General features: G+C 66.8%; 51 protein-coding genes and 7 pseudogenes. 37 read left to right on the forward strand and 21 right to left on the reverse strand.

The annotated features are described in order from the left end of the window. Positions 1–331 precede the first annotated feature (331 nt). The 3 genes and pseudogenes from IE172_RS34905 to IE172_RS30410 all read left to right on the forward strand — a co-directional run. Positions 332–622: pseudogene (locus IE172_RS34905) on the forward strand (ATP-binding protein); the annotation flags it as partial. A 466-nt stretch (positions 623–1,088) separates the two neighbouring features. Further along, the gene (locus IE172_RS30405; RefSeq protein WP_190100557.1) at positions 1,089–1,709 is read left to right on the forward strand and encodes a LysE family translocator; all 621 of its coding nucleotides are present in this window, start codon (positions 1,089–1,091) and stop codon (positions 1,707–1,709) included. A gap of 1,490 nt (positions 1,710–3,199) precedes the next feature. Continuing rightward, entirely contained in the window at positions 3,200–4,279 is a 1,080-nt protein-coding gene (locus IE172_RS30410; protein ID WP_190100558.1) for a MerR family transcriptional regulator, read from the forward strand. Positions 4,280–4,511: 232 nt separating this feature from the next. On the opposite strand, the gene IE172_RS34910 is transcribed toward IE172_RS30410, so the two are convergent. Together IE172_RS34910 and IE172_RS35300 are read right to left on the reverse strand one after the other, a co-directional pair. Then, positions 4,512–4,799: an ATP-dependent DNA ligase gene (locus IE172_RS34910; protein ID WP_229886583.1), complete on the reverse strand. Its 288-nt coding sequence runs from the start codon at positions 4,797–4,799 to the stop codon at positions 4,512–4,514. Positions 4,800–4,887: 88 nt separating this feature from the next. After that, positions 4,888–5,040 carry a DUF6233 domain-containing protein gene (locus IE172_RS35300; RefSeq protein ID WP_306432827.1) on the reverse strand — a complete coding sequence of 51 codons (153 nt, stop codon included), beginning with the start codon at positions 5,038–5,040 and terminating at the stop codon, positions 4,888–4,890. 279 nt (positions 5,041–5,319) lie between these two features. Here IE172_RS35300 and IE172_RS30420 point away from each other — a divergent pair, with 279 nt between their 5' ends. The 7 genes from IE172_RS30420 (at position 5,320) to IE172_RS30450 (ending at position 9,245) form a co-directional block, all read left to right on the forward strand. Beyond that, a complete protein-coding gene (locus tag IE172_RS30420; protein WP_229886585.1) occupies positions 5,320–5,550 on the forward strand; it encodes a hypothetical protein in 231 nt (76 codons plus the stop codon). Between the two features lie 134 nt (positions 5,551–5,684). Continuing rightward, complete coding sequence (locus IE172_RS30425) at positions 5,685–5,993, forward strand: hypothetical protein (protein ID WP_190100559.1); 309 nt, start codon at positions 5,685–5,687, stop codon at positions 5,991–5,993. 216 nt (positions 5,994–6,209) lie between these two features. Next, the gene (locus tag IE172_RS30430) at positions 6,210–6,407 is read left to right on the forward strand and encodes a toxin-antitoxin system HicB family antitoxin (RefSeq protein WP_225610487.1); all 198 of its coding nucleotides are present in this window, start codon (positions 6,210–6,212) and stop codon (positions 6,405–6,407) included. Then, positions 6,404–6,700 carry a hypothetical protein gene (locus IE172_RS30435; protein WP_190100560.1) on the forward strand — a complete coding sequence of 99 codons (297 nt, stop codon included), beginning with the start codon at positions 6,404–6,406 and terminating at the stop codon, positions 6,698–6,700. Before IE172_RS30430 ends, IE172_RS30435 begins: the two co-directional genes overlap by 4 nt. Before the next feature lie 124 nt (positions 6,701–6,824). Beyond that, positions 6,825–7,322, forward strand: a complete 498-nt coding sequence (locus IE172_RS30440) for a hypothetical protein (protein ID WP_190100561.1) — start codon at positions 6,825–6,827, stop codon at positions 7,320–7,322. Between the two features lie 388 nt (positions 7,323–7,710). Continuing rightward, positions 7,711–8,370, forward strand: coding sequence for an HNH endonuclease family protein (locus IE172_RS30445; protein ID WP_190100562.1), 660 nt, complete (start codon positions 7,711–7,713; stop codon positions 8,368–8,370). Between the two features lie 377 nt (positions 8,371–8,747). Continuing rightward, the gene (locus IE172_RS30450; RefSeq protein WP_190100563.1) at positions 8,748–9,245 is read left to right on the forward strand and encodes a lamin tail domain-containing protein; all 498 of its coding nucleotides are present in this window, start codon (positions 8,748–8,750) and stop codon (positions 9,243–9,245) included. Between the two features lie 94 nt (positions 9,246–9,339). Here the strand turns inward: IE172_RS30450 and IE172_RS30455 are convergent. Together IE172_RS30455 and IE172_RS35530 are read right to left on the reverse strand one after the other, a co-directional pair. Continuing rightward, a pseudogene (locus tag IE172_RS30455) lies at positions 9,340–9,998 on the reverse strand (HNH endonuclease family protein). A 161-nt stretch (positions 9,999–10,159) separates the two neighbouring features. Further along, positions 10,160–10,369: a DUF6207 family protein gene (locus tag IE172_RS35530; RefSeq protein ID WP_190100625.1), complete on the reverse strand. Its 210-nt coding sequence runs from the start codon at positions 10,367–10,369 to the stop codon at positions 10,160–10,162. 256 nt (positions 10,370–10,625) lie between these two features. Between IE172_RS35530 and IE172_RS30465 the strand changes: the two are divergent. Then, positions 10,626–11,271 (forward strand): annotated as a pseudogene (locus IE172_RS30465) (DUF4291 domain-containing protein). 58 nt (positions 11,272–11,329) lie between these two features. Here IE172_RS30465 and IE172_RS30470 read toward each other — a convergent pair. Continuing rightward, positions 11,330–11,728, reverse strand: coding sequence for a peptidase inhibitor family I36 protein (locus IE172_RS30470; protein WP_229886589.1), 399 nt, complete (start codon positions 11,726–11,728; stop codon positions 11,330–11,332). Between the two features lie 556 nt (positions 11,729–12,284). Here IE172_RS30470 and IE172_RS35380 point away from each other — a divergent pair. The 5 genes and pseudogenes from IE172_RS35380 to IE172_RS30490 form a co-directional block, all read left to right on the forward strand. Continuing rightward, positions 12,285–12,413, forward strand: a pseudogene (locus tag IE172_RS35380) (GNAT family N-acetyltransferase); the annotation flags it as partial. Between the two features lie 696 nt (positions 12,414–13,109). Continuing rightward, a complete protein-coding gene (locus IE172_RS30475) occupies positions 13,110–13,586 on the forward strand; it encodes a lamin tail domain-containing protein (protein ID WP_229886591.1) in 477 nt (158 codons plus the stop codon). A 303-nt stretch (positions 13,587–13,889) separates the two neighbouring features. Continuing rightward, positions 13,890–14,087, forward strand: coding sequence for a hypothetical protein (locus tag IE172_RS30480; protein WP_190100564.1), 198 nt, complete (start codon positions 13,890–13,892; stop codon positions 14,085–14,087). Positions 14,088–14,255: 168 nt separating this feature from the next. Continuing rightward, a complete protein-coding gene (locus IE172_RS30485) occupies positions 14,256–14,762 on the forward strand; it encodes a hypothetical protein (protein WP_190100643.1) in 507 nt (168 codons plus the stop codon). Between the two features lie 138 nt (positions 14,763–14,900). After that, positions 14,901–15,446, forward strand: coding sequence for a hypothetical protein (locus IE172_RS30490; protein ID WP_229886593.1), 546 nt, complete (start codon positions 14,901–14,903; stop codon positions 15,444–15,446). A 1,135-nt stretch (positions 15,447–16,581) separates the two neighbouring features. On the opposite strand, the gene IE172_RS30495 is transcribed toward IE172_RS30490, so the two are convergent. Continuing rightward, entirely contained in the window at positions 16,582–20,688 is a 4,107-nt protein-coding gene (locus IE172_RS30495; RefSeq protein WP_229886595.1) for a DddA-like double-stranded DNA deaminase toxin, read from the reverse strand. Between the two features lie 575 nt (positions 20,689–21,263). On the opposite strand from IE172_RS30495, the gene IE172_RS30500 reads away from it, so the two are divergent. Both IE172_RS30500 and IE172_RS30505 read left to right on the forward strand, forming a co-directional pair. Then, positions 21,264–21,764, forward strand: coding sequence for a hypothetical protein (locus tag IE172_RS30500; protein WP_190100565.1), 501 nt, complete (start codon positions 21,264–21,266; stop codon positions 21,762–21,764). Between the two features lie 224 nt (positions 21,765–21,988). After that, positions 21,989–23,488, forward strand: a complete 1,500-nt coding sequence (locus IE172_RS30505; RefSeq protein WP_190100566.1) for an FG-GAP-like repeat-containing protein — start codon at positions 21,989–21,991, stop codon at positions 23,486–23,488. 190 nt (positions 23,489–23,678) lie between these two features. Here the strand turns inward: IE172_RS30505 and IE172_RS30510 are convergent. Next, positions 23,679–23,783 (reverse strand): annotated as a pseudogene (locus IE172_RS30510) (IS5/IS1182 family transposase); the annotation flags it as partial. 791 nt (positions 23,784–24,574) lie between these two features. Next, the gene (locus IE172_RS30515; RefSeq protein ID WP_190100567.1) at positions 24,575–25,468 is read right to left on the reverse strand and encodes a PIN domain-containing protein; all 894 of its coding nucleotides are present in this window, start codon (positions 25,466–25,468) and stop codon (positions 24,575–24,577) included. A gap of 103 nt (positions 25,469–25,571) precedes the next feature. Between IE172_RS30515 and IE172_RS30520 the strand changes: the two genes are divergently transcribed. Genes IE172_RS30520 through IE172_RS30530 form a run of 3 tightly spaced genes read left to right on the forward strand, consistent with a single transcriptional unit; the run spans position 25,572 to position 26,558 of the window. Beyond that, positions 25,572–25,913, forward strand: coding sequence for a PIN domain-containing protein (locus IE172_RS30520; protein ID WP_190100568.1), 342 nt, complete (start codon positions 25,572–25,574; stop codon positions 25,911–25,913). Continuing rightward, positions 25,823–26,245, forward strand: a complete 423-nt coding sequence (locus IE172_RS30525; RefSeq protein WP_190100569.1) for a PIN domain-containing protein — start codon at positions 25,823–25,825, stop codon at positions 26,243–26,245. Before IE172_RS30520 ends, IE172_RS30525 begins: the two co-directional genes overlap by 91 nt. Positions 26,246–26,249: 4 nt before the next feature. Further along, positions 26,250–26,558, forward strand: coding sequence for a hypothetical protein (locus IE172_RS30530; RefSeq protein ID WP_190100570.1), 309 nt, complete (start codon positions 26,250–26,252; stop codon positions 26,556–26,558). Between the two features lie 107 nt (positions 26,559–26,665). Here IE172_RS30530 and IE172_RS30535 read toward each other — a convergent pair whose 3' ends face one another. The 4 genes from IE172_RS30535 to IE172_RS30550 all read right to left on the reverse strand — a co-directional run bounded on the left by IE172_RS30535 (position 26,666) and on the right by IE172_RS30550 (position 28,286). Then, positions 26,666–26,926, reverse strand: coding sequence for a hypothetical protein (locus IE172_RS30535; RefSeq protein ID WP_190100571.1), 261 nt, complete (start codon positions 26,924–26,926; stop codon positions 26,666–26,668). Then, positions 26,923–27,228, reverse strand: coding sequence for a DUF6247 family protein (locus IE172_RS30540; RefSeq protein ID WP_190100630.1), 306 nt, complete (start codon positions 27,226–27,228; stop codon positions 26,923–26,925). The genes IE172_RS30535 and IE172_RS30540 overlap by 4 nt, the downstream gene beginning before the upstream one ends. Positions 27,229–27,382: 154 nt before the next feature. Continuing rightward, complete coding sequence (locus tag IE172_RS30545) at positions 27,383–27,769, reverse strand: hypothetical protein (RefSeq protein WP_190100572.1); 387 nt, start codon at positions 27,767–27,769, stop codon at positions 27,383–27,385. A 196-nt stretch (positions 27,770–27,965) separates the two neighbouring features. Continuing rightward, entirely contained in the window at positions 27,966–28,286 is a 321-nt protein-coding gene (locus tag IE172_RS30550) for a hypothetical protein (protein ID WP_190100573.1), read from the reverse strand. A gap of 649 nt (positions 28,287–28,935) precedes the next feature. Between IE172_RS30550 and IE172_RS30555 the strand changes: the two genes are divergently transcribed. Then, complete coding sequence (locus IE172_RS30555) at positions 28,936–30,207, forward strand: hypothetical protein (protein ID WP_190100574.1); 1,272 nt, start codon at positions 28,936–28,938, stop codon at positions 30,205–30,207. Then, positions 30,204–31,361 (forward strand): hypothetical protein, encoded by a 1,158-nt coding sequence (locus tag IE172_RS30560; RefSeq protein WP_190100575.1) that lies wholly within the window; start codon positions 30,204–30,206, stop codon positions 31,359–31,361. Before IE172_RS30555 ends, IE172_RS30560 begins: the two co-directional genes overlap by 4 nt. A gap of 159 nt (positions 31,362–31,520) precedes the next feature. Here the strand turns inward: IE172_RS30560 and IE172_RS30565 are convergent, their stop codons facing one another. The 4 genes from IE172_RS30565 to IE172_RS30580 all read right to left on the reverse strand — a co-directional run bounded on the left by IE172_RS30565 (position 31,521) and on the right by IE172_RS30580 (position 37,274). After that, positions 31,521–32,054: a DUF6262 family protein gene (locus IE172_RS30565; protein WP_229886597.1), complete on the reverse strand. Its 534-nt coding sequence runs from the start codon at positions 32,052–32,054 to the stop codon at positions 31,521–31,523. Beyond that, entirely contained in the window at positions 32,051–32,614 is a 564-nt protein-coding gene (locus IE172_RS34935; protein ID WP_229886599.1) for a hypothetical protein, read from the reverse strand. The genes IE172_RS30565 and IE172_RS34935 overlap by 4 nt, the downstream gene beginning before the upstream one ends. 122 nt (positions 32,615–32,736) lie before the next feature. Continuing rightward, on the reverse strand, positions 32,737–33,915 hold the full coding sequence (locus IE172_RS30575; protein WP_190100576.1) for a hypothetical protein: 1,179 nt from the start codon (positions 33,913–33,915) through the stop codon (positions 32,737–32,739). Next, positions 33,912–37,274, reverse strand: coding sequence for a hypothetical protein (locus IE172_RS30580; RefSeq protein WP_190100577.1), 3,363 nt, complete (start codon positions 37,272–37,274; stop codon positions 33,912–33,914). Before IE172_RS30580 ends, IE172_RS30575 begins: the two co-directional genes overlap by 4 nt. A 33-nt stretch (positions 37,275–37,307) precedes the next feature. Here IE172_RS30580 and IE172_RS30585 point away from each other — a divergent pair. After that, positions 37,308–40,145: pseudogene (locus IE172_RS30585) on the forward strand (polymorphic toxin-type HINT domain-containing protein); the annotation flags it as partial. Between the two features lie 1,017 nt (positions 40,146–41,162). Beyond that, entirely contained in the window at positions 41,163–41,642 is a 480-nt protein-coding gene (locus IE172_RS30590) for an HIT family protein (protein ID WP_190100578.1), read from the forward strand. 550 nt (positions 41,643–42,192) lie between these two features. On the opposite strand, the gene istB (IE172_RS30595) is transcribed toward IE172_RS30590, so the two are convergent. The 4 genes and pseudogenes from istB (IE172_RS30595) to IE172_RS30605 all read right to left on the reverse strand — a co-directional run bounded on the left by istB (IE172_RS30595) (position 42,193) and on the right by IE172_RS30605 (position 46,298). Further along, positions 42,193–43,002, reverse strand: a complete 810-nt coding sequence (istB, locus tag IE172_RS30595; RefSeq protein ID WP_229886601.1) for an IS21-like element helper ATPase IstB — start codon at positions 43,000–43,002, stop codon at positions 42,193–42,195. After that, positions 42,999–44,339 carry a Mu transposase domain-containing protein gene (locus IE172_RS30600; protein WP_229886603.1) on the reverse strand — a complete coding sequence of 447 codons (1,341 nt, stop codon included), beginning with the start codon at positions 44,337–44,339 and terminating at the stop codon, positions 42,999–43,001. Before IE172_RS30600 ends, istB (IE172_RS30595) begins: the two co-directional genes overlap by 4 nt. A gap of 233 nt (positions 44,340–44,572) precedes the next feature. Further along, positions 44,573–44,782, reverse strand: a pseudogene (locus tag IE172_RS35590) (hypothetical protein); the annotation flags it as partial. A gap of 175 nt (positions 44,783–44,957) precedes the next feature. Continuing rightward, the gene (locus IE172_RS30605; RefSeq protein WP_229886605.1) at positions 44,958–46,298 is read right to left on the reverse strand and encodes a tetratricopeptide repeat protein; all 1,341 of its coding nucleotides are present in this window, start codon (positions 46,296–46,298) and stop codon (positions 44,958–44,960) included. Positions 46,299–46,447: 149 nt separating this feature from the next. On the opposite strand from IE172_RS30605, the gene IE172_RS30610 reads away from it, so the two are divergent. From IE172_RS30610 to IE172_RS30640, 7 genes are all read left to right on the forward strand, one after another. Next, positions 46,448–46,675 (forward strand): hypothetical protein, encoded by a 228-nt coding sequence (locus IE172_RS30610; protein ID WP_229886607.1) that lies wholly within the window; start codon positions 46,448–46,450, stop codon positions 46,673–46,675. Between the two features lie 473 nt (positions 46,676–47,148). Continuing rightward, the gene (locus tag IE172_RS30615; RefSeq protein ID WP_190100580.1) at positions 47,149–48,621 is read left to right on the forward strand and encodes an asparagine synthetase B family protein; all 1,473 of its coding nucleotides are present in this window, start codon (positions 47,149–47,151) and stop codon (positions 48,619–48,621) included. Next, complete coding sequence (locus tag IE172_RS30620) at positions 48,618–49,364, forward strand: class I SAM-dependent methyltransferase (protein ID WP_190100581.1); 747 nt, start codon at positions 48,618–48,620, stop codon at positions 49,362–49,364. Before IE172_RS30615 ends, IE172_RS30620 begins: the two co-directional genes overlap by 4 nt. Before the next feature lie 168 nt (positions 49,365–49,532). Beyond that, positions 49,533–49,865: a hypothetical protein gene (locus IE172_RS30625; protein ID WP_190100582.1), complete on the forward strand. Its 333-nt coding sequence runs from the start codon at positions 49,533–49,535 to the stop codon at positions 49,863–49,865. Positions 49,866–49,884: 19 nt separating this feature from the next. Next, on the forward strand, positions 49,885–50,460 hold the full coding sequence (locus tag IE172_RS30630; RefSeq protein ID WP_190100583.1) for a hypothetical protein: 576 nt from the start codon (positions 49,885–49,887) through the stop codon (positions 50,458–50,460). Between the two features lie 167 nt (positions 50,461–50,627). Next, positions 50,628–51,197: a winged helix-turn-helix domain-containing protein gene (locus IE172_RS30635; RefSeq protein WP_229886609.1), complete on the forward strand. Its 570-nt coding sequence runs from the start codon at positions 50,628–50,630 to the stop codon at positions 51,195–51,197. Between the two features lie 153 nt (positions 51,198–51,350). Continuing rightward, positions 51,351–51,572 carry a transposase gene (locus tag IE172_RS30640; RefSeq protein ID WP_190100584.1) on the forward strand — a complete coding sequence of 74 codons (222 nt, stop codon included), beginning with the start codon at positions 51,351–51,353 and terminating at the stop codon, positions 51,570–51,572. 220 nt (positions 51,573–51,792) lie between these two features. On the opposite strand, the gene IE172_RS34940 is transcribed toward IE172_RS30640, so the two are convergent. After that, positions 51,793–52,917, reverse strand: a complete 1,125-nt coding sequence (locus IE172_RS34940) for an endonuclease domain-containing protein (protein WP_229886611.1) — start codon at positions 52,915–52,917, stop codon at positions 51,793–51,795. Positions 52,918–53,775: 858 nt separating this feature from the next. Here IE172_RS34940 and IE172_RS35535 point away from each other — a divergent pair. The 5 genes from IE172_RS35535 (at position 53,776) to IE172_RS30675 (ending at position 56,872) form a co-directional block, all read left to right on the forward strand. After that, positions 53,776–54,273 (forward strand): RHS repeat-associated core domain-containing protein, encoded by a 498-nt coding sequence (locus tag IE172_RS35535; protein WP_498067194.1) that lies wholly within the window; start codon positions 53,776–53,778, stop codon positions 54,271–54,273. Between the two features lie 2 nt (positions 54,274–54,275). Beyond that, positions 54,276–54,449: a hypothetical protein gene (locus tag IE172_RS30660; RefSeq protein WP_229886613.1), complete on the forward strand. Its 174-nt coding sequence runs from the start codon at positions 54,276–54,278 to the stop codon at positions 54,447–54,449. A 60-nt stretch (positions 54,450–54,509) separates the two neighbouring features. Further along, positions 54,510–55,634: a Mu transposase domain-containing protein gene (locus IE172_RS30665; RefSeq protein WP_190100586.1), complete on the forward strand. Its 1,125-nt coding sequence runs from the start codon at positions 54,510–54,512 to the stop codon at positions 55,632–55,634. Beyond that, a complete protein-coding gene (istB, locus tag IE172_RS30670; RefSeq protein ID WP_190100587.1) occupies positions 55,631–56,413 on the forward strand; it encodes an IS21-like element helper ATPase IstB in 783 nt (260 codons plus the stop codon). Before IE172_RS30665 ends, istB (IE172_RS30670) begins: the two co-directional genes overlap by 4 nt. Positions 56,414–56,539: 126 nt before the next feature. Next, positions 56,540–56,872 (forward strand): hypothetical protein, encoded by a 333-nt coding sequence (locus tag IE172_RS30675; protein WP_190100588.1) that lies wholly within the window; start codon positions 56,540–56,542, stop codon positions 56,870–56,872. Positions 56,873–57,671 lie beyond the last annotated feature (799 nt).

Here is a 57,671-nt window from a genome sequence, read left to right on the forward strand (position 1 = left end):
TCGTCGGCGGAAGGCGAAGTGTCCGATTCGGTACAGCAGGGTAGCCATCGGTTTTCCTTGATGAGTGCACGGTGGCGATGCCGTGTGGCGACATCGCCGCTTCTTGATGCGATCGGGTACTCGGGTGGGCCGGCAGCGTTGAGCCGCGCTGGCCGAGGGCGGCATCGGATGTCCTCGGCCGCCTGCACCGCGTCGGGTCAACCGCCCTGTGGTGCTGGCAGCGAGCCTTGGAGAACCAAGCCGGGTGCGAGGTGGCCGAGGTCAGCGGTCCTGGACCTCAGCGGATTGCCTCAGCTCAGAAGGCTGCGAAGACCTTCCGGCAGGTACCAGCACAACGGCCCAACGCACCCTGTACCGCACCGTTCAGGAGGCGCTCACAAATGTCCGTAAGCACGCACCCGGTGCCAAGGCGATTGTGAGGCTGTGGGCCGACGGCACTGCCTTCGGCGTGACTGTGACGAACACACCTGCCACCCGTACGTCGCTGCCTCTGCCTGGCGCTCACCAGGGTCTGATCGGCTTGCGAGAACGCGCTGAACTCCTCCGTGGCGAGTTGGAAGCGGGCAGTGCACCGGAGGGCGGCTACCGACTCACCTTGCGAATCCCTCAGCTCCCGCACTGAGTACCCGGACAAGGCCGCCCCGGCCTTGAAAGCCTCGGCGCGGTGGTGTAGCCGTCGTGGTCGGCGTCGACACAGTACTTGAACGCTGTGCGCCGGTATCCGGTGCGGTCCTCGTCGGCCACCGCAAGGCGGGCCAGGGCCTCGCGTACGGGCGTGGTTATGGTCTGTCCAGATGGCAGGGCGGGGTGCCGGCCGGGGTGGCGTGGGCGGGGATGGACAGCAGCACAGCCCTGGCGGCAGCGGCGACAATACGCACCAAGAGCACGACGGGCGAGACGGCGAGTCATCGAACCCATACCAGAGAGCCACGATGCGCGCTCAGGCGTGTCCCATATCCCGCGTCGTCACCGAACTTCGCTCTTTACCATCGAAAATTGATCATCAGCAAGTCTGTGCCTCCGAAGTTCGGCCGGCGTAAGGGCTGGCCCCTCGGAGGCAGGGGAAACCCAAATGCGAGACTGAAGACATGCTTTTTCAGCTCCTCACTGCCGTCGGCGTTCTCGCAGTCCTGACCATGGTGCCCGGCCCGGACATGGCGGTGGTGACGAGACGGGCCATCGCCTCTGGGTGGCGGGACGGCCTGCGCACGATCGGAGGCATCACGGCAGGACTGCTCATATGGGGCGCGCTCACCGTGGTGGGTTTGGCCGCCGTCCTGGCGGCGTCCACCACGGCCTACACGGTCGTCAAGCTCGCCGGTGCCCTCTACCTCGGCTTCCTGGGCATCCAGACGCTGCTGCAAAGCAGGCGCAGCCATACGGCGTCCCCGACACCGGGTGCCCCGGCCCTAGTCGGAAACCCGTGGCGCACAGGACTGATCAGCAACGTCTTCAATCCCAAAATCGCCGTCTTCTACACGGGCCTGCTGCCCACGCTCGCGCCGTCCGGCATCTCCCCGCATGTCGGGATGGCCCTGCTGGTTCTCATCCACGCGGTACTGACGCTCATGTGGCTCGGCAGCTACGTGCTCGTGCTCGCCAAAGCCCGTGCCTTCTTCGAGAAGCCGACCGTACGACGCACCATGGACCGCATCACGGGTGTCGTCCTGATCGGATTCGGGATCAAGGTCGCTTCCTCTCAGTCCTGAACCCGAGCACGTTCCCTCGAAACGGGCACTCGCTCTGATGGCCTCGCCAAGAAAATACGACAACACACAAATACTGTCTGCAGAAGCTGTGCGGACCGTCGTGGTGTTCGGCAAGGGGGACGAGCATGTCCTCATGGACGGCGACCTTGCGATAGAAGTCGAGATACCTCTCCTCGTCGGCTTCGACGATAGACCGTCGATGGCTACGCAACGCGGCTCTCCGTCTCTCTCAGAGTCTGACCCCTGACAGCATGGCACCGTCGGAGTTCGCCGCGGCCGTCCGAGCCCGCGTGAACAGCCTGGATTGGCCGGCATAGCTCACCGTCAACGTCTCCATCTTCCGAGCCCCCACGGCTACTGCGTGGGCAAACCTGACCAAGGCAGATGTCCGCCCCGCGCTGCCGTTCTCCACGATCCACGGCGTGAAAGGGCGGCAATTCCCAGCGATCGCTTTGGCCTTGCCAAGCCGGAACAACCGGCGCAGCAGCTCTGGACCCACCGCACTCGACCATTGGGAGGACAACACCAAAGGTGAGCCCCGTCGCGTACTGTACGTGGGCACCTCACGCGCACAAGGGCTCCTGCTGCTCCTCATCCCGAAAGCGCAAACGCAGCGGGTCCTGCGCCTGCTGACACGCGATGCCGTGCCCTTCCACGCCGTCCGACCGTCAAGTCGAGGTCCGCCTATACGGACCGCAACCCAGGCATGGTCGATCATCGTCAGCGATACACCGGCATCTGTCAGCAGAGATGCAGGACTACCGCAGGACGCTGCGCTCACTCAAGCTCAGCCAGGCGGGAAGACCCAGCCGTTCTTACCCGCCCTCTATGGCATGACCCCCCTGGGCGCCGTTCTAATTTTCAGGACCATGGGCCGCTACCGTGTGGCCGATCCGGCTGACGAGATTGGCGATAAACCCCAAGCTAAGGGCACAACGGCGAACTGACCGACAGCGGTCCCCTGCTGACAATCCTGCGAGCCCTCCGCCCACGGGTGGGCACCAACAAGGCGCCCGCCCGTCCGCATTCCTGTCAGGGGAAGCAGCCGGGCGGGCTCCGTGGGCCACACGCTACCGGCCGCCACGGAACCACGGCCCGCACCTGCTTTACTCCGCTCCAGGACATCGTCGAAACGTCACCCGATCGAGGGTGGGGCCAGAACAATCCGTTCTTCCCGCGCCCCTCCCGCACCGCTCCCCCACGCGGCTCAAAAGTGGGGCCAAAACAACTCGGCGGAGTGGGGCCAAATTTGCCCGGTGAAACCACAGGCGCCTCCGTGGTCCCCCCTGCCCGGGCCAGAGGCTTCCCCATAGGCGCTCGGCAGAGCAGACCGGACCTCCCGATCGGGCCAGTTCGTGGCCGATCGCGTTGTACACGTCTATGGGAGACGATCGGGCGGGCCCAGCACGACCTGTGGTTGACCTTCACCTTGGGGGAGGCCACAGCATCAGTGGGGCCGGGTGATGCGCTCGGCATGAGGAGGAGCGAGCATGGGGTTGCTGACCATCGGGGCGTTCGCGAAGGCGTCCCGCCTGTCGCCGAAGGCGCTGCGTCTTTACGACGAGCTCGGCCTGCTGACCCCTGCACGCGTCGACCCGGTGACCGGCTACCGCCTTTACGCACCTGACCAGTTGGACCAAGCCCGCCTGGTCGCCTGGCTCCGGCGCTTGGGCATGCCACTGGCCCGCATTCAGCATGTCTGCGCGCTGGATGCGGGCCCGGCGGGACAAGAGGTCCGCGCGTTCTGGGCCCAGGTCGAGGCCGACACTGCCGCACGGCGGGACCTGGCCACCTTCCTCATCGACCACCTGTCACGGAAGGACCCCGCCATGTCCCCGACCGCCAAGTCCCTCGGAATCCGTTACGCCGCTCTTTCCGACAAGGGTCTCGTCCGCGAGAGCAACCAGGACACCGCGTACGCGGGATCCCGGCTCCTCGCTGTCGCCGACGGCTGCGGAAGCCAAGGAGCCCCTGCCAGCGCAGCCGCCATCGACGCGTTCAAGCACCTCGAAACCGACAGCATCCCAGCCGGCAACCTCCTCAACGTCCTCGAAGACGTCATCGAACAGGCCAAGCAGGCCGTGTACGACGTCGCCGGGACCGGCTCTGCATCCGAAGGCACCGGCACGACACTCACCGCGATGCTCTGGACCGGATCACAGCTGGCCCTCGTCCACATCGGCGACTCCCGCGTCTACCTACTGCGCGGCGGAGAGCTGTTCCAGATCACCCACGACCACACCATGGTCCAGTCGATGGTCGACGAAGGACGCCTCAGCCCGGAAGAAGCCGCCTCCCACCCCCAACGGTCGCTCTTGGTGCGGGCCCTGGGCCCAGGAGCCGACACCAACCCCGACATGCGCCTCCACGACGCCCAAGGGGAAGACCGATATCTGCTGTGCTCCGACGGCCTGTCGACTGTCGTGCCGACCCAAGAGATTCGCCGAGTACTCTCCGAGATCAATGAGCCCGAGCAGGCCGTCCGCGAACTCATCGCCCTCGCCAACGCCTCCCGCGGCCCCGACAACGTCAGCTGCGTAGTCGCCGACGTCATGGAGCTCCAGCAGTAGGAGCGAGCGGCATGCACTTCGACTTGCACCAGATCCGCTCTCAGGAACTCATCCGCGAAGCTGACGAGTACCGACTCGTCCGACAAGCCAGGAGGGTCAAGCTGGCTCCCCCGACCAGGGCAACCAGAACATTGCAACCTGCCTCCTGGCGCCTGCTGTCTTGGCTCCGCGGCTGAACATCACGCTGTCTGTGGTTGAGCGGGACGCCGCCCCCCACCTGTCCCACTCAATCTCAGCAGCGCAGGCCACCTCTCTGGCCTGTTGCCAGCTCTACCACTTCCACCTCCCTGCTGACCTGCTCTTCTTCACAGCTGGTGACAGATGCAGCAACAGAACAAAGTTCAGAAAGAAAGCCCGTCATGTCGGTGCCCTGCCGTGAGCGCAGCAGCACCCGCCCACCGCTGTGCACGGCGAGCTGCACGCGGAAGCCGTCCCACTTCGGCTCTGCCACGTACCCGGCGGGCAGAGCAGGGCTGTCGACGGGCACGGTGAGCATCGGCTGAGGCAGTGACCAGGTCATACCCGCATGCCTTCCACGCCGCGCACCGCCGGGCCGGTCCGGAAGAGGGCCGTCACCCGGCAGGCAACCTGCAAGGCCGGGGCTGTGGTCAGTCGAGGATGCCCAGGGCCGTGTCTGGGCGGCAGTGCATGCAGGGCGGCACCTGCTGGCGCAGAGCATTGAGGACCTGCTCGCGGGACGCTGGACGGCACCGGCCGCTCTCGGCAGCCGCCCAGCAGTCTCCGAAGTGCACGGCGTCCACGTTCGTCCAATTCAGCCCGTACTGGATCAGCCAGTCCGGAGGCGCCGGCCGTGCCTGCTCGCCCCGGCGCCGTTCGATCTCCCGCCGTTCCTCGTCGGCGATCCACTGATCGATCTGAGTGAGAGCCGCCTCGCCTGCTGAACCACCACCCGGCGCGCGAAGTGCAGCATCTGGAGCCGCGAGGGTTTATCAGTCGTGTGTTCGATTGCAGATCGAGGGCAGGCCGGTGGTCGGACCGTCCACTTCCGCGCGGATCGGGCACGGCGTACGGTCCAAGCCATGACCAGTGGAAACCGGCAGCGGCGTGACGGCTCGGCCAAGCGGGTTCAACTGACCAGCGGTGACCACGGCGGCCCGAAGGGCAAGAAGAAGGCGAAGAAGCCGCGTGTCAGCCGGCCGGACCGGGCCCAGCGGAAGGCAGCCGCCGGCCGGGCCTGGACGGAGCTGTTCGACCGCCTCCGCGAGGTGAAGAAGCGGGAGCAGGCCAGGTCTGATCCCTCCCAGGAGTGATCAAGGGGCTGGGTCCGTGCCCACCTGATCAGTCTGCGGATTAGCCGTTCATGCGGCTCTCTGTGATCAAGTCGGCTGTCTCTGCGGCGGCTGCCCTGGTGGTCCTGGCCCCTTCTACGTCGGCGTCGGTCCCGATGAGCGCGGACCGCACCAAGGGGGAGGTGACGATCTCCGTCAGGGGCCGTGGACTGCACGTCGAGACGATCCACGTCACGAGCAGCAGGCAACGCACCTTGGAGGCGTTCCGCGTCTACCCGCACATCGGCTCGGCGGCCACCCAGTCGAACGTCACCCGCTGGAAGAAAGAGCGCTTCCACAAGGCCGGGATGACGCGCTCCGCCATGGCCTCATGGAAGATCAACCGGAAGTTCCCGCACGGGACGTGGCTGTGCGCCACGGCGAAGAAGTCGTCCGGTAACCCCTGCATCCAAGTCCGCCGCTGACCGCGCCGACACCACAGTGCCCGCACTGAACCCGGGCACTGTCTCGCGCTCCCTCGAACTGCGCTCATCGAGCGGCCGGTGCCCAATCCGCAATGCGGGTGGCAAGGGCGCCGGCCAACCAAAGACCCTCACGAAGAGGACTCACCGCCAGCATATCCGGCCACCGCTCTCCGCTGGCACTATGCGCCACCACATTCCGGTTGCTACGCTGCCACCATGTCTGTCACCACGATGACCCTCCGCGTCCCTGACGATCTCGCCCCCGCGATCCGGGCCGCCGCCGGTGAGGCCGGACTGAGCGTGAACGCCTACGTCGTCCGCGCCGCCCGCCGTGCCGCGACCCTCGACGCCGCCAAGCAGCTCGCCGCCCTCGGCCTCGCCGACACCCTCGCGGGTGAGGGCGACACCCTGTGAACCGCGGAGACATCTGGACACTCCCCGACGGCCGCAACGTCCTGATCATCAGCCTGACCGGACTCGAAGAGGCATACGGCGCCGTCCTGGCCATCGTCCTCCACGACAGCGGCCGCTACCCCGACACCGCCATGTCCGTCGTCATCGGCGACCCGCTCCCCTGCACAGCCGTCGCCGTCAACATCGTCCAGCTGCGCACCGAACGCTTCGACGGCGCCAAACTCCTCGGCCCCGTCGACTCCGCAGCCATGGCCCGCGTCGACGCCGCCCTGCGCGCCGTCCAAGACCTCTGACCCGGCTCGCTGTGCCCGTACTGCGTGCCCCGCTGACCCGGGACAGTGCAGGAGCGGTGGGCCATTCCCGGTCGAGCGGCGGCATTTTCGGCCGAAGTCTGCGCAGCGCGCATATCGGCCCCTGGTGCAGCTCATGGATGTCGGGGTGAAACTGCCACTGACTTCTCCTGTACAGCGCCTGGCCGGGGCCGGGGCGATGGTTGCCGTCCTGATGCTGACCGGCTGCACCCAGTCCCCTGCCGGGCATGACGAGCGGCTGAGCAAGGCCGCGGGCCTGGCGCGGGTGACCCTCGTGTGCCCGAAAGGTTTGTGGGAGGAGACCAAGCCGCCGAAGGGCGCCAACGAAATCAAGGCCAAGGTGTCAGAGATCGCTTCCGGCCCTCGCTCGGGCCGCGGGCTGGTGCAGGTGACCATGACCGGCACCGACCTCGTCTCCTACCTCAAGGAGCTGGACTTCAACGCCCACCCCTCGAAGTGGAACGGCGAGAAGGACAACACCGCCGCCTCCCGCCGTGTCTACGATGCCGTCGCCCCGGCCATCGACAAGATCGAAGCAGCCACCAGCCCGGACGACCCGGAACCGCAGATCGTCATCTATGACACCATCAAGGACAAGGAGTAGCCGCAGCCGCGACGTTCACGGGCCGGTCCGGCGCGGCGCCCGCGGACCGCGCGCCCGCCGGAAATCGTCAGACCTTGGCCGACTCGGCCCCGGCCGGCCACGTGGCACCCCGATGCGTCGCGGCCCGACTCCTCACCCGCGCGGCATGGACGCCCGGCCGTAGGTTGCCCGACGTGTCGGCGCCGGGCCCGTTCGTTGCGGTTGCCGGGTACCGGCTGGCCGACCGCGACGACCAGCCGAGTGACTGCGTCGGGAGTTGAGCGTGTTCCAGGTGAAGCCTGCGAGAAGGTCGTACCGTCCGGTTGCCGGTACGACCATTGCGCCCATATGGGCGGCGCACTCGGAGAACGTCTGATAGCGCCCCCTGGAGGGCCGCTATCAACGGCCCATGCTCACTGCTGTGCTGCGCGGCCTGGCCGCCGCTTCCCTTGCCCTCGTGCCCCTCACCGTCCCTGCGCCTGCTCATGCGGTGGAGACGCTGCCGCTGGCCGAGGCCGTCGATCGTCTGCCGGTGAAGGCCGAGTCCCGTGACGGCTACGACCGGGACGCATTCCGCCACTGGAACAGCGGAGACAACCTCGACGACGGGTGCAACACCCGCGGAGAGGTTCTGCTCGCCGAGGCTGTGGAACTTCCTGAGGTCGGGCCCCGGTGCCGGCTGTCGGGCGGGCGTTGGTGGTCGTACTACGACCAGATGTGGGTGACATCCGCCTCCGGCCTGGACATCGACCACATGGTGCCCCTCGCTGAGAGTTGGGACAGCGGGGCGTCGGCGTGGACGGCGCAGCGGCGTGAGGCGTACGCCAACGACCAGGGCGCCGCCGTCAGCCTGGTCGCGGTCACCGCCCGCTCGAACCGCTCCAAGTCGGACCAGGACCCCGCCGAGTGGCTGCCCCCGGCTGCCGAGGTGCACTGCCGGTACGTCGCGGAGTGGGTGGCAACGAAACTCCGCTGGATCCTTACGGCCGACGAAACCGAAGTATCCGCCCTGAATGAGGCGGCGGCCGGCTGCCCCGAACAGACCGTGACCTACGAGCCGGCCCCATAGCCCGTCGGCCACCCTGGACAGTTGGACAGGTCCTGCTGTCTACCGTCAGACCAGTGCATACAGGGCGGTCGCCTCTGCGACGGCATGGCTGCCAGCGGCCCGCTTCAACTGGGCTGAGGGAACGGTTGAGTGTCCGGCGGACCGCGACAAGCTCCATCGGGGAGCCCAGCACATACCCGGTGCTCCCGCGAAGGGAAGTCTGTCCACTGGACGGACCCTCAGCTCAGCCGCACCTGGTTCTGCCCCAGGCCCCGTTCCCCTCAACGACCAGCCCGCACTGTCCCGTCTTCACAAATACTTCATCATTTGACCATGCCGTGGTCACGGGTTCGGTATGCTCCCCGATGCTTCATAGGCACCATCTGGGGGGAACCCGCATGCGTATCAGCCGTACCCTGCCCGCCGCGGCCGTGGCCGCCGCCGGCGTGCTCAGCCTCGCCGCCGTTCCGGCGCAGGCCGCCGAATACTCCTCGGCACTGAAGATCAAGGGTGTCCAGTACGACGCCCCGGGCCGGGACTCCAACAAGTGCTCCGGCGGGAACACCGCGGCCGAGTACCTGACGATCAAGAACTACTCGAAGACCGCCAAGGTCAACCTCAAGGGCTACGTCGTCAAGGACGCCGCCGGCAACAAGTTCACTTTCACCAAGAGCCACACCCTGGAGCCCGGCGACTACGTCAAGCTGCGCGGCGGCCGCGGCACCGACTCCGACACCAAGAACGTCGTCTACCGGCAGAACTGCAACTTCCTGTGGAACAACGACAAGGACACCATCTACTTCCACAAGCCGGGCGGCGCCCGGGCCGACGTCCACTCCTACACCAAGAGGGCCAACGACCGCGACGGCAACGGCTACATCTCCTACCACGGCTGACCTGCACGACTAACGGAGAAGGGCCGGCCGCCGGGCAGATTCCCGGCGGCCAACCCCGCCCTGAACCAGCACCCGCTCGCCGCGGGAGAGCGTGTTACACAGCGGGCTCGTAGGCCACCTGCTGGTCCGGGCAGCCCCTCGCCGTATCCTCCAGCGCCGCCACCTCCGCCTCATCCGCTGTCAGACCCCAGCGCAGCTTCGTGCCCACCCACTCGGCGATGTACCGGCAATGCACCTCAGCAGCCGGCGGCATCCACTGCGCCGGGTCCTGATCGGCCTTGGACCGGTTCGACCGTGCCGTCACAGCCACCAAAGACGTCGCCGCACCCTGGTCGTTGGCATACGCTTCACGCCGCTGCGCCGTCCACGCCGAGGCTCCGCTGTCCCAGCTCTCGGCCAGGGGCACCATGTGGTCGATATCCAGGTCGGAGGCGGACGTCACCCACATCTGGTCGTAGTAGGACCACCAGCGCCCGGCCGACAGCCGGCATTGGGACCCGACGGTTGGGGGCTCGACGGCTTCGGCGATCAGGACTTCATTGCGGGTGGAGCAGCTGTCGGCCGGGTTGTCGCCGGCGTTCCAGTGGGGAAGGCATCGCGGTCATAGCCATCACGGGACTCGGTGCCGAGCGGCAGGCGGGCGACGGCTTCGGCGACAGGAAACGTTTCGGCCGCGTGGGCAGACGTGGAGACAGCGGCAGAGGCGACGGCGAGGGACGCCGCGGCCAGAGCACACAGCACGGCGGTCCGCATGCACCGTTGATAGCGGCCGGCGGAACTTGATCAGCGGCTCGTCGAACACGCACCCATACGAGTGTTGTAGTCATACGGGCGTGTGGCGTCTCCTGACTGTGATTGCTCCACCGAACAGGTCGAGCTGGAGTTGTCCCTGATGGCAATACCTTGCACTACGTCTACGAGTCGGGCCGTTGCAGCAGGTCCAGGAAGCAGCGCAGCTGTACACCTGGCTCGCCGGGCTCGTGGGTTGCGCGGTCCGCCGGCGCGATCGCCCACCGCGTGGCGAGCAGTTCCTGGACCGCGAACGCGGTCTCGTCATCGGCGGCCGCGATCTCCACCACCGCAAGTCCCGGCTCCGCCACATGCCCGTCGTTGATCGGCCTCATGACCAGTTTTACGCCCCGACGCCCGCTGGAGTTCTCCCCTGCGGCCAGCGTCACCCGGACCGGGTACAGCGAGGCGTGCGTGCTGACCTGCCGCAGCCTGTCGTCCTGGCACCGTCTGGTCCTCGAGGAACTCGGCTGCCGCAGCGCTTCGGACTGGTCGAGGTGGGCGATCGACTCGGTTTCCTTGCCTTCATGAGCATCGCCTGCACCCTCGTACGCCACTGCGGACTCGGTGGCCTCGCGCCGGGGTAATTCGATGGCGCGCGTAACGACGTGTGATCACCCTGATCCAGTGACAGAACCCAAGTACCAGATCCGAGCCCTGTACACGATCACCATCTACCAGGCGTACTCGCCGGCGATCGGTCTGGTGGCGGCCCGGGACGGCCGTTTCCCGGCGGAGTGGAAGCGGGACCGGATGACGTGGATCAAGCCGTCGTTCCTGTGGCCGCTGCGGATGGGGCAGCAAGGAAGGCCAGGAGAGCGTCCTCGCCATCGAGATCACCCGGGAGGGTTTCGAGTGGGCACTGCGGCACGCCTGCCTGTCCCACTACGAGTACGGACTCCACACCGATCGTGCCACGTGGAAGCGCCAGTTGAGGCAAGCTCCCACCCGGGTGCAGTGGGACCCCGAACGTCACCTCCGCCTCCAACCGCTTCGCCACCGATCGCTGCAGCTCGGCCTCTCCGGCGAAGCCGCACATCTCTACGCTGACGAGTGGATCGTCTCCATCACCGATGTCACGCCGCTGGCCCGCACGGTCCACGCCCACGTGCGAGAGGGAGAACTGGACGTCGCCCGGCAACTCCTGCCGCGCGTACGCCCTTACCCCGTGGACGATGAGGCTCTGGCCCACCTGTACCGGCAGGCCGGCACCACCGTTGAGCTGGCTTCTCAGTAGGGCTGGGAACCTTCTCGTGTCCTGTCGGCGGCGCCGGGACGGGATCGTGCCGGGGCAGCTATCCGCAGTCGTTGCGGTTGATCTTCAGCGAGCGGGTCTGGTCGTTGAGGTTGTAGCCACGCAGGTCGTGGATAGAGCCACCGCTGCGAGTCACACACACCCACCGGCCGGCTTGGTTGCGCTTCTCGTAGACGCGGGCGGTGCGGTCGGAGTTGTTGCGGACCGAGCTGCCGCGGTCACGGATCGCGGAGGGCAGATCCTTCACGCTGCCGCCCGAGGCCCGTCGCACCCAGGGCTGCCCACCGAAGTTGATCTCGGGGTAGATGCACACGTAGCCGGACGGGCAGTCGATGGCAGCGCGTGCCGCGCCGGGCTTGCCGGCGGCCGAGGCAGCAGTGGTCAGGGGGAGCAGGGCCAGGGCGGAGACCGCCAGGGAGCGCATCAGAGTTTTGATCACGTTCAAGAGATAGCGGCCCCGGGCGGCCGACCGGCCGGATGCCGCCCGGGTTCACCCGAGTAGAGGAGGCAGTACAGGCCACCGTCTCAAGCCGCGCTACGGAGGTGCCACGCCCGCCGGTGAACCGGGGGCAGCCGTGGCATCACTCTCGCTGTCCGGGCAAGAATCCGCCTCGGGCTGAAGCCGGGGGGAGGGGGGAGCCTGGTGCGGGAGCAGCATCGACGACTTTCTGCAGGGATGCCTGTGCTACGAGAAGTTGGCCGGGCGCAAGGTCCTGGGCTGCCGAGGGCGTTTGGGCACAGGTCTTTTCACACGGCGTCCTGCCCGGCGCCGCAACAAGCCGCCGCACGCGCGGAGGGATCCGAGGTGCCCGGCGACCTGGGGCCGAGGTGCGGGCAGGTCCGACCGAAACCCGTCCTGCCGTGGTCAGAGTGGTCGTAGCGCCGTGTCATGACCACTGTGGGCGACACGGCTCACCCATATCGCATCGCCACCGAGGCACCCACGCCCCAGGACGGTGCCGCAGGAGATTCCGGTGGAACCGCCCTTGACCCAGGTGCTCCCTGAGGACACCCCGGACGGCGATGACGAGGACGACGCGGATTCCCGCGTCTTCGTCGCCCACGGTGCCGCCGATGACCCGGCCGGGTACGTCGCCGTCTCACACTCCGGCCGGAACCGCCGACTGACCATCGAGAACATCGCAGTCGTCCCACCGCACCGGGGACGAAGAGTGGGCCGCGCTGATGGGACTGCCGGGGAAGTTCGTCCGCAAGCGGAGTGCCAGTCACCTCTGGCTGGAACTCACCAACATCAACACGCCCGCGATCCACACATCCCGGCGCATCGGCTTCGCCTTCTGAGGACTCGACACCAGCCTCTACGGAGGCACCCCTTCTCAGGGTGTTGAGCCGCTCCCAGGCAAGGAGCGGGACCCGTCGCCCGGTGCGAGGGCGACGGTCGGTAACCAGGCCGAAGGCTCAGATGAAGGCCGTAGGCCGCTCGTACCGCTGCGCTTACACGTCCGGCAGACGGTGATGGTGCCGGGGGCCTGTTACCCACTTTCGGGTGACGGCCCCGTGTGACCTGGGGTGGCGCGCCGGGGCGTTCGCGGGCCCACAGCCAAGCGCCGGAGGGGTGTCCGGTCTAGACGGGACGTCAACCTGGCGCATTGGGTGTGTAAATGGACATTGCAGATGACAGTCACCGTGATGTGGGCGATTCGTAACAGGCTTCACGTCTCGTCCACATACCGGATGCGGGGTGGGCAGGGTGTGCGTGGGCGGCCGGCCGGCCGCCATTCGCACCAGGCACACCCCGGACCTGCGGTCTTGACGCCGCACGTGTCCCAGGGAGTGCCCGCACCTTGCAGGGGGAACCTGTGTCGAAGCCCATCACCGCCCGCCGCCTGACCGCCGCCGTTCTCAGCGCCGGCGCTCTAGCCGCGATCCTGACCGTGCCCGCGTCGGCGGCCGAGCACCGCCCGCACCGGCCCGACGTGCAGATCTCTGACGTGCAGTACGACTCCCCGGGCCGCGACGACCGCTCCAACCGCTCCCTGAACCGCGAGTGGGTGGAGATCACCAACAACACCCGCCGCGCGGTGAACCTGGACGGCTGGACCCTGCGCGACGAGGACGGCCGCACCTACACCTTCGACGACTACCGCCTGCGTGGCCGGGCCACCGTCCGCATCCACACCGGCCAGGGACGCGACACCCGCACCGACCTCTACCAGGACCGCCGCCACTACGTGTGGGACAACCACTCCGACACCGCCACCCTGCGCAACGACCGCGGCCGTTTCATCGACCGCGAGTCCTGGGGTCACGACCGCAACCGCGGCAACCGCCGTTAACCACCTCGACCCGAGCTGCAGCCACAGCCCGGCCCACACCGCCACGGCGCGCCGCCCCTCCGACAGGGCGGCGCGCCGCCGGTATGGGCAAGTGCCTCGCCGCGCGGTTGGCATGGAGATGGGTGGTGATGTGGCGAGGAAGCCCGGGTCCTTGTGGGAAAGCCTGGGAAGGGGCGGGTGGTGGCCCGCAGGTGGCTCATCCGTCACCGGCACGTAACTGTAGAGGCGCTCGTACGAAGTCAGCTTGGCGGCGAGGCGTTCGGGGCCCACGGTGGCCCGGTCGACTTCCACGAACGAACGACGTTGGCGAATGGGGCGTGGCGCTTACCGGAGAACCTGGAACGGCTCGCCGCCTTCACCCGCAGAGCCAGTGACCGCCGCCGCGCTTTCGAGGCCCGGCCGAAGACCGAGCAGCCGGCCGATGTGGCCAAGCCCGCCGACCAGCAGCAGCACTACACGAACCGGCCCGACCACAGCAGGGGAGCGGGCCGTGACGGGTGAGGGATGGCAACCGGCCAGGGGTTGGCCGATCTGTGACTTCACCCGCGAGCCTCGGGGAATCGGGGCGTTGGCACCCGGCACGGGAGGAACCTTGACCGACCTGCACGAACCGCTGGAACCGCTGGACAGCTACCCGACGAACTGCCCCCGCCCCGCCAGCGCGGCGGCGTGAACCTGGTGGGCCTGCTCAGCATCGCCGACGATCCGGCCCGCAGCCTGGCCGCGCTGAAGGTCCGGATGCAGCCCCACGACTCGAAGACCTCGCTCGTCAGCCCCGAGAACGCCCGCGAGAACACGGCGAAGGAGGTCGACCGGCTCCTGGGCACCGCCATCCACTTCCAGCGTCACGCCCACGCCGCACTGCTAGGGCGGTGCGTCCTCGGTGCGGACTTCAAGGAGGGCTGCTCCACCGAGGGCGCCAGCCTCCAGCTGAATGTTTGGGACGACACCACGCGCCGGGACGTCGTCGAAGACGGCACCACCGGCTGCGTCACCCACACCGTCGAAGCCGCCCGCCGGGCTATGGCCGACCCCGCCAGCCGCAAGATCCTGCTCGCCTTTGTCCGCGACGACGAAGGCACCGCCGTTGCCCGCACTCTCGGGCTCGGGCCGGACGACACCGCGCAGTTCCTGAACCGTGGCCTCACCCTGCGCCCGGAACACCGGGTCGGCTAACCCTCACCGTTCCCGCGGCCGCGCCCTGGCCGCCCGGCATCCGCGTTGGAGCGCCACGTTGCCCTGCGATGCCCGCTCCTGCCCTACCGCAGTGCCCCTGCGGTAGGGCAGGTGGGCCCGATGGGTGATCATTGTGTGATGGACGCAAACTTTTGGACGGTACTTTCGGATGCGGAGCGAGACCAGTGGGACTACGTCCCGGGACAGACCCTTGGACCGCTTCGCTTTGAGATGGATTGCAATGATGTCGTCGCCGCCATGACCGAACACGGCTTCGCCAATGTGTCAGAAGCGACTGACGCCGGCTGGCACGTTGTCGAATTCAGGAAGCCGGACGGGCTCTGGGCGCAGGCGGCTGTAAAGTGTTACTTCGACAGGAACCGCGTCCTGGCGTACGTACTCATCGACGGGCGGAGAGGCCCTCAAGTCACCTGTGAGGGGATTCGCCTGATCGGCCGCGTGCCGTCAGAACTTGCCCGGGAAATGGAAACGCATGCGGATAAGCACGATAGGGGCGTCAGGTTCAGCTACGGTGGAGACGTCTTTTGTGAAGGTTTCGAGATCGAGTTGGGCACACAGCGTGCCGGTGACACCGTCGTGACTTGGGCCCTGTTCTTCAGCGCGGGAGATGACCACAGCACCGCCAGGGACAGCGCTCCCCCACAAATTTGGCACCACTGGTAAGCCAACTGCCGACCTTAATACGTACGCTACTCGGGCAAGTTTTTGAGCTGGAAGGTCATCTTGGTGCGGCGATCAGCCGTCCCTCCACCGACAGTAGAGGCCGCACCAAGCCCGCTCGTCATTGTTCATGTCCGATTAATCTTCGAGCTGTGCACGATCGGCTTCACGGAGCCCTATGGGGACAGGTACCTAAAACGCTGAGGGTCTGACCTTTTAACGTTCGGACAAACGGGCCATTGAGTCGGTCCGTCGGCAGCACCTGGAGCGTCACGGGGCGGGACTCCGGTTGTCCGCCGCATGGAGAACCGGCTTCTCGTGAGCGCGATGTCCGCGATCAGCTCCAAAGGAGGATGCACTTCAGAGTCGTTTGACGCCAAGGTTATGTACCGCTTTCTTGCCCGGCTCGTCGGGCACTTTGACCGCAAGATCCACCTGCTCGTGGATCGGCCCTAGGCCCATCGCTCGAAGACCGCCCGGGACTGGCTCGCCGGCCACGAGAACGCGATCGAGTTGCACTTGCCGTCGTACCTACCCGAGCTCAACCACGATAGGCTGGTCGATTTTGACCTCACGCGCAGCCCGCCCCACAACCACCGGGCCAGGAATGAGGCCAGACTCGCCGCCGAGACGCGCCGGTTCGCCTACTGCCGACGAGGCCAACCATGCATCGCGCGGATACTTTGGTGGCCGGCACGTCCGCTACCTCCTTAACGAGGGAGCGCCATCAGCTTCTGATCAATAGAACCACCGACCCCGACCTCTAAATATCAGACGGATGCACTGACGACGCCGTCCGTTCTGATCTGCTCGATCAGGCGGCCGGTTTCATCGACCGCAAGAGACCTCGTGTTGACATTACAGCTGGGCCCACCGCTAATGCGATGGGCCCAGACAGTGGCGACCCGCAGTCGCCTAATTAGTACCCGTTTGCAGTTTTAAACTTCCCGCTGAAGGAGTCCCGGCGAAATGACGCTAGCTTTGAGGAGCTCGAGAGTCTACCTCTCTGTAGAAGCCCGTTGCTGCCCACCTTTATGGGTGTCTTAAATAAAACCTAACTCGAACAATCAGTTCAAAATGCTGCCGTACTCTACGAGTCGCCCCCGGGCGCAGGGTTCAACCCCGGACACCTTTAAAGTCACGGTTCCCCTACCCTTCCGCCCACCAGGACCTTTTTGCCACCAGGGTAGTACACGGTAAGCGTCGAACCGGCGGGGAGAATATGCCAGACCGCCATCTCACAGTTCTGCAGCTTTCTGCAGACGCCTTCATTGTTGTTGATTACGACGGTGGCATGCTTCTTACCTGTTTCGGCCATCCATACCGCATACTTGGTCTCCACATGTGATGTACCAATGTATTTGGTGTTGCGACCTGACGGGAATCCAGGCTTACCTGCGACGAGTTTTTGGGCTTTGACCCACCAGGGATCATCGAACCTTTTCCCGTTTGCGTCATAAACAACTTCTCCACTGGTCATCCGCTTGATATCGCCCGGCAGGTCGAGGAACGGCTCGCCGTTATCATCGACCAGTTCACCAACTGTTTTCTGTCCCTTGAGCCCATCCACCCACTTGGGCAAACGATCATGGATCAGCTGAACCCATTGGGGACATGCACCATCGGTGTTGTGGACGAGGACGTCGGTGGTGCCGGTGGAGACGTAGTAGGTGTGGAGGTCGTCGATGGTGAGGTCGTAGGCGTCCTGGAGGCCCTGCCAGTTGCGGGTGCGGGTGATGGTGGCCGTGTTGTTCTGCGGGGTGCGCAGGGTGTCGCCGGCCTCGAGGTCTTCTGCGTTCTTCCATTTCTGGTCGTTCTGGGACCAGTAGGGGTGGTGGCTGGTGGAGGTGAGGGTGGAGCCGTCGGTGAGGGTGACGTCGGTGAAGTTCCGGTCGTCGGGGGTGTGGATGGTTCGGGTGACGCGCCGGGTGCCGGTTTCGCCGGTGGTGGGATCGGTGGCTGTGACGAGGTCGCCAGGTTCGATCTGTTCGATCGGGCGGTTGGTGCCGTCGGCCATGAGGACCTGGGTGCCGGCTGGGAAACTGTGCGCTTCCGGCTTGGTCAGGCAGGCGACGGTACGACGGGTCGCGCGGCCGGCCTTCAGCGAGTCAACGGCATTGTCGAATTGGGTGAGGAGCTTGAACTTGCCCGAAGGGAGGACACCGGCGGCGGCCATGACACAGCCGAAGGCGGTGGGGTCCTCGATACAGGCCTCGATGTCGGCGAGGCCCGAGGCTTCCCAGAGGATCGTCCCGTATGTGCTGGGATCCTTCAGTACGTTCAGGGTTTTGTCGATGTCCCCGCCGTCACAGAAGGTCGTGAGCTTGTTAAGTGTGTCAATTACGGGGAGCGGGAAGGAGGAACTGTCGACGGGGAGGAGAGTTACGCAGCGGCTGCGCGGCGTGTCTTTCTCTTGTGCCTTGCGTGCTTCTTCCGCTTGTCGGCGGGCCTCTGCCATCTCTTGCTCGGCGAGGTCGCGCGTCCTTTGCCAGGCAACCCTGGCCTCGGCCTCTGCCTCGGTGGCACTCTTGCCTGCGGCCTTTGCGGAGGCGCGGGCATTGGCTGCGGACTCGTCGGCTTTCTGGGCTGAGTAGCGGGCGTAGGAGGCGGACCATTCGGCATCGGCCGCGGAGTTTTCGGCGGCGGTGGCGTCCTGGGAGGCCCGGTCGGCGGCACTGCGTGCTGTGGCTGCTGATGTGGCCGCTTCAGCAGCGCTCTGCTCCGCGGCGTCTGCGGAGGCGTCGGCATCGGCCGCGTACCGTGCGGCCGCTTCCTTGGACTCCTGCGCCTTACCGGCGGCTGTGGCCGCGTCGGCGGCTGCCTGTTCGGCCTTGGCGGCGGCTTCGGCGGCGCGCCAAGCGTTCTCCGTCGCCTTGGCCGCGATCAAGGAGCCTTCTGCGATGAGGCGTTTGACCTGGTGAGCGTGGTGGGAGGTGAGGTCGTCCTTACGCTGGGCCATGTACTGGCCGGTGCTGACGAACTCGTGGATCAGCTGGGGTGGTCCGGCGAGGGCGATTTTCGCCGCTGCCTTGACTTCGGGGCCGCCGGTTTCGGCGAGGCGGGCGGTGATGACCCTTTCGTCGATCAGGCGCTCGCCGTACTGGCCGATGTTCAGGAACGTTGCGTAAGTCTTGCCGTTGCCATCAAGGAGTGCGGCCTTGGCGGCCTCGCTGACTCCGGGGCCGCCGGTTTCGGCGAGGCGGGCGACATCGACCCTCATGTCGATGAGGCCGGCCTGGTACTGGCCGGAGGAGTAGAAGGCCTCGATCTGCGCCGGGGTGCCGTTGAGAGCTTCGGTGGCCGCGGTGCGGACGGATGCGTAAGGGCTCTGGGAGCTCAAGTTGACGACGCGCTGGCGGACGTCGTCGTGGTTGGCTTCTTTCCAGCGGGTGCGCAGGTAGTCCAGGACGTCCTGATCAGTGCCCGACAGCGCGCGGGCGGCGGCTTCCTGATGCCAGGGGCCCAGCAGTTTCATGGCCTGCATGGCAAGCTGGCGGCCCTTGGCGGCGGTGGCCTGGACGTCGACATCGGGCTGGCTGGCCTCCTGGGCCAGCTCGGTCGCGGTGTCGTTCAGAGAACGGGCCTCGACCTGGGTCGCAGCGGAGGCCGAAATGCCCATCTCAGAGGCTGTCTTCACCGAGCGGGCGAGCTCGATCGCCGCCTCCGTGCGGGTGGTGAGATCAGCTTCCTCGGTCTCACGGGCGAGCGCGAAGATCTCCTTGGCTTTGGCCACCGCGGCCGTCGCGGTGTCGGCTGCGTTCTTGGCCGCCTGGGCGTTCTTCTTGGCCGTGGCGGCGTAGGCGGCCGAGTTCCCGGCCTGCTCGGCAGCTTCGTCTGCGTAGGTGGCGGCCTTCCTCGCATGTACAGCCGCCGAGGTGGCAGCGTCGCGAGCACCGTAGGCGGCGGTGGCGGCGCGATTGGCCAGGGCCGAAGAACGGTCGGCGGCTGCGTCGGCGGCAGTGGCATGGCGGCGTGCTTCTATGGCCGCCTGACGGGCCTCGTTGCTGTGCAGGCCGGCGGCGTCCGCGGAATCGTTGGCCGCTTCGGCGGCGTTAGCCGCTGCCCGGGCGTTGGCGGAGGCTTCCTTGGCTGCACCGGACGCAATTGCGGCAGCCGCCGAGGCCTTCCCGGCGTTCTCGGCCACGATGGCCGACTCGTCGGCGAGCATTGCCGCAGCACGCGCCTGCTTAGCAGCCTTGTTGGCGGCAGCAGCATCGCCCTCGTTGGCGGCGGCGGCGATAGCCGCCTTGTAGGCCTTGTTCGCCGAATCCGCAGCGGCGGCAGCGGCAGCGGCAGTTTGCGCTGCGGCGAGCGCGGCACGGCGCGCGGCGCGGTTGGCGGCGTTCGCCGAGCCGATGGCCTCCTGTGCGGCCTCGGCCGCGCCCCGGGCGGCGTCCGCGGCCTGCGCAGCCTTGACTGCGGCCTTCTTGGAGTCGTCTTTGGCGGCCGCGGTCTCCTCGGCTGCCTTCAGCGCGGCCTCCTTGGCCAACTTGGAGGCGGCGACTGCCTTTTTCGATGATTCTTCCGCGGTTTTGCGAGCGTCCTCGGCCTGCTTGCCGGCAGCCTTGGCCTGCTTGGTCAGGTCCTCAATCGAGGCGTGCTCCTGGTCCCGGTTGCGGGCGGTGAACTGCCCGACCTCCAGGAACTCGACCATTTCCTCGGGCGTCCCCCGCAATGCCACCTTCGCGGCTGCCTGCACATTCGGGCCGCCGATCGTTGCCAGGCGAGCAACCTCGACACGGTTGTCCTGCTGACGGGCGGTGTACTGGCCCTGAGTCAGGAAGAGTTCACGGTCGTTGAAGGTGCCCCGCAGGGCTTCCTTACCCGCTTCCTGCACACCTGCGCCACCCAGAGTGATCAGACGGCCGATCTCAACCTTGCGGTCCTGGTCCAGCGGCTCTTCAAATCCGTAGAGGAGAAAGGTCTCCAGCTCGGTCGGTGACTTCAGCAGCGCTTCTTTGGCGGCTTGCCGCACACCGGGACCGCCAGCCATGGCGAGCCGCGCCGTCTCAACGCGATTGTCGGCGAACTGGATGGACCCCGCTTCGTCGAGGAACTTGCGGATCTCCTCGTCACCGCCGAGCAGCGCCTGCTCGGCGGCCTCCTTCAGCCCGGCTCCGCCGCTCTCCCAGTAGCCGACGATCTCAGCCCTCACGTTCACTGGCTGCGGTGCCGGCTCCGCCGCCACCGCAGCGGGCGTCCCCAGCAGCCCCGACAGCAGGCCCGCGGACAACAGCATCCGCATAGCCCGCCGGGCACCTGAGAACCGTCTCGATACTCCCGAACCAGTGGCCCCGGAGGATATACGCCGTTTCACCCGGCGACTCCCTCATAATTGAAGAAATACCCAGCCGGATAAGTGCGCGGGCGCCACCGGAAAAGCAGAAAGGCATCGAAAGATTCACCTTACCCTCTGCAAGAAAAGAGGCAACTCTCGCGCATTTTCCGCCCTGCTTGATCATACACCGACATCACTATGGGTAAGCCAGGGCTTATCAAGTCGATCCCGATTGCTCCACCAGCCACAGATGCGCCATCCGGGCCGAAGGGCGAGCGCTAGATCAACTCCTATGTCAGGAAAATTCCTTGATGATCAACTACACATGTTTCGATACTGCGTATCAAGTTTGCACCAGTATGTACCTGTGTTTGATCGGCTCCATCCAGGCTTGAAGTGAATAAACTGCGAGCGAGATCTGGGTGAGCTGTGTAGAATGATTTGCGCTGTTCGCATTTTCAGTCTTACCTTTTTGCGGTCTTCCCTTTTAGGGGTGCCGCTTCTTCATATTCTTATCTGCTTAGAAAGGCTTCGCTGTGTCGATGACCCGGGCGCACAAATCACTGTTTGGTGCTGCTGTTGCAGTTTTTGCGGCGTCCGCGATGCTCGGCGTGGCTTATGCCGATGACGGCAGTTCAGCAGCATCCCAGACTGCGGCCACTGACGAGATGCCCATTGCTGCTGAAGACTTCAACTACCCGGGTGCCTCTCGGATTTACGAGGAGACTGGCGCCCTACTCAAGCGCGGCAATGGCCACATACTGATGACTACGTGCGATGGCAGCGAAGACATCTGGATCATGAGCCGGACCGGGCAGCAGGACTTCTGCTTTGACGTCACGGCCAAGCCCGCCTTCCTCGCTCTCGAAATACCCAAGGCGCACGGCATCTGGACCTCGGCCGATCCAGTGAGGACCACTATTCGCGAAGACAACGGAACCACCACCGTCATCAACGCCCCCGCCAATGACTTCACCGGATATGGCGAATCCGGCGCCTCTGGAGAACCGAGTACGCTCATCGAACTGCGTGTCACTGGTTAATCGCGACTTCGCCTAGCAAGTCACATGAGAAGTAACTTCTGCTGCCAGTCGCTCGATTTGTCCTGGCTGACCGCGGCAACCTGGTTTTCTACAACGCGCAGAATAAGTCTCTGGTGGTCCAGCGGAACCGCCATCCGGCATGACTACAACGGTGACGGGCGCAGCGCGGCGCCTAAGCCCTGCCTGCTCCCTGGCGCCATGCCAGGTCCTCAACAAGGAAAAACATGACACCTCGACGTATCCGCACCGCCTGGGGCGCCAGCCTGACCGCAGCGGTTGCGATAGCCAACCTGATTATCCCCGCTACTGCCGTCGCCGTCACTGGCCCTGAGGCCGCCGCAACCTACGCGTTCACCGTGCGCGTCCTGGTTGGCGATGGCGACCCGGCACGCGGCTGTTCGGCCGGGCTCATCTCCCGTGAGTGGGTCATCACCACGGCTTCCTGCCTCGCGGACGACATCACCTCGGTCACGGCGGGCAAGCCACAGCAGAAGACCACCATCAACATCAAGGGCTCCGCCCCGGACTCGACTACTGCGTACACCGGCACTGTCGCCGAACTGGTGCCCGCCGAGGGCGGGCGTAACGTGGTCATGGCCCGCCTAGCCACCTCCGTCCCCGCGACCATTCCCACCCTCGCGCTCGCCGACGAGGGCCTGGCCGCCGGTGACGAGGCCACCTTCGCCGGCACCGGCCGCACCAAGACCGAATGGGTACCGGACAAACCGCACACCGCGACCTTCACAGTCGACAGCACTGACACCACCACCCTGGCCATCTCCGGCAAGACCGCAGAGGACTCCATCTGCAAGGGCGACACCGGCGGTCCTCTCCTACGCGACACCGACAACGGGCCCGAGCTTGTCGGACTGGCCACCCGGTCCTGGCAAGGCGGCTGCCTGGGCACGCCCGAGACCGAGACGCGCACGAACGCCGAGGCTGTACGCACCGACGACCTCGGCGACTGGATCAGCAAGACCGCCGGCCGCGCCCGGATCCGCCAGGTCGCTTCCGGTGACTTCTCCAGTGACGGCAAGAGTGACGCTGTTGCCATCGACGGGGCCGACGGCAACCTCTACGCCTATCCCGGTGACGGCAAGGGCGGCTTCGGCGGCCGGAACCAACTCGGCACCGGCTGGCAGACCACCCGGGTCATCACCACCGGCAACTTCGTCGGCGACAGCAACACCGACCTCGTCGCCATCCGCGACAACGGCGTCCTGCTGACCTATCCCGGCAAGGGCCAGGGAGGCTTCGGCCCCGCCATCACCGCGGGCACCGGCTGGAACAACATGCGCCTGCTCTCTGCCAGCGACTTCAACGGCGACAAGAAGATCGACCTCCTCGCCGTCCACACCAACGGCGACCTCTACATCTACCCCGGCACTGGCGACGGCAAGGTCGCCTCCGGCATCGTCGCAAGCAAGGGCTGGAGCGGCATCAAGCTCATCGCCAGCGGCGACTTCAACGGCGACGGCAAGGCCGACGTCGCCGCGATCCACACCAACGGCTACCTCTACACCTACATGGGCACCGGCCAGAACAGTTTCCAGACCGGCATCAAGGGCGGCGGCGGCTGGAGTACCACCGGCCTAATCGCCAGCGGCGACTTCAACACCGACGGCAAGACCGACCTCGTCACCGTACGCAACGGCACCACCTTCTACACCTACATCGGCAACGGCAAGGGCAACTTCTCCACCCCCGTCACCACCCAGCCGTAAGGACCCTTCACCTCAGACGTCGGGGCGGCCACCCAGAATTCGGGCGACCGCCCCTTACCACCAGGCGGACGCCACCAGTGTGTTCTGCGCATCACCCATCCGACCGGCAATGTAGTTCTGGACTTCGGCCAGTAGCGCGTCCGCATCCCGGGACCCGCTAGTGGTCCATGACGTCAGTGAAGGCGAGTGCATCGCCTGCCTGTCCTGAAGTGAGGACGAAGGTCAGAGGCCGACAGTTACCGTCGGCGGCCAGATGGATCTTTGTCGTCAGTCCGCCGCGAGACCGGCCGATGGCGGGCCTCGGCCACGTGCTGGTGTGCACGACGATTGTGGAGTCCTTATGGCGTTCACGGCCGCGTACGGACCTCGAGCTCCACTCTTACGCTCCTCGAGTCGCTTCGTGGTGTGCAGCGACCGTAGTCCTACGCTCATGCGAGCGGCTGTGCTGTTCAGCCGAGGCGTGCAAACGCTGCGCTGTGAGGAGGAATGGGAACCGGGGGAGCCGGGACGTTGTGGCCGGGTAGCTGATGTTCAGGACGGACAGACGGCGCAGGGGCCTGTTCACCCAAGGTCGAGGAAGCTTCGAGGATCAGCTCCCCGGGCTGGTGCGTGCTGGCGGCGAGGTCGTCGACGACACGGCGAAGTTCGGCGAGCACGGGATCAGCCGGCGGGTCCTCGAGCGGCGGAGGTGAGGCGGTGCGGACCTCGCGGAGGGCCTGACGGGCAGGAGCAGGAGGTAGCCGGTACCTCGGGCGGTTGTGGTTGCGTGACGCCGAGACCACCGCCTGGTATGTCCTGCTCGCCAGCCGCCGGACGCACGAGACAGAGGACGACCGCAAGCGATTCCTCGAAGCGTGGGGAAACGCCTGAGCAGTCTGATCGCGCCCTACCGGCTCAGCGCTGGACTTCCGCTCTCTGCCTCGCTGGACGCGACCGCGCACCTCACCGGCCGCGACGTCGCCTCGGGGCACGCGTTCGCCAGCACTTCCTGCATGTCGGCACCCACTGAGCCATGCGTCACTACCACCTCCCTGCCCCCGACAGCTGCAGTACCCAGGGGGCAGGGCGTGTCGTCGATCCACGGGGTCAGGGCTCGATGAACGGCAGGGCGACGGCGTGCAGTTTGGTCTGGAGGTTGATGTCGCTGGTGGCGACGTACCACGCGGAGCCGGGGTGGCGGGACTGCAGGAGCAGGGTCGAGGCGATGAACCGGTCGTCCGGGACGTCCAGGTCGAGCCAGTTGGGCAGTGCGTCGGATTTGGGTTCGATGTACTCGAAGACGGCGTGGACGTCGCCAGCGACCCGGACGCCGAGGGTGACGTCGCCGTTGTTGCGCAGCCCCTTCAGGCGCCGGTCGGCCTTCTTGGCCGCCTCGCGCAGAACATCGGTCCGGCCGGCCCGCTTCTTTTCATCCAGCTCGTGCAGTACGACCGGCAGTAAGTGCGCCATGTAGCGCGGTCCGATCTGCCCGGTGTACGCGGCGAGGTCGGGGTTGTCGATCAGCGCGTTGGTGTCGATGGTCAGGCGCACCGGCCACGGGTCCGTCGGCAGCAGATCGGTCAGGCTCCGCAGCTGCTGGACGGACGCCTGCAGGAGCTTCGCGGCCTCCGGCATATGCTGCGGGACGGACCAGTCGGACCACGTGCCCTCGCGGACCAGCCAGCGTTCCAGGTGCTCCAGGCTGTCCTTGAGCTTCTCCGCCGCCTCGGGAGTCGGGTGTGGGAACAGCAGCCGGAACCGCGGCTCCCAGCCCCGCAGGCGGCGCAGCAGGTCCATCCGCTGGGACTCCAGCGCCGGGCCGCTCGGTGCCCAGCCCCAGTTCGCGGCGTCGAGGATGACGAAGCCGTCTCCCGGCCGGTTCGGGTTCACGTACTGGATCTCGGAGCCCTCGAGCACGGCGAGGTAGTCCCGCTCGATCGCGTCGAGCTGCTCCAGGAGGCGCTCTCGGTAGGTCGGCGGGAGGGACTTCTTTTGCGGCATCCATCGATGATGGCCCACCCCACTGACATCCCCGGCCCTGCCAAGTCCTGCCACCGGGAGAAACCGTGCACCAAGGGCCTGTTGGGGGGCCTACGCTCCCGTCATGTACAGCAGCGCCTATCCCGTTCCGTTGACCGGCGGCTTCCAGCTCGGAGTCTTCGATACCTCAGTGCTCACATCGGACGTCACCGCAGCCCCGAAGCGCGGCCAGCCGTCCTCGATCCTCGCCGGGATGCAGCACGGGACGCTGCGCGGGTTCATCCCTCACTACGTGTGGGCGGAAGTCCCCCGTGTGCTGGCCGACCGCAAGCGCGAGGGCGGCGCCTTCGATCTCGCTCGGGCGGAGCGGCTGTGGTGGCAGCAGTACGTGCCGCTGCTGCACGTCGTCTGTGTGGACGGGTTGCCTATGACGGCGGCCGCCGCCAGCTCGCCCACGAGGACCTGAGCGACGTCGGCATCCTCCAGCTGGCCGGCGTGCTCGCCCCCGTTGTCCTGCTGGCCGCCGACCGTGACCTGATCGGCCAGGGCGTCGCCGTCCCGAACTGGGAAGCCGTTCGGGGTGTGCTCGGGAGGATCGGCAGGGCAGAGGCAGGCATGGAGGGCAGCACCAGCACGATCGTGGCCGCCGGATACGGCCTCGCCGGAGCCGTGCGGCTGGCCCGAGCCCACCCGGTGTCCGCCGGAGTGGCGGTTGCCGCCGCCAGCACCTACGCGTACCTCAACCGCAGCCGGTTACTCGAGCGACACCCGTGCGAAGCTCGCCCGGTTCGGCACTGAATCCTTGAAGATCCTGGGCGAGCCGTTCGTCCAGCACGAGGTGCACGGGCGCGACTGGGCTCAGGCGCAGCGCGACACCGCCGGGGACGACGTGCTCTCGCAGGTGGCCCGCCTGCTCGCCCGCGCGCCCGAGCCGATGACCCGTACCGATATCCTCGCCGCGCTCCCTGCCGCAGTTCAGGAACCGCACCGCCGGCAGATGGACGGACTGGGACGGCTCCTGCACCGCTTCCCCGCCTTCCATCAGGCAGCACCCGGCCGCTGGCAGCTCGGCAGGACCAACATGCAGATCACCGCCCCGACCTGGGCGTAGAGCGGCGGAACGGCAGTGGCAGGCCATGCAGGACGCAGATGGCTACGATGCGAAACGACCTGTCCCCGATAGTTGCGATGCCGGGGTCAGGTCGTTGCCACCGGTGGCTATCCGAGCCAGGTGATGGTGAGGACGGACAGGCGGCGCAGGGGGCGGTTCACCCAGTAGGTGAGGGAGAGCTGGCCGACGGAGGCGTGCCGGACGTCCTCGCCCTCGGGGTCGTCGGTGTTCCACTGCCGGAAGCCCCACGGATCGGCCGAAGCGGAGTCCAGGACGTCCCACACCATGTCTTCGACGTGTTCGGGCAGGGTGTCGAGGACCTTCGCGGCCGGGGCGGAGAGACGGACCGCGTACGGCTGCTCGGTCACTGGCGCCGCCCGCGGAGTTCTGCCATGTCGATGAAGTCGCTGTCGTCGTAGCCGGAGGCGACGAACGCGTCGACGGCCGAGGCGGAGGCGAGGCGGCCCTGCCACTCCTGGAGGACCTCGTACAGCCCGGCGAGGGAGAACGTGCGCCGCGATTCCTCGAGGGCGGCAGCCCACTCCCGCTCGAAGGCCGGCACCCAGGTGTCCGCACGCCGGTCGGCGCGCAGCCGGGCGAGGAGTTCGGCCGGCGCTCCGGGCGCGGGGGCGTACGGCGTGACGGGTGCGTGGTCGGGCTGCGCGCTCATCTGGTCCTCCCGGCAGGTCGTCACCTCACGGTACGCGAGCCGGATCGCCGTGGATGCGGGCATGGGCAGATCCCTCCTGCGGGGTGAGGTGCGGCACGAGGGCGGGCCCTGGCAGTTGCGATGCCGGGGCCCGCCCTGTGGTGTGCCGCTCGGATCAGGCGGCGGGGCCGAGGGCCAGGGTGTAGTGGCGGCCGGTGTCCAGGCGGACCGTGATGGTGTCGCCGTCGGCGATGGCGGCCCGGTAGGCGGAGTGGGCCAGGAGCGTGGGGACGACGACGTCGCGCAGCACGTCGGCGGCGGGGCCGTCGGCCGGGGCCGGGGCGTCGGCCGGGTCCTGGAACACCTCGCCGTTGGGGCCGTCCTGGAAGTCGAGCACCCAGGAGCGGCCGGCCGCCGTGAAGACGATGTCGCCCTGAACGCCGGAGTCAGTGACGCCGCTGACGCCCGGGTGGTCCTCCAGGACGTCGGCCAGGCGCACGGCCTCTTCGTCCACGGCGGTCAGCGGGCTCTTGGCGCGGTCGATGGGCGTGAGCCGAAGCACGATAGGTGTCACCTGTGGCATCGCCCTACCTGCGGCTTCGACCGGCGAAGCACGGTGGTTGCCGCCAAGGCGGCGCGCTGTCTGTTACTAACAGCGCGCAGCGCAAGATCAATGTCGCCACTCCGGTGCTCCGCCCATCGCCTGAGCTGCCCCGGGGTCCCGGCGGCGGACAGGCCATGCCGGACGCTTCGACGGGTCACAGACCGGGGACGTCCCCGGCCCTCTTGAGCACGGAGTCGAGCGCCTCCACCACGGCGTTGCGCTGCCTCGCGCGCGTCGCCCGGTCTGCCGGCACCAGCCGCGCGGCGGCCTGCGCGGCGTAAGCGTCCGGGTCGCCATAGGCAGTCCGCGGGTGCTCTCCTGTGTCCGTGCAGTGGACCGTGACCTCCTTGACCGCCTGGAGCACGACTGCCCGGTCCACGCCTGGCTGTATGGCCAGCCGCACCTGGAAACGCGCCATCCACTTCTCGCGGTCCTTCTCCTCCGCCGCGTCCGTCCTCTGATCCTTCTTCGACACGTGCTCTCCCGGGTGATCGGCAGCCGTCCGTCATTGAGCTAGATGCCGGGTCATCGAAGTAGGTTGCGGAAGAGAGCATCTTATGACTCTCAAGTGATCGCCGGGGACCCTCACATACGGGACAGCGCTTAGCAGCTGCTGCGCCGTCGGGTCCACGGCGCCGACCACGACCATCTGGCATCGCGACGTGACCGACGGAAGCTACGCCGGACTAATCTGCGGCCCGCTGGACGACCCCGGTTGGACGCAGGACGAGGTCGACACCGGCGTCGAGCTCCCCAGGCGGCTGGAAGTTCGACGCCGCTGCTCTGGGGCTGGAGCCTGTGGCCAACTGATGCTCAGGAGGAAGTCGCAGCTCAGTCGCTGTTTCCAGGAGTTTAAGCAGTGCGACAGGTGTGGTGCTATCACCGAATTGAGTGATCGAGACGGAGGCTGGATGACCTTGTTTCGGCCGAAAGAGGTCACCGGGGGACTTCGGGAGATGTGACCGATGACGAGCTGCTGCGGGGCGTGACTCCGGCGCGATCTCTACAATCAGTTGTGTCGGGGGCTGGCGCGCAGCCCGGGGTCGCCGCCAAGGGGCCAGTCTTCCGCCGCGAGGGGGCTGGAAGGCTAAGTCGGCATGAGTGCCTGAGTGGCAGGGGGTTCGATGGAGAACTATGAGGCTGGGCTCAGGAGCCAGGATGTTCACCAGGGGTTGCGCAACATGGACCCTCACTCTCCGGCTCTCGTGCCGCTGACGAAGACTCGGCTGGTCGGCAGTGCCGCGGACGTCGCTTCTCTGATCCGAGGGCGGGAAGTGGTCCAAGATGTGTCCGCTCTGCAAGTGATCGCGGTCAGGGAGCTCGACGTGGCTCCGTCCTCGTTTGAGCAAGTGTTGGACGTCCTTGAGACGGCTGGCTTTATCGATCTCGCCCGCAATAACCGAGGTGAGCCCGTCGGACTCACTGAGAACGTACCTGTTTACCGGACGCTCTACGAGGATCTTGGGTCGGCATGGAGAGAGAGCCGACCCCGTCAGATCGAAGAGGAGATGCTCGCAGTTGTGCGACGTCTTGCAAAAGGGCCGATTCCGGTTGAGTCGCTTGTCTCGGAAGTGGGGGTCGGCTCAAACCCCGACGAGATCGTCATGCTGGGGCGGGATTCCAGCATCCTCAGAGTTGAGTCGACGCTCGACGGGGACATCCTCTATTCCCCTTTCTCTGCATTCGAGAATCCGTCAGTTTTGAATGACCTGCTGATGGAGCATGGGAGCACCCAGATGCAGGACGAGTTCGAGAAATTGCATGGACATCAGGGCCTCCCTATTACGGCAGGCGCCTATCCCATGCTCACGGATGCTGTCGCCCGCGGGCTCATCTCTGCACCATCGGTTGCGCTGCCGGACGGGAAAGAGATGGCCTTTGCTGTCCTTCCTTATACTCTGGACCGGGAGCTGCTCACAGGGAGAAAACCGGTTCTGGACAAGGCGTTGGCAATTGTGGCGTGCGTGAGGTGTGGCCAACAGTTCGGTGGCTCCACGAATGTTGCTAGCGCACTCTCGATTATCGATACGTTGCTTGACCCGGCAAGGGGGCGGCTGTCACCTCACAGCTCCCATGAACGCCAGTACGCTTTGATGCGAAATCTTGGTGTTATCCGATTTGATGCTGACCCGTACCCTGGAGGCACATGGGTCCAGCCGGTATTTGTTAACACTCGGGATAATCGTGAAGCGATGGGAATCGCGCGCGAGTTGATTGCTTCCGGTGAGATGATGACTGGCAGAACTCCGTCTCTTGAGACGCGAAAACTGCTTGACCTGGACGCCTCCTATCTGCGTCCTATTCAGACGGTCTCCCGGACGCGTGCAAGGCCGGATGTCAGTCCCGCCCAGTACCGTGGCTTCTGGGACGCGCTGATGGGAAGGGGATCACTGTGAGTGAGCTGGATCTGGAGTTGAAGGCGCTCGGGCGGCGTCTTCTGTGGACCATGGGGTTCTCCACCAGGGTTGACGTCCAGATGCGCTCGTATGTCCCCGTACGATCTCGCGGCGGGAGGACCAGCGCTGGTTTCGAGTCATACACCGACCTGGATGTTCTGGGTATCGCCTTCAGCCCCGGCTTCCAGACACAGCGTGTGGTCATCGACTGTAAGACAACAAAGTCGGGTTCGACCGAGAGGATGTTTTGGCTTCGAGGTCTCGCCGATTTTTTTGAAGCCGATATGGCGTACATGCTGCGTAGCAAAGCAGTCACCGATTCGGCTCGACAGTTGGCCTTTCGGTTGAAACTCGGCGCCTTGCTCCCTGTCGATGTCCAGGAGATGGAAAAACTCCACAGAGTGCCATTCGACTTCAGGCAAGGGCCTTTGGCGCAACTATTTGACCCTCCCTCGGTCGCGCTGCAACTAGAGAAGAGTAGGCAGGTTGACAGTCGCCTCCAGTCACTCATGGAGTATCTGGAGTTCGATTATTGGGTTTACGATCCATATCGAAATGTCTCCCAGATGGTCGCCCATCTTGCCGATGTGCGAAATTTCCTAAACCCGAATAACCCGCGCCACCTGGCCATCCTGTTTGACTGTATTTGGCTTTATTTGGTGACCTGCGCCAAAGCTATTGAGTACGTCCGAGTTACTCACATCTCGGACGTGGACCAAAACCTTCAAGCGTACCTGTTTGGCGGACAAGTTGGCCTCAGGGAGAAGCAACATTTGGCCGCCCAAATGCGTGACTTCGTTGGTAGTGACCCTTCTTTGGGAAGCGTTCTTCCGGACTGGTATCCGAGGCTTTTGGAGCTAGTTGGTCGATTGATTCGGAATCCGTCCATGTTTGCGGCGGCGATGCGTTATTCCGAGTGGATGAATTTTTCTCTTACAATCGACGCTCCGCTCAGCATCCGTGACGCTTTTGGCAAGTTCTCCCAGCCCACGGCGGCGAAACTAGTGGCAGATGTTGCAGGTTTTCTGGTAGCTGCGGCAGGGCTCAAGCCAAGTTTTCGACAAGCTGCGCGGTCCTTTGTTATTGACGACTTTCTTGTTGAGTCGCAGGATCAGCTCCCAGGGCAGCTTTCGCTGGGTGATTCCGAAGAGTAGTTGATGAACTGTTCGGTAATGCCCGCCCCTGGTTTTCACACTTCCAACATGCGTGAGCGTCGCCCTCGGACCCATGACGGCCGAGGGCGACGCCAAGGGCGCGTGCATGGGCAAGGGCATCTGGACCACCACTGAGGACTGGTGGAGCTGTGTCAGGTGTCATGTTCGATTGGACGTGTCTGCGTTCAACGCCCGAGTCAACCCGCGGTTGGCGCCTCGCGCCGCAGCGAGCTCTTCGGCTCGTTCGTCGGGTTGATCGCGTACTTCCGCGAGTTCTTGCTCAAGCATCGCGATGCGCCGCTGTAGCTGGTCGACATCGGTCGGGGCGCCGAGTCCGGAGTCGGCCCATGCAGAATCTCCGAGCGATTCGGAGAGGCGTCTCTCCAGTTGCCGGACCCGCTGGGTGAGCCATGTGTTGCGCTCCAGCGCGTTGGCTAGGTCGGGCTGGAGCGAGGCCCTGGTCACGGTTGCCTGCCACCCTTCGGGCGGTGGGCTGGCCGCGGCGTTGTGGACGTGTTCGAGCAGGTCTCGGTGCCGATAGAGAAAGGTGCGGTCGACCCGCGCCGCGCGAGCGAGCCCGGACACGGTGATGTCCTCGCCGCTTCGCAGGGCCGCGTCGATGGCCTTGAGGACGCGTGCGCGCCGGCGGGCCGAGTCGGCCCGCTTTCCTTCGATCATGGGGGCGGCGGTCATGAGGCTCTTCCGGGACGGAGGTCGGGCAGAGGCTGGCGGATCTTCGGCATCCCAAGCGCGACGACGTGGCGGCTGTTGCGGACGAGGCCGACGGCCTGCTCGATCTGGGTCCGGTCTTCATCGCTGAGACCGTCGAGGTCCTCGCGGACGCGGCGGACCAGGCGTCTCACCCGGGTGATCTCCTCATCCGAGGGCATCGCTTCGCTCTTGGCCCAGGAATCGGCGTCCGCGAAGGCCGCGAGCCGTTCCCGGTTCCGCAACAGATCGGCCAGATATGCCTCCAGGTCCGGCAGATAGGACACGTCGGTGCGGAAGTGTCCGCAGCCGACGCAGCGGGACCGCACCGGGCAGTCGTGGCCGCCGGCCGCGACGTTCGACGGCTCGGAGCAGACACCGTAGGGAACGGCGACATCGCCGACGGCTCTGCGGGCGTGTTCGGAGTCGAGTAGGTTCTTGGCCTGGCGCCAGACGCGGTTGCCGTGCCGGTCGAACTGCGTGGCGGTGACGCGGTCGATGTGACCGGACGGTAGTCCAGCACCCTCGGCTCGCCTCTTGAGCACGGCATGCGCTTCCTCCACCCACTCCGGCATGTCGCAGGCGCGTTGAGGTTCTGGGGAGTCCGGGGCGGACCCTTTGGAAGGGAGCTGTGGGGGGCGGGGACGCGGGCGTCGCGGGGGTGTTCTCAGTCCTCGTCGTCGGGGATGTCGTCGTCCTGGGCTACTGACATGTGACGGACGTTGATACCTGCCTGGCAGCGGGCGGGGCCGATGGCGGCGTGCAGGCTGGTGAACACGTCTGGGCGGATGAGCAGGTCCGCTCCCGCGACCATGGGCAGCAGCGGTTCAAAGCCTCCGTCGTGGACGAGGTGGCCTCGCCACTGACGGCAGATGAGTGCTTCCCCTGCTGTGTCGCTGAGGCTGAATCCGCAGATGCCGCCTGTGGGTTGAAGTCCGAGTGCCGACACGACGCTGGCGGCAGGTGCAAGGACGTACGGGGGCAGGCCGGGACCGCTGCGGCGCGGGGGCGCGTCGACCATGGGCGTGGCGCCAGCGTCGGTGAGGGCCACGAGGGCCTGGTTCGTGATGCTGAGGTGCTCTGCTGCTCCTGCCTGGGTAAGGGCGGGTGCCAGGCGCTGCAACGGGCGGGTCCACAGTTGCCAGGGAGCCTGGGAGAGGGGCAGCGTGTCGGGGGGTGGATCGTCGCCAGCAGCTTCGAGACCGACGATGATCAGTACTCGGCGGGCGGGCTGGTCGGGGTAGCGGCGTGCGGGGGTGTGTTGCCGCTCGATCAGTCCGATCTGTATCCAGCCCGCGCGTGGCCCCTCGTCCACTCGGGCCAAGGCCCCGGCGCCTTCCGGCAGGGACCGCAGGTCCGCGACCGCAGCGAGACCGGGCGGCGGCCAGGGCGTTTGCTCCTGGCTGTCGTTGAACCAGGGCGCGGGATCGAGTGACCAGCCAAGTGCTTCGGGGCGTGTCAGGGGGCGGGGGATGCGGGCGAGTTCGCCGCGCAGGGCGGGGCGGGCATCATCGCGCAGGCGTGCGGCCGTGCCGCGTTCGAAGGCCTGGGCGTTGACCAGGTGTCCGGCTTGGGCGAGCGCGGTACGCAGGCCTGCCGCGGCCTTCTGCAGGGCGTCTTCGGCGGTGGCCCGATCAGCGAGGTAGGCGTCGGGGAACCGGCGGCTGCTGGGGTGGGTTAGTAGGTCCAGTTGGGTGCGCATGAGCGGCTCGAGATGGCCGGGGATGGCTGCGGCCACGAGGTCGATGACGGCCTCACGCAGTCCGGGAGCGGGGCCGGTGGCGTCGATGCGGGCGCCCAGGTAGTGGTCGACGAGGTGGGCCGCATAGCGCTGGGGGTCTTTCATGCGCCCTCCTGGGTGCGGAGTTGGGCGGCGATGGTGTGGGCGAGTGTCGGATGGGCTGCGGTTGCCGGTGGGGAGGGAGGCTCGTGTCCGGCGCTGGTGAGGACGGCGGAGGCTTCCACCCGCACGGACAGCATGTCGCTGGTGCACAGGGCGACGAGCTGCTCATGCAGTGCGGCATCCAGGGGCCCGTCTGGCAGGTGACTGTGCAGGACGGTCAGGAGCCAGGTCAGGGGCCCTGCGCCGAGGCCGAAGGACAGGACGTGCGCCAGCGCGGCCTGCGCCTGGCGGGGGCGGGCGGCCAGCAGGACCGTCGCCGCGAGCAGGGCGCGGCGTTTGTCGCCGCGTTCGGGCAGGGCGATGGTGGCCACGGCAAGGCGGCACAGCGCGGTGTCGATGTCGTGCTGCGTGGCCGGCTCCGGCACCGGGTGGTAGACGTCGTCGCCGAGGCGTGCGTCGCCCGGCAGACGGTGGGCGATGACGTCATACGCGGCATCCCAGCAAGCGAGCGCGTCGGCAGCGGGGGGCCGGGAGGCATCCGGGGGCTGGATGGCGAACGCCGAGACCAGGGCCTGGCTGACGCCGACGGTGCGGCCGTAGGACGGGTTGGCGACGGCGTTGGCCACCTGGTTTGCGAGGTCCTGCCTGGCGACAGCGGCATCCGCGGTGTGCGCCTGCTGCCATAGCTCCAGACGGTCGTTGCCGGCGAAAGAGCGCCATCCGCCGCCGCCTCGGATCTTGGTGTAGGCGAGCATGCCCGCTGTCGCGGCGAGCGGGCCGAAGACGTCGGGGGCGATGCCGCGCCGCAGATAAAGCCCGGCGGCCACATCGGCCAGGACGTCGACGGGGCCGGAGGCGTTCATGTCCTGGGCGATCCGGTGCAGCAACTGGGCGGCCACGTCCGGCCCCTGGCTTTCGGTGATCTCCACCAGCCGCCATCCGACCGCGTTGGCCAGCGCATCGGCCGACCACCGGGGCCCCGGCGGATCGTCGTACGCCTTGCTGGCGCAGTCACGGACCGCGGCCAGGACACCGGCCGCGCCCTCTGGCAGCACGGGGCGCTGCTGGGCGTCCAGAAAGACGCCCGTCGGGTAACGCCCTTTGGGGCCAGACCAGTTGCGGGAGGATCTGCTGGGCACGGGCCTGGGCGTCCAGGGCGGGCCGCCCTCACCGCCCAGACGCTGTGCCGCCGCACACAGGGCAGGACTCAGCGTGTCCCCGGCCAGATGCGATGCATGGATCAGCGTCTGGTCGTCATAGGTGGAGGTGATCGCGTTGGCGAGCACCGGCATCAAACGCAGAGCGTGGGCCGCGTCATCGCCGGGCAGGTCGGCAAGCCGGCCGAGCAGGGCGATGTCGGCGTCGCGATTGCGGCCACTGGGGCCTGCGGCGATACGGAGCGCGGCCAGGACGACGGGGTCAGCTGCGTCGGCCTGCATGGCCAGCAGCTGCCGGTGGGCCGCGTCCACCCGGGCATCGGGCAGTCCCGGCTCGGTCAGCAGCACCCGGGCGGTCAGCTGCGCGGCGGCTCGCGGATCCAGGCGTGCGAGAAGACGCCACCACTCCTGTGGTGTTCCCGCAGTGCCCCGCCCGTCGGTGCACTCCGCAACGAGATACACAAGCGGCTGCGTACGCGCCAGCCGCACCCGTGCCTGAACCGGGTCGGCCTGCACCAGCTGGGGGAGGGGCTCCAGCAGTTCCTCGATGGTGATGTCCTTATGGCCGCCATAGGCGCCCATGTAGCGGGCGGCACGTTCCCAGCAGCGCCGTGCTTCGTCCAGGTCGCCGCAGGCGAGGCTCACGCGAGCCATCTCGAGTTCGAAGTGGGCGTCCTCCGCATACATCGACCGGCTGGCGGCCTGTGCCGTACGCAGCGTGCGCATCAGCTCGTCAATGACCGCTGCCCCGGCCTGGCCCACGCTGTGAGCCAGCAGGGACAGCAGCTCCGTGGTGATCAACGGACCCGATCCGGCCATGCCCATCAGAGATGTCGTGGTGCGCTGGCTGACGGTCTGCAGGGACGTGATGCCCAAGGCGACGTCGTTGCCGCGCAACAGGGCGACGGCCTCGTGCAGCACCTGCCGCACGAGCCCGTGGATGTCCATGAGTTCGCTGGCATTGGGCCGGCCCGTGAACGCGGCCGCGTGCCGGGACAGTTCCTCAAGCGCCACACGTACGGCGGTGGACGCGCGGTCGGCGGGGATGCGGCCCGCATCGACGTCGCGGCCCAGACCGAGCGTGGTGACGGCGAACCGCAGCCAGGCACGGAAGAAACCCTCGCCGTCCAGGAGGGGCAGCAGCCGGGCGAGCGCCTGCGGATCAGCGGCCTGGGCCACCGCCAGCAGCGCAAGCCACCTGCTGACCGGCCCCGACAGATCGCCGTGCCGGCTGGTCAGCACCGCGTGGGTTGCTTCCTGAAGCACCGGGGTGACATCCCCGCCAAAGACCTCCTCTGAAAGATCCTCCGCCGGCACACCGTGGTCCAGCAGACGCCGCGGATCACACGGAGCGCTGGCCCAGGCAGCGGCGGCCAGCGTGCGCGCCGACGGCAGCATGCTGCTCGCACTGTCGCGGGCGTCGGCGAGATGCAGCAAGAGCGCCGCACGCCGCTCGGGATGCTCGATGAGCGCCGCGCTCTCCAGCAGCGGCTCGGCGCCGAGGCAGTCCAGCAGCACACCGAGCGCCGGTCCGGGGGAGTCCAATGCCTCCTGATCAAGGAACCGGGCCACCCGCTGAGCAAGCGTGAGCGGATGGTCTTCCGCCGACTCGCGCTTGTCGGCGCCATGGCCAGGCAGCCTGCTCCGCCCCCGCAACTCCGCCAGGAACACCGCCCCATCATCCGCGGAACCGTTGTGGCCGGACTTACCACCGCGATCTTTGTCCCAGGCCGTCAGATACGCCTCCCACGGGGCGGCTAACCCGGCCCGGTCGACCGCTGCACACAACTGCAGGCCCCACCGCGCCGACAGCGTCGGCACCCCCTCATACAACAGGCCCGCTGCCACATGGTCGGCTCCCGACAGCGCCACCAGCACATCCGCATACGGCACCAGGGAACCCGGCAGGCCTTCTTCCTCATAGGTCGACCGCGCCCGGCTCAGTTCGATGCAGCGCACCAGCGTCGGCCAGTCACAGCGTGCCGCCGCCCACCGGGCAACGACGGCCAGGGTGTGGACGATGGCCTGCGGCGGCTGCAGGCCGGCGATCGCACGGGAGAGGAAGTCGGGCCCGATCAGCAGGGCCAGGTCCTCGTCACGGCCCAGCGCGGACAGGAGTTCGGGCAGGTGCCGGAAGGCACGCGCGTCCGTGAAAAACCCGCGCTTCGAAAGCCACTGGGCGGCCTGGGTCCGGACCTGGTCCACCCACCGGGAGTCACCCTCGGCCCGGCGCACGAATCCCGCACCATCTCCGACATCCGCGGCCGCACCCTCGAGACCCGTGAGTACGCGGGCAGCGCGCCGGCCGACCCCCAGTACGGCGACGCCCCAGGCACCAGCTACGCATCCACGAAGTACCAGTACACCCGCGACGGGTTGCAGACGCGCATCACCGGCCCGGATGATGCCACGTGGTCCTACACGTACGACCTGTTCGGGCGCCAGACCTCGGCCACCGACCCGGACCAGGGCAGGAGCACCACCCAGTACGACGCGCTCGACCGGGTCGTAAAGTCCACGGACTCCCGCGGGAAGGCGATCCTCACCGCCTACGACGTCCTCGGCCGTCCGACGGCGACCTGGGCCGCTTCCAGAACTGACGCCAACCAGCTCACCGCCACGGGCTACGACGACCTGCTCAAGGGCCTGCAGTACAGCAGCACCCGCTACGTGGGTGGGAAGAGCGGCCAGGCGTACACCGACACGGTCACCGCATACGACACGCTGTCCCGCCCGGTGGCCAGCAAGCTGGAACTCCCCTCCGCCGATCCGTTCGTAAAGGCGGGCGCACCGGCGACGCTGCAGTTCGAGACCGCCTACAACCTCGACGGCACCCTCAAGCACACCAAGGAACCGGCTCTGGGGGGCCTGCCCTCCGAGATCGTCGAATACGACTACAACAAGCTCGGACAGGTCACCTCCGTCGGCGGTTCCACCGGTTACCTCCTGAACGCCGACTACTCGGCAATCGGCCAGCCCACCCAGCTCACACTGGGCACCGCCAACACGGCCGACCACAAGAAGTCCTACATCAACAACCGCTACGAACAGGGCACCGATCGCCTGATCCGCAGTTTCGTCACCGACGACACCCACGGCTACCAGCTGCAGGACCTCAACTACACCTACGACCAGGCTGGCAACGTCACCTCCATCGCCGACCCCACGACACTCGGCGGCACCAGCAGCGCCGAAACCCAGTGCTTCGCCTACGACGGCCACCGCCGTCTCACCGAAGCCTGGACACCCAGTTCCCAGAAGTGCTCCGACCCCCGCAGCACCAACAGCCTGTCCGGCCCGGCCCCGTACTGGACCAGCTACACCTACAACGAGGCCGGCCAGCGCACCACGGAAACCACACACAAGGCCGCTGGTGACACCCGGACCACCTACTGCTATACCAAAGCCGATCAGCCGCACTTCCTGACCGGCACCACCACCAAGGGCGACTGCACCGGCCCCGAAAAGGCCTACACTCCCGACGCGACCGGGAACACCGTCAAACGCCCCGGTGCGAAGGCAGCCCAGAACCTGGTGTGGTCCGAGGAGGGCAAGCTCGCCAAGCTCACTGAGGACGGCACGGCCACCGACTACCTCTACGACGCCGCCGGTGAAATTCTGATCCGCAGCACCGCTGGCGGTGAGCGGGTGTTGTACGCCGGCGCCACCGAACTCCATCTGCGCGCCGACGGCACCACCTGGGCCCAGCGCTACTACACCGCGGGTGGCCAGACCATCGCCACTCGCTCCAACGAATCCCTCAGTAACAAGCTCACCTACCTGGCCGGCGATCGTCACGGCACGATGTCCCTGGCCATCAACGCCGACGCCACCCAGACCCACAGCAAGCGCTACACCAGCCCCTTTGGTGCGGAACGCGGCAAGCCCACCGGCACACCATGGCCCGACGACAAGGGCTTCCTCGGCAAGACGAACGACGACACGACCGGCCTCACCCATATCGGCGCCCGCGAATACGACCCGCTGATTGGTCAGTTCATCAGCGTCGACCCTCTCTTGAGCCTCGACCAGCCGCAGTCGCTCAACGGTTACAGCTACGCCAACCAGCACCCCGCCACGGCCTCGGACCCGACCGGCCTCCGAGAAGGCTGCGGTGCCACGTACGCCACCAGTACGTGTGCATCTCCAGTCAACAAAGCGGTCAGCGGCGGAAACCCCGGCAGCCCCGGAAATTCCGGCAGCAAGAAGCCCTACGGCGGCGCGATCGGCGGCTACCACGACGTTGGCTACGGCCCTTCAAAGGCACGCCATTCGTCGCCGTGGATGCCACCGCCGCCGTCCTACTTCGAAGTCGTAGCCGCACCGGGGCCCGAACCCGACCAGTTCGAGCGAGCTTTCTCCACGGCCCTCGCGTATTTGCAGGATGACCGGGCGTACAACTACCTGCCGACCCACCAGATCATGGCCCTGGCCGGCGCGGCGACCTGCGAGGAGTACATCGAACGCTCCACGGAACTGCACCGCTACTTCGCCATCGACCTCCTGTACTCGCCGGAATTTATCGAGTCGATGGGGCCCATGGTCGGCACCATCGGAGGAACCCCGTACAGCCTTCGCGGCAAGGGAAACCCTCCGACGAGCGGGCCGTGGAAGGAATCGCGCGGAATCCCGTGCAACAAGTGCTTCCTCGCCGGAACCGACGTCCTCATGGCAGACGGCTCCACGAAGGACATCGAGGAGGTGGAACTGGGCGATGAGGTACTAGCAGCCAACCCCCTGACTGGCGAGCTGGGCCCACGGGAGGTGACTCGCCTCATCCGCACCGAGGACGACAAGCACTTCAACATGCTCTCCATCGCTACTGACGACGGCATCGCGGAGCTCACGGCGACACACGAGCACCCGTTCTGGTCACCTTCACAGCAGAGCTGGACAGCAGCAGGCGACCTCACCTCGGGCATGACCCTGCTCACCGACGACGACCGCACCGTCATCGTCACCGCCAACAAGCCCTTCACCAAGCACGCCCGCACGTACAACCTCACCGTCGACGACCTCCACACGTACTATGTGCTAGCGGGCGAGACTCCGGTCCTCGTTCACAACAGCAACTGCGGCATTCATGCATCTGTCGCCTACCAGGACTGGGCGACGAAGGGCGCTCACATCCATGTTGGAAACATGGAGGTTCGGATCTTCCCGAACGACAAGGGAGGAATCGGAGCCGAGCCAATTCGCCTGAGAAATGGAACCGCGAGTGCGAAGGATGTTCAGAAGGTTCTCGACGAAATCCACTCCAACCCCAGCCTCCGGGCCGACATCATCCAGAAGGCCACCAGAGTGAGAGAAGACATGAACGCCGGGGCGTACGGGATGCAGCAGAATCGCGCGGCTGAAATGCACTTCATCATCAAGAACTTGGAGAAGATGGGATGAGCGCTCTCCGGTTCTGCGCCGATGTCCTGGAGCAAGGTTTGGTCTGCGGCGTAGGGGTTGATTCCCGCCCCGCGGATTGGGACGAGGCGCTCGGTGCCGACTACCTGCAAGACGTCAGGAAGGGCAGGATGCGCCGTGACTACGGGCTTGTTGAGCTCTCGTTCCTGAGGCTCTCCGGGGAGTGGCTGTGTACTGAAATTAGCATTCAAGTGCACCGGCTCAATTCAACTCCCGACCCAGTGATCCCGGGTGCCATCGAGGGTCTCTATGGAGAATTCGAAAATCGAGTTTCTCTGGACTCTTTGTCTGGCTTGATAGCTCGCGAAGGAGTTCACTTGGCATCCATTGAGGATCAGTCTCGGGATTGGTATTCGAGATTTACTGCGGAGGAGTCGTCCGCCATCGTTCATGTCGTTTCTGGGTCGAATGGCCCGGTTGGCGACTTGAACGCAGGAGACGTCTGGTCGATTGCCATCTCACGTGACTACGCCCGGTGGCGACTTCCCGTCTCGTAGAGGGCATCTTGATGGGAGGCTCTGCTGAATCGTGCGCTCGCACGGTTCCCGGGGCAAGGTTGATGGGGATCTTTGAAAACGGCCGGGGCCGCTCCTCACCCCACTTGCTTGGTCTTTGAACTGAGTGGGGAGGATGGGGATCGAAGAGCGGTCCTTGATCGCCAGAATGTAGGTTTTGGCCATGACTGGTGACTGGCGGATGGACCGGATCGGGACTGCGCTGAGGGGCGAGAACCCGACCGTCCTGCAGCGGCTGACGTCGGGGTTCGCGGTGATCGGGGACGTTCAGTTCCTGCCTGGCTACTCGGTTCTGCTTGTGGACGAGCCGGATGTGCAGCGGCTGTCGGACCTGCCGAGGGCGAAGCGGCTGTCGTTCCTGTCTGACATGGACCAGCTCGGCGAAGCGGTCGAGCGTGCCTGTCGGCGGCTGGACCCGGCTTTCCGCCGGGTCAATCTGGAGATCCTGGGGAATACGGACCCGTTTTTGCATGCGCATGTCTGGCCGCGGTTCGATTGGGAGCCGGCCGATGTGGTGGGCAAGCCAGTGTGGCTCTATCCGCGTGAACGGTGGAGTGACGACCAGTTCATGCTCGGTCCGCAGCACGACGCGCTGCGGGATGCGATCAGCAGCGAACTGGACCAACTGCGCTCGGTAACGTGAGTGTTGCGGGCCCGCCGACCGTCAGGTCGGCGGGCCCGCAGATCGGTGACGGTCAGCCGAAGCTCACTGGAGGCGTCTGAGCGGGACGATGTCGGTGACGCGGTTGGTGATCGTGGGGCGGGCGGCTTCCTGGGTGGCGAGCAGGGCGACGATCGTGACGGGCTGGTCGCAGTGAGGACAGTTCCGGACTGCCGTCGGTGCCAGAGGGTCGATGGTCCCGGGGGCTGTCGGCTGCGGAGCGGGCGGAAGGGCTCGGGGATGTTCGCCGAGCCGGCGTGCTCGTTCTTCGTCGCGGGTCCGGTTGCGTTGCCTTTCTGACTCGCGACGGCATTCGGGCGAGCAGTAGATCTGGCGGAGTCGGGGGTTGGCGGTGAAGATGCCGTCGCAGACCGGGCACGTGTGTGCGGCCAGGCTGGCGGGAGCGCGTCGGTGGGCGGCGCTCTTGCAGCGGGGAGAGCAGTAGATCTGTCCCGGGCTCGGCATGAACTCGCCTGCGCAGACTGGGCAGTTGATCGGTCTGGGGGTGAGCTGTTCGTCGTTGTGGGTGGGGTCAGGAGACACGTGCGTTGACTCCCTTGCGCATGGCGTCGGCCTGGTTCTGGTGGCCGCGAAGCCGGTAGGAGGGTCCGTCGATGCCTGCGACGGCAGCTCGGTGCAGGAGCCGGTCGAGCATGGCGGCGGCGACGGTGGCGTCGCCGAAGGCTCCGGCCCAGTCGGCGATCCCGACGTTGGTCGTGAGGATCGTGCTGGACTTGAGATACCTCTGGTTGATCACCTGGAACAGGGCCGAGGCGCCGTCCTCGGGCAACGGCAGGTAGCCGAGCTCGTCGATGATCAAAAGCTTTGGACCTGCGAAGAAGCGCATGCAGGTCTTCCAGCGGCCTTCGAGGGCAGCCTTGTGGCACTTGGCTGCGAGTTCGGCGGCGGTTGTGAAGTAGACGCGGTGGCCGGCGTCGACGGCCGCTCGTCCGAGGGCGACGGACAGCATGGTCTTGCCCACTCCGGGAGGGCCGACGAACAGTACGTTGAAGGCGTCGTCGAGGAAGCGGAGGGTGGCCAGGTCGCGGATCAGCTTCTCGTCGACGCCGGGTTGGGCGGCGAAGTCGAAGTCGGCCAGGGTCCAGGGCTCGGGCAGGCAGGCGAACCGTTCCCGGGCGGCGAGCTTGCGGGCTTCGGTGGCTTCGACCTCGATCTCCAGGAGCCGTTCCAGGGCTGCGGTCAGTGACATCCGCTCGGTGCGGGCCTGGTCCAGGACCCGGTTCAATGCCTCAGCTGCGTCGTTGAGTTTGAGGTAGGACAGGTGGCCTCTGAGCTGCTGGAATCGGCGGGCTTCGCTCACCTGCATCGGTGACGTACTCACTCCGGACTCTCCTCCTGCTTCGGTGAGGGGACACTCCGCAGCCGGTCGGCCACGGCGGCATAGTGGGTCAGGTCGATCACGACCCGTTCGGCGGAACTGCCGGCGGTCGGCCCTTCGCGCAGCCGCTCGGCTTCAGCCAGGGCTGCGGCTGACGGCGGTTTGCGGATCTTGCTCTTGCAGGGAGCCCGGTCGGAGAACGAGGACAGCACCGCCCGCTCCAGCGCGATGACATGTCCGTCGTCCCGGACGGTCTGCCCGGCACCTCGCGGGGCCCGGCGGTGACAGGCGACGACGGCCCGGCCGGCGGTGACGATCCGCAGGTCGTCCTCGCCGAGCCGGTGCAGGACCTTGACCGTGACGCCGGGCAAGCCGGGCGGGACGGAGTAGAAGTTGCCGTCGAAGGCGACCAGGCTCTGCGGGCTGACGGTCCGCTCGACCTCCAGCTCGGCCGGGAACGGCCGCACCGGGATGTCGAGCAAGGGCTCGGCCGCGGCGAGCTCGCCGACGGTGGTGACCGCTCCGTCGATCCGCCGGCGCCGGTCGTCCATCCGGACCGAGAGCTTGTCGACCCCGGACTGGGCCTGCACGACCGTGAGCCCGTCGGGAACCGTGCGCCACCAGCGTTGCGCGGCCGAGTGGTTGGCCTTCTCAACCACTCCCTTGCGGTTGCCGCGGCGAGGTGGGCAGATGTCCACCCCGACCCCGTAGTACTTGGCGACGGCGGCGAACGCTGCAGTGACCTGGCCGCTTGAGGGGTAGCAGACGGTGGCCATCCGGTCGAAGCGCCACCGGCAGGCGGTTCCGCCCAGCTTGCGCACGACATCGTCCAGGGCCTGGACCAGGTGGGGGAAGTCCTCCGATTCCGCCAGCACCGCCCTCCATCGGCCCGAGTGCGCGAGGGCCCCGACCAGCAGATGCGCGTGCTCACCCGACCCCCACCCGTCGGGCGGATCGGGCAGCTCCAGCCAGTCGAACTGGATCTCCTCACCCGGCGGATGCGCGATCACCGCGACGTTGCGGCCGGTCGAGGTATGACAGGGCTCGCAGTGCGGCCGGACGCGATAGCGGCGAAGGGCGCGGGTGAACGTCGAGTACGCACCCTGATAGCCGAGCCCCACCACCTCGTCGAACAGCGTGGACGCCCACAGGTGCGGGTCGTCAGCAAGGCGCTGGCGGCAGTACGGAAGGAACGGCACGAACGCATCAGGCGGCTGACGCCGCTGGCCGGCGGTCCGTTCACCGTTCAGATAGGCCCGGATCGTCTTGCGGTCCCGGCCCAGATGCCGGGCGATCGCCGAGATCGTCCATCCCTGCCGACGCAGTGCATGAGCATCCACGTCTTCCTCCCGCGTGAGCATCCAGGCCCCCGGACAGGCCGAACTTGCGCACGCAGGCTTTCCGAACTAACCGTCAGATACGACGACACACCGGGCAAGATCACACGATGGGTGGGGAGATCAACAGAGCAGGTTTGCCCCACCCGTGAGTAGCAAGTGGGGAGATTCAAGAAGCGCCATCAAGGTATGCGCCAGCAAATATGAAGCCTCGTCAGGCGACGCCTGGCGGGGCTTCAGCATGGGGTGACGGCAGTCCTTGACGGCAACGTCAGCATACAAAGACTGCCGCATCTGGTGGTTCGTTGCCGCCCACTCCCCCTGCCCCGATGCGTGCCGCGTGGTTCCCGGACGATGCCAAAGCCATTGACGGCGTCTTGCTGGAGGCGGAGACGGACGTGGGCGTAGACCGAGGCGGTGACGCCGATGTGGGCGTGGCCGAGGAGCAGCCCATCCCGCTGCCGAGCGGCCAGGCGGGAGCGGGGCGGATGCTGTGATGGAAGGAAGAGGCGTGGTTGAGGCCGGTGCGGGGTTGCTGGAAGCACACGTGGCGGGTGATCTGTCGGCGCACCCGCTGTCGTGGCTGACTTTCTGTGGCTGAGCTTGAAGGAGCGACGGGGATCAGGTGACCAGCGACGGTGGTGCGATCGTCCGTGCTCGGTCGTACAGGTCGAGCGCCGTTGCGTTCTTCAGATGAGGGCGCAAGAGACCGAACATCGCCTTCACGCGCTCGTCGGCGCGGCCGGACTGCACCTTGGGGTAGTCGTCGAGGGCCTGGTGCCAGGTGACGCAGGCCGCTTCCAGGTGGCCGAGTTCCAGCTGCCTCTCGGCCAGCAGTCCGCGACGGTGTACTCGTGTGCGCTGGTACGCGCTGGGGCGGAGCCGGTCTGCTTGTTGCATTGCTTCGACGGCTCCGGCCTTGTCACCGAGTTCGTAACGCACCTGGCTTACGTGGTAGTTGAGCGAAGAGGGGTCGTACGAGCCGAACGCCTTGCCGCGTGACTCGGCACGGTCCATGGCCGCCTCGGCCTCCCGGATGTAGCGCAGCGCGCCCGCACGGTCGCCGGTCTGTGCGGCGGCGTGTGCCTGCTGGCCGACGAGGAAGGCCAGCATCCGAGGGCCGGCTTTCGGGGAAGCCGCGGCAGCGGCATCGGCCAACTCCATAGCCTTCGCCCCGTGGCGGAGGTCGACCGCCTGGACACTCATGCCCCGCAGGGTGGTGCAGTACGTCAGGTGGTCCTCGGCAGCGCCTGCCAGCTCCAGGGCCTTGACGTAGTAGCGCTGCGCGAGACCGTGCAGACCTTCGTCCACGGCCATGTAGCCGGTCAAGTAGAGCAGGTCCGAGGCGGCGGACAGGATCGCCTTGCGTACATCCTCAGGCGCGTCAGCGCGCAGGTACGAGGCCACAGTGTTGACCATGAACGAGGCCGCCATAGGGCGTGCGTGACGGCCGCCGAACTCATCGTCCAGCTCCGAGACACGCTCGGTCATGGCAACGACCATGTCCACTTCGTTCATGCCGATGCGACTCGTGCGGCCGGACCGAATGGCATCGGCACGCCCAACCACATCAGGCCAGCCGGGAATGGTGACGGCCACGGAGAACAGGCCGGCACCCAGGACACTGCGGCGGGACGGGTCCATATCCAGCCTCCCCAGGTCGATCACCCCCTCCACGGTATCCGCAGCCGCGGAGGAGCGATCGCGTGGAACCGGCAGCCCGGCCTCGGCATGGGTGACGGGTCGGCCAAGGCGGCGGGAGAGAGCTTCGAGGATGCATCCGCGCACCGCGCCGCGAGGGACGGTGCCCCCGAGCCAGTGACTCACCGCCGACTCGTCATAGCGCAGGGGGATTCCGGTCTCGGTACCGACGCGGTTCACCGCCCGCGCGAACTGGCGGTGAGTCCAGCGGCTCTCGGTGAGCAGGCGCCCGAGCGCCCCGTTCGGTTCACGCTTGGCCATGCCCTCAACTCCCCGTGACCTTGCGAACTTTCAAGGCTTTCAAGTCCTGGCGCTGCGGCAACCGTACCGCTGAGCGTGGTCGTGCGGTTGCGTAGAGGCAGCAGGCAACGGCGAGTCCTCGCCGCAGCCGTCGTCGGAAGGGCTGAGGGATGAGAAGCGAAGCACGGGCCCGTCTGGCCCGGATGACCGAGGAGCGGGGCATGGACGGGGTGTTGAGGATCGACACCTACGAGGGCGCGGACCTGCCGCCGGGTTCGAACCGGTTCTCGCCGTGTCTCTGCCCGCGGCACGGGAGTGCCACGCCCGAGTACGGCGCGGAGAAGCTTAGCGTCGCAGTACGCGAGGCCAACCAGCGCAGCCGCGGAGAGCGGCTGTGAACCGGTTAGCCGCAGCCGTCGGCCGCTACGCCGGACCACTTCTGATCATCACCATCTCGGGATCGGTCGGCTTCGTTCTGGGCGTCGCCGCCGCATCCACACCCGCCTGACTCCTCCCCGTTACGCATCCAGGCTCCCCACCTGTGATGAGGGAGGGCCCGCCGTCGGAAGCGGTGGGCACCGCGTCCGGCTGCCTTCTTCGCAAGGGTCGGGCAGCCGGACGGGTCCAACTCCGCAGCATCCGCCGCGGAGTCCACTGAAAACCGTAAGGGAGAAAACGATGAACGTGGACGAGCTGTTCACCGGCGACCTGATCACCGGCGTCCCGGCCGTCGAAGCCGCGCTGCTCGACAAGATGCCGGGCGGCGGCGACAACAACGGCGACCACTGCAGCAAGTGATCCAGGGCTGACGCCAGGCGGGGCGGGGCCGTACGCGGCCCCGCCCCGCCGCACGACATCGGAAAGGGACGACATGCTGTCGATGCGTCTGCGCCTGGATGATCTCCAGGAGCCCAAGTGGAGATCGCAGGGCGGCCGTTGGATCAACGGCGAGAGCTGGATCGAGCCCGCGAACGTGTCCACTCTGGTCATGGAGGTCAACGACGACCAAGCGCCGCGCGTACGGGTCCGGGTGAAGGAGTGCAAGCGGGACGAGGCCGACTTCGTCGAACTCACCATGGAGCCGGGACAAGCCCGTCTGTCGGCGGGTGTCTTCGGCACTGCCCCGCTCTATCTGACAGAGAAGGCCGAGGAACTGCACGCCTCGTGGGACCTGACACTACTGCGACCGTATCTGCAGGCCGATCGCCTGGTGCCGCGCGTTGTCGCCCGAACGCTGACGAGGCAGCACCGCTACACGTCCGAGACGCTCTTCGAAGGCGTCTACCGCCTCACCGAACGGGCAGCGGCCACGTTTACCCCTTCGGGACTCAGCATCCACTACCCCGACCCCGCCGAACACGTACTTGAGCCACGTACGCTGCGTCCAGGCGTTGCTCCACTCGCCGCTCTGGACGAGTTGCTGACCGACGTGATCCGCCAGGCGCCGACGGCAACCGGATGCGTGGGCGTCGAGCTGTCCGGCGGCGCGGACTCCGGGAACGTCGCCCTGGCCATCAAGGGGGCCCGCTTCCCCGAGGTGTACAGCTTTGGCCTGCTGGTGGGAGGAAGCACCGGAAGGCAACAGAGCGAGCGGCGTCGGGCCCTTGTGGAGCACTGCGGCTTCTGGGACACGGCCACCCCCGCCATGCGGCACCCACCCTTCTGCGCTGGAGGCGTGCGCGATCTGTGCAAGCCGCACGATCCGGCGGGAGCCTTCTATCAGGAGGCCTTCGACGTCGTTCGCGGGCAGGCAGCCGCCCGGCGGTGCGAAATCATGTTCACAGGCAGCGGCGGTGACGAGATCAACGCCCACCACTCCAGGACGCGGGCCGAACTGCCGATGCCCGAACCCGTACCGTGGCTCGGAGTCAAGGCAGCCCGAGCGCTCACCGAGGTGAACGAGCACCTGGCGCCTATCCCGGTACTGCCCGTACCGACCCTGATGGCGTTCGGGATGCACAACCCTGGATTCCTCCGGGCCGGAATCTGGCCGGTGAGCCCGCTCGTGCACCCGCGGATCGTGCGGTTCATGGAGCAGCTGCCGCGCGAGCACAAGCGCGGCAAGGCGCTGTTCCGCGAGCGGATCAGACGGGCCGGGCTGCCCGAGTGGGTAGCCGCGCCGGCCGAACCGGAGAACTTCCTGGCCGCCCTGGAGAAGGGCCTGCGGTCCTACGGTCTGCCCGTACTGGACGACATGCTGGAGGAGTCCATCCTGGTGGATCTCGGCTACGTTGACGGCAAGGCGCTCGCCGAGGCACGGAGGGATGCCGAAGCTGCCCCGGTCGTTCCTGATCTGCTATGCGACGTGCTCGCCCTGGAGATCGGACTGCGAAGCCTCATGTGACCAGCCCCGACACGGAAGCCGAGCACGTGGAAGCCACCAACATCCTGTACCGCGATCCTGCACTCTACGACGTGGTCCAGTCCGACAGTACGAGCGCCGGAATGTGCCAGACCCTGATCGAACTGCACCGCCCGGACGCCCGGACCCTGATCGACTTCGGATGTGGCACCGGCCGGGACCTGGAAATCCTGGCCAAGCACTTCGAGTGCATCGGCGTGGACCTGCAGCCCGGCATGGTCGACCACGCCCACCAGGCCCGGCCGGAACTGGACATCCGTACCGGCGACATGCGCACCGTACGACTAGGCCAGCGCATGGACGTCGTGACCTGCATGGGCAACAGCCTCGCCTACGTGCACGACAACAACGAGATCGACCAGGTCTTCGCCACCTTCGTGGCCCACGCCCAGCCCGGCACACTGCTCGTGCTGTGCTCCCCAATCGCCCCGATCACCCGGACCGAGCCGACCACCGCCACGGTGGACACCCCGAGGGGACGCGCTACCGTCACCATCCGGCACGAGTGGGACCTGCGGACCCAGATCAACACCATGCACCGGCACTGGGCGCTCCCCTCAGGTGCCGAGGCCCGAGACGAGATCCGCAGACGTGTGTTGTTCCCCCGCGAGCTGGAGCGCTACGTGGAGGGCGCCGGCTTCAAGGTCCTGGACATGCTCGACGGCACAGGGGAAGGGCTCACCGGCTCAACCGCATACACCGTGGCCCGATACACCCGGCAGTGACCGGCGGAGCGGGAAGTCGCGCCAGCGCCAGCCACCTGACCCCTGACGGCAGTAGCGACGGCAACAGCCACGGATTTCCACGCACAACCACGGACGCCAGCGGAACGCAAAACCCGCGCTGACCAGCGAAGAAGCAGGTAGAGCGGTGCTGCGTAGCACACGTACTATGTGCTGGCGGTCGACACGCCGGTACTCGTTCACAATGCCGGCGGCGATCCGGTAGCGCCAAAAATCATCCAGCGTGGACTGCAGCAGATACAGGACGGAACGCTGCAGCAGCGTAGAAATCCTGACGGCAAATTGGACTTCTACAACAACTACGAGAAGAACAAGAGGAATGCCTGGTGGGTGGGTGCCAAGATCTATGCGCCGGATCCAAATAATAACGACTACCGCATCCTCGAAAAGGATGGCCAGTACAAATGGGTGGGTCCGAAGGGGAACGTAAAGGGTGCGGGGCATTTCTACGGCAAGCTCATGAACATTCCAGGGTGTAGCTGAGGCGTGAGGGGGAAGCCTTGTGGATGCCGAGATTCTCGCTCAGAAAATGAAGGACTGTGGTCTGAATTTTTTGGGATTCATGCACGGGACGGGAATCCCTCCGTATGTCGCAGGAATGGTCACGTCATGCGGCCCTGAGGAAGGCCGACGGGATCGGACGGTCGCGTTTGACGACCCTGCTCGGGTTCAGAAGGCGAATGCCGACTGGTTCGAATTGGCAACGGAATCCGGGTTGCTCACCGCCGATCGTCGGTTCCTGCTCTCCGTCAGCGTTCCGTGCCCCGATGCGGTCGACGATACAGATGTCGAGGGCGTCTGGGCTCTCGTTGAACTGCTGGACGACTGGGACATAATGGGTGCGGGCTGTGCGGCCGGCGTCACGGGGAGTCGATATGGCTCTCCCGCGTTCGTCATGTCCGCTCTAGACGGATCGGTCTTCGTGCAAGGCACGGTGTGGCAGTCCAGCATCGGGACTGCCGTGCTGCCCCACCCGCATCGTGTGCAGTCCCTCCGGGATGTTGCCTGTCTGAACGTAGGGAAGCCGTACCGAACAGCCCTTGAAAACGAGGACACGCTGGCTTGGCTCGCCAGGTAGGACGGGGGCCGAGGTGTTCGGGGAAGCTCCGCCTGTATCCGGCGGGGCTTCCCACGTGTCTGACGCTGAGGTTGGGTGACAGCGGGCGTTGGTGGTGCTACTTCCTCGTCATGAGATACGTGGATGGTGGCGGCTTGCCCGCTGTGGGGCGGGCGAAGCGTGAAGCTGTGCGTTTCGAGGCCGCTGAGATGTTCGAGCAGGGGGTGCGGCCGCCGGAGGTGGCCCGCCGGTTACGGGTGTCGCGGAAGTCGGCCTACGCCTGGTACGCGGCCTGGCGGGACGGTGGCAGATCAGCCCTGGCCTCGAAGGGGCCTGGTGGTTTTCCGTGCCAGCTCAGCGATGACCAGACCGAGCGTCTGCAGGCCGAGTTGGAGGCCGGCCCGGCCGCACACGGCTGGTGCGAGGGCCAGCGGTGGACTCTGACAAGGGTCGCAGAGCTGATCCATCATCTGTTCGGCTACCGGTACACCCCACGCGGGGTCTCCTACCTGCTGCACCGGCTGGGCTGGTCACCGCAGGTCCCCGCCCACCGGGCTGTCGAGCGCGACGAGCAGGCCGTAAAACGGTGGCGGACGGAGCAGTGGTCACGGGTAAGAGGATGGCTCAGCTCCTGGGCGCATGGAGCCTTCGAGGACGAGGCCGGCCAGGACCTGAAGCCCGGCAAGGGGCGAACCTGGTCACCGCGCGGGCGAACGCCGCTGATCAAGGTAACCGGGAAAGGCTCGGCCGGGTCCTGATGGCTGGGATGATCTGCATCAGACCGGGCCGCGGAACCAGGCTGATCTACCGGACCCAGACATACCGTGGCCGTACCGGCGAGAAGAAGGGCTTCCGGGCCCGCGAGTTCGCGGACCTGCTGACCTCCGCCCGGCGGCGCCCCGCTGATCGTGGTGTGGGACAACGCCAGCACCCACCACGCCAAGGCATTGCGGGACTTCTGCGACCGCAACAGTGACTGGCTCACCATCATCAAGCTGCCGCCCTACGCGCCGGACCTCAACCCCGTCGAAGGTGTCTGGGCCCACCTGAAGAAGTCTTTGGCCGGTATCGCGGCCGCTGTGCCCGGCGGGAGGTGTGGTAAGAGGCCGGGTGGTCGCTCAGTGACGTTGTGAGCTCCGGCCGCACTGCAAGCGCTACGCGCGTAGAGGCATCCCGTTGGTCTATCTGGCCAGACCCGGCTCTTGCCCGCGCCGGGCTGGCCGACGAGGACGACGACCGTGGGCGTGTCCTGCGAGGCGCGGCCCTGCAGCAGGTCGGGCACGATCCGCTCGCGGAAGATTCGCTCGTTCTCCTCCTTCGGCAGGCGGTATCGCTCGACTTCGGCGGAGTCTTTCACGCGATTCCCGCCAGAACCTCGCGGGCGAGCTGTGCGTAGCGGGCGCGGGTGGCCGCGATCTGCTCGCGGTCGGTCGAGCGCAGGCCCTCGCGCTCGCGGGCCAGCCGGGACCGCGCGGCGCGGGCGTCGTCGATGACACCCTGCTCCGGCGCGTCCTTGGCCTTCTCGGCGGCGATGAGCGCGCTGTAGGCGCCTACTGCCCCGTTGACCGCCTCGATCGCGGCCTCGTAGGCAGCCGTGTCCTCGTTGGACCACTCGTGCGGGTCCAGCTGGCCGGTGATGGAGATGCCGTTCGACATGCACTTCCCCTGTCTCTCCGTACTGATCATTGTTTGTAATAAGGCCGGGTGGAGCCCTTCGAAAGGGTCGAACCCGAGCAGCTCGATCTTGCGCTGCCGGGTGGCTTCCTGGCTGGCTGGGTAGCGCAGGTTCAGCCCGGCCGCCGGGGGTGAGAGCAGGTAGTCGGCCCTGGGACAGTCGGTGAGGTGCGGGCACTCCTCCAACACGCGGTTGCAGAAGGCGCACAAGAGACCACGCACCTGGCCCGTCTGATGGTCATGGTCGACCATCGCCCCGGGATACAGGCCGCACAGGTGACAGTCGGGACCGAGCTCGGCGACCAACGCGGCGCGCAGACGCCGGACCGAGGCCGTGCGGGCCGGGCGCGGCGGCCACAGGTGAAGCAGCTCATACCTCCCGCCGTGGCAGCGGTCCGGCCGCTCGACAATGCCGGGATCCACGCCCGGGCCGGTCGGGCGTACCGTCCACTCGACGACGAGGGACCCCCAGGTCACCGCGTCGGGGTCGTCGAGACGGCCACCCATCCATTCCTCCGGCCCGCGCTCCCGCTCGATCCACCCACAGTGCTGGTGGTGGCTCCAGCCGTCGGCGGTCTCCGTCTCGCCGCACAACAGCTGGCCCGCCTGTTCGAGATGAAACCGGCCGTCGTCACCGGGCACGGCGAGGGTCTGGCCCGGTGGCCCCGGGGGAGCGGACGGCAGGTGACAGGGCTGCTTCTCGGCGTTGCGGACGAGGCCCTCCACGTATGCAAGGCCCTGGTGCGCCCAGCGCCACACCAGCTGTGCGCGTCGGTACGGGGGCAGTTCGTCCAGGGTGGCCATGAGGGGGATCCTGACGTACGGCACTGACAGTCGGCCCGGGGCGCGCCGAATGGGCACCATGCCGGGTTCCTGTACGTCGACTTCGCGTGGTGTCCCGAGCCGTCTCATCAGATCTGTCCCGGGGGAGCAGATCTGCACGGAGGGGGCGCCCGATGGGTGCCCCCTCCTTCTCGCGATTCTGGCGGCCAAGCCCCGTACCGAGGGGGCTGTAAGACGCGGATGCCGAGAGGGGGTCAGCCCTCTAGTCGTTGGCCCGTCTGATGTCTTCAACTCGCATCGCTTGCTTCGGCGCCCGCTCCCTCTGGTGCGACGTACCTTGCCGCCCCGTGTCGGCCAACCTGCGGGCCCCGGCGGCCTTCCGAGGGGGAGGAGAGAGCGCGGGCCCGCGTCCTTGTGCGGCTGTACCGCCGTGGTGCACCAGGTGCAGGCGGCTACGGCTGGGGAAGGGTGCGGTGTCGGACAGACGTGTGTAGCGGACGGTGAGCCGGATGGCCGTCTCCTCGAACGTGTCGTACACCGCAACGGGCGCCCCCAGCGGATCAAGACCACCTCAGGCACCTCGACGCTGGAACGGCTCCACCACCGGCTGGTCCTACGACAAACTCGGCAACGAAACCGCCGCCGCCGGCGGCACGGCGCGCACGAACGAGTCCTGGACCGACTACAGCCAGCTGGCGACCGTCACCACAGGCGGCAAGACCTACGACCTGGTCCACGCCGGCACGACCAATACCGAGCGCACGAAGCTGGGTTCGACGTGGTTCCACCACACCGCACTCGGTCTCGCGTCTACGACCACCAACGGTGTCGACACCGGATTCATCCGCGAACCGGCGGGCACGCTGAACTCCATGACGACTGGGGGGAAAGTCCTACTACTACCTCACCGACGCCACCGGCAACGTCCTCGGCCTCGCCGACAGCACCGGCAAGCGCACCCACACCTACGCCTACGGCCCCACCGGCCTCCCGCGTACGACACCGACCGAGGCCGTCCCCCAGCCCTACCGCTACGCCGGCGCCTACCTGGACCCGACGGGCCTGTACAAGATGGGTCACCGCTACTACGACCCCACCCTCGGCCGCTTCACCCAACCCGACCCCTCCGGCCAGGAAACCAACGCCTACCTCTACGCCGCCGGCGACCCCGTCAACAACACCGACCCGACTGGCCTGGCACCTTCTGCTGGCGAGATCACCGTGGTCACTCTGGGCGTCATCAGTGTGGCAACGGGGGTGGGGGGCGCCCTGGCGACGGGCGCCGTCGTAGCACAAGTGCTCGGGGGCATCAGTCTCACGACCGGTATCGCAGGCGGGGTCGGTAGTGTCGCCTGCATGTTCTCGGACGGATGCTAGAGATGAAGATCGCCAGCTACCTGCTGCTCGCAGTGTCCCTGATCGCCATGGCTGTGGCCAACGGTGTGCTGATAATCAGTGAGAGAGGGTCACCTCGCCGTCGGTCCGCACAGAAGGCGGCCCTGATCACCGCTCCTTTTGTCGCACTCGGTATCGTCGGCGTACTGATGACCTAGTAGTGCTTCGTTACGTTGGGTCATCTCGGCTGTTCGTGGGCAGCTTCCTGGAGTGAGGCGGTGCACCGCATCACCACATCGTGCGGCCAGGAGGCGTTCCTGGACGGCCACGTTCACGCTTTCCGCACGCTGGGCGGTGTTCCGGGCGGTCAGATCCGCTATGACAACCTCTCGCCAGCGGTCTCGCGGGTGATCCACAAGAGCCGGTCACGGGAGGTTCACCCCAGGTGGAGGGAGTTTCGCCAGCACTTCGGGCTGACCCCTTTCTATTGCGAGCCGGGGCTTTGCGGTGCCCATGAGAAGGGTGGAGTGGAGGGTCAGGTCGGCTACTTCCGCCGCAACTACCTCACGCCCGTGCCCCGGGTTGCCTCCCTGGACGAGCTGAACGCGTCCTTCGCCGAGTTCGAGCGGGCGGAGGCGGGCCGGCGGATCGGGATGCGGATCCGCACGATCGGCCAGGACTTCGCCCGCGAGTCCGTGCTGCTGATGCCGCTGCCGCAGGTTTCCTTCGAGACCGGCGTCGTGTTCACTCCGCGAGTGGACCGCTACGGGATGATTGCGGTGAGGGTCTGCCGCTACTCGGTTCCGGCCCGGTTCATCGGCCGCACCGTCCGAGTCGTGCTCCGCTCCAGTGACCTCGTTGTTTTCCACGGCCTCACCGAGATCGCCCGCCACCCCCGCCTGACGGCGAAGGGCGCCGAGCGGGTCGTCCTGGACCACTTTCTCGAAGTCCTGCTGGCCAAGCCCGGCGCGATGGCCGGCTCCGAGGCCCTGGACCAGGCCCGCCGCGAGGGCACGTTCACCGCCGCCCACGAAGCGTTCTGGGCTGCGGCCAAGAAGGCCGAGGGCGCCACCGAGGGCACCAAGCAGCTCGTCCACGTGCTCTTGCTGCACCGCCACCTTGAACACCGCGATGTGATCGCCGGCATCCGATCCGCCCTTGCGGTCGGCGCCCACACCGCCGACATCGTCGCCGTCGAAGCCCGCAAGGCCGCTCAGAGTGATAGTCGTTCCCCCACCGTGACGGTCACAGGGCCTGCACCGGCTTTGCCCGGGCCGGAGCCCAGCGAGGTGGTCAGCCTAAACGCCCGCCGGGCCGTTCGCCTCCCCGCCGACCAGCGTCCCCTGCCCTCTCTCGACCGCTGGGACCAGCTTCTGGACCGCTCCAGGAAGGACGCGCCATGACCGGCTTGCCCAACAACCTGACCGAGACCGCCTCCGACGCAGCGATCGACACAGCTTGCCGGGCCCTGCGGCTGCCCACCATGCGAGCCCAGTTCCCCGACCTCGTCGCCCGCGCCGAACGCGAACGGCTCTCCTACCGGGGGTTCCTGGCCGAGTTGCTGATGTCCGAGTGCGAGGACCGCGATCGTCGACGCTCGGAGCGACGGATCCGGGCGGCCGGCTTTCCCCGCCAGAAGTGGCTCTCCGACTTCGACTACAGCGCCAACCCCAACGTCGTCCCAGCTGTGGTCAACAACCTCGCCACCTGCGACTGGGTCAAGAAGGGCGAGCCGCTTTGTCTGATCGGGGACTCCGGCACCGGCAAGTCCCGCCTGCTGATCGGCCTCGGGACGGCCGCCGCCATGGTCGGCTGCCGCGTCCGCTATGCCCTGGCCGCCAAGCTCGTCAACGAGCTCGTCGAGGCTGCCGACGAGAAGCAGCTGTCCAAGACGATCGCCCGCTACGGGCGCGTCGATCTTCTCTGCATTGATGAGCTGGGACATCTCGAGCTTGACCGGCGGGGCGCCGAGATGCTGTTCCAGGTTCTGACCGAGAGGGAGGAAAAGAACAGCGTGGCCATCGCTTCCAACGAGTCGTTCGGCGGCTGGACCAAGACCTTCACCGACCCGCGGCTTTGCGCGGCCATCGTCGACCGACTCACCTTCAACGGCACCATCATCGAGACCGGCACCGAGTCCTACCGACTCGCCCAGACCAAAGCCAAGCAGCAGCGAACATAGCGATCGCCTGCTAATCACTACGCCCCTGACAGGCGGAGGAGCGCGCGCCTTGAGGCACCTGACGGGCTTCTGGTCGGCCATTGACATGATGGGCTGCAGCAAGACTTCAGCTTTCTCCAGGGGGCGATGATGACGTTCAAGGCCGAAGCCGATTCCGGAGTCGCCGATCGGGATGAGTGGTCCTATGCGCCAGCGGTCGGCGTCGGACCGCTCCGGTTCGGTATGACCGTCGACGAGGTGGTCGAGGCGTTTCAGGTTTTCGGCCAGACGAAGGTCAGCGATTGCCCGCGCGTCCACGCGATCTTCTCGCCCACGTGGAAGATCGAGGTCCATCGCCGCGGGGTGGCCCCTTCACTGCCTGCCGTCACGGCCTACGTGAGCCAAGCCGCGGGCCTGTTCTGCATCGCAGCCGACGCCGTCCACGGTCCCCAGGTCGGGCACGATGGAATCCCGCTGTGACCTGTCGGAACTGGAGAGCGACGAAGTCGCGCATGCCGAGGCAGTCGATGGTCACTTTCGCTACACGCCCGAGGGCTATGCAGGACCGGATGATCCCGGGGTCGTCATACGCGGGCAACGAGTCGGACAGGTCCTGCGATCGCACCCGTTGTTCATGGTGACGCGCGACGGCGCGAACTCCGAATGGGACTCGATGCCTTCCGAGGAGTACCACCACGGTCAGTCATGACCTGACCTGGTGTGACTTGTGACGAGCGGTGAAGGAGGTCGCCGACCCATCGTCGGCTGGGGCCACGCGAGACCGGAAGCCGGGGCCGCGGCAAGCCGGAAGGCAGACCCCCAGCCACGACGACATGGAGCCACCTGAGGCCGGAAAAGTGGGGCCAGATCAGACCGTCAACGCCACCGCCGACGCGGGGGTGTTCCGCGTGAGCGCCGCCGCGAGCGCGCCCAGGCCTGGTCCTCCCCGCCGGCGCGGGGGTGTTCCGGCCGGAGCCGGGACGAGCGGGCCGCCGATGGCGTCCTCCCCGCCGACGCGGGGGTGTTCCGCCGAGCAGGAGCGGAAGATGCAGGAGCGGGCCGTCCTCCCCGCCTACGCGGGGGTGTTCCGAAGACCGCCGCGGAACTCACCACCCGACTCGGGTCCTCCCCGCCGACGCGGGGGTGTTCCGATCACCGTGCAGTTCACGGTCACCGCCCGCCCGTCCTTCCCGCCGATGCGGGGGTGTTCCGTCCGGTTCGGCGAGCCGATGCGTCATTTGGGTGTGCTCCCCGCGACGTGGGGAGTTTTCAGCGCTGT

Source organism: Streptomyces griseoflavus, assembly GCF_014649995.1.
GTDB classification, from domain to species: Bacteria; Actinomycetota; Actinomycetes; order Streptomycetales; family Streptomycetaceae; genus Streptomyces; species Streptomyces griseoflavus.

Bases quoted from the DNA above. Each gene is read 5' to 3' on its own strand.
- IE172_RS30405 (WP_190100557.1), top strand. From the start codon at position 1,089: ATGCTTTTTCAGCTCCTCACTGCCGTCGGCGTTCTCGCAGTCCTGACC.
- IE172_RS30410 (WP_190100558.1), top strand. From the start codon at position 3,200: ATGGGGTTGCTGACCATCGGGGCGTTCGCGAAGGCGTCCCGCCTGTCG.
- IE172_RS34910 (WP_229886583.1), bottom strand. From the start codon at position 4,799: ATGACCTGGTCACTGCCTCAGCCGATGCTCACCGTGCCCGTCGACAGC.
- IE172_RS30420 (WP_229886585.1), top strand. From the start codon at position 5,320: ATGACCAGTGGAAACCGGCAGCGGCGTGACGGCTCGGCCAAGCGGGTT.
- IE172_RS30425 (WP_190100559.1), top strand. From the start codon at position 5,685: ATGAGCGCGGACCGCACCAAGGGGGAGGTGACGATCTCCGTCAGGGGC.
- IE172_RS30430 (WP_225610487.1), top strand. From the start codon at position 6,210: ATGTCTGTCACCACGATGACCCTCCGCGTCCCTGACGATCTCGCCCCC.
- IE172_RS30445 (WP_190100562.1), top strand. From the start codon at position 7,711: ATGCTCACTGCTGTGCTGCGCGGCCTGGCCGCCGCTTCCCTTGCCCTC.
- IE172_RS30450 (WP_190100563.1), top strand. From the start codon at position 8,748: ATGCGTATCAGCCGTACCCTGCCCGCCGCGGCCGTGGCCGCCGCCGGC.
- IE172_RS35530 (WP_190100625.1), bottom strand. From the start codon at position 10,369: ATGAGGCCGATCAACGACGGGCATGTGGCGGAGCCGGGACTTGCGGTG.
- IE172_RS30490 (WP_229886593.1), top strand. From the start codon at position 14,901: ATGGACGCAAACTTTTGGACGGTACTTTCGGATGCGGAGCGAGACCAG.
- IE172_RS30495 (WP_229886595.1), bottom strand. From the start codon at position 20,688: ATGCGGATGCTGTTGTCCGCGGGCCTGCTGTCGGGGCTGCTGGGGACG.
- IE172_RS30500 (WP_190100565.1), top strand. From the start codon at position 21,264: ATGACCCGGGCGCACAAATCACTGTTTGGTGCTGCTGTTGCAGTTTTT.
- IE172_RS30505 (WP_190100566.1), top strand. From the start codon at position 21,989: ATGACACCTCGACGTATCCGCACCGCCTGGGGCGCCAGCCTGACCGCA.
- IE172_RS30515 (WP_190100567.1), bottom strand. From the start codon at position 25,468: ATGCCGCAAAAGAAGTCCCTCCCGCCGACCTACCGAGAGCGCCTCCTG.
- IE172_RS30520 (WP_190100568.1), top strand. From the start codon at position 25,572: ATGTACAGCAGCGCCTATCCCGTTCCGTTGACCGGCGGCTTCCAGCTC.
- IE172_RS30540 (WP_190100630.1), bottom strand. From the start codon at position 27,228: ATGAGCGCGCAGCCCGACCACGCACCCGTCACGCCGTACGCCCCCGCG.
- IE172_RS30555 (WP_190100574.1), top strand. From the start codon at position 28,936: ATGGAGAACTATGAGGCTGGGCTCAGGAGCCAGGATGTTCACCAGGGG.
- IE172_RS30565 (WP_229886597.1), bottom strand. From the start codon at position 32,054: ATGACCGCCGCCCCCATGATCGAAGGAAAGCGGGCCGACTCGGCCCGC.
- IE172_RS30575 (WP_190100576.1), bottom strand. From the start codon at position 33,915: ATGAAAGACCCCCAGCGCTATGCGGCCCACCTCGTCGACCACTACCTG.
- IE172_RS30590 (WP_190100578.1), top strand. From the start codon at position 41,163: ATGACTGGTGACTGGCGGATGGACCGGATCGGGACTGCGCTGAGGGGC.
- IE172_RS30605 (WP_229886605.1), bottom strand. From the start codon at position 46,298: ATGGCCAAGCGTGAACCGAACGGGGCGCTCGGGCGCCTGCTCACCGAG.
- IE172_RS30610 (WP_229886607.1), top strand. From the start codon at position 46,448: ATGAGAAGCGAAGCACGGGCCCGTCTGGCCCGGATGACCGAGGAGCGG.
- IE172_RS30615 (WP_190100580.1), top strand. From the start codon at position 47,149: ATGCTGTCGATGCGTCTGCGCCTGGATGATCTCCAGGAGCCCAAGTGG.
- IE172_RS34940 (WP_229886611.1), bottom strand. From the start codon at position 52,917: ATGGCCACCCTGGACGAACTGCCCCCGTACCGACGCGCACAGCTGGTG.
- IE172_RS30660 (WP_229886613.1), top strand. From the start codon at position 54,276: ATGAAGATCGCCAGCTACCTGCTGCTCGCAGTGTCCCTGATCGCCATG.
- istB (WP_190100587.1), top strand. From the start codon at position 55,631: ATGACCGGCTTGCCCAACAACCTGACCGAGACCGCCTCCGACGCAGCG.
- IE172_RS30675 (WP_190100588.1), top strand. From the start codon at position 56,540: ATGATGACGTTCAAGGCCGAAGCCGATTCCGGAGTCGCCGATCGGGAT.